A 55,338-nucleotide genomic window follows, 5' to 3' on the forward strand; every position below is an offset into this window, starting at 1 on the left:
ACGCTGGCAAGATTCGAGCAGCATCTTAAGCGGATACTTCTTGTTGATCGGCACCAATTGGTTACGCAATGCGTCATTCGGTGCGTGCAACGACAACGCGAGGGAGACGTCGATGTGCTTGGCCAGCTCATCGATCATCGGCACCACGCCGGAGGTCGACAGGGTCACACGGCGCTTGGAGATGCCGTAGCCCAGGTCGTCCATCATCAGGTGCATGGCCGCAATCACGTTGTCGAAGTTCAGCAGCGGCTCACCCATGCCCATCATCACCACGTTGGTGATGGCACGGTCGACGGTCGCCGGGACGCTGCCAAAGGATTTGTTGGCAATCCACACCTGGCCGATGACTTCGGCGGCGGTGAGGTTGCTATTGAAGCCTTGCTTGCCGGTGGAGCAGAAACTGCAATCCAGGGCACAGCCTGCCTGGGACGAAACGCACAAGGTGCCGCGTTTGCCCTGGGGAATGTACACGGTCTCGACGCAGCTGCCGGACGCCACACGCACCACCCATTTACGGGTGCCGTCGCTGGAGATGTCCTCGCTGACAACTTCGGGACCACGCACCTCGGCAATGGCCTTGAGCTTGTCGCGCAGGGCCTTGCTGACGTTCGTCATGGCGTCGAAATCGTCGACGCCAAAGTGGTGAATCCACTTCATTACCTGACCGGCACGGAAACGCTTCTCCCCGATTGAGTCGAAGAATTTCTCCATTTCCGGCTGAGTCAGACCCAGCAGGTTGGTTTTAACAGTCGATGTAGTCATGGATTCACCCTCACTCTTTAAGCCGATGCTTAGCGAGCGGTTACTTCAGTAGCAGCGAAAAAGTACGAGATTTCGCGAGCAGCAGCGGCTTCGGAGTCCGAACCGTGAACAGCGTTGGCGTCGATGGACTCAGCGAAGTCAGCACGAATGGTGCCGGCAGCCGCTTCTTTAGGGTTGGTAGCGCCCATCAGCTCACGGTTCAGAGCGATAGCGTTTTCGCCTTCCAGAACCTGAACAACAACAGGACCGGAGATCATGAAGGCAACCAGGTCGCCGAAGAAACCACGAGCGCTGTGCTCAGCGTAGAAGCCTTCAGCTTCAGCCTTGGACAGTTGCTTGAGTTTCGAAGCTACAACCTTCAGGCCGGCTTTTTCGAAACGAGTGGTGATCTCGCCGATGACGTTTTTTGCAACAGCGTCAGGCTTGATGATGGAGAAAGTACGTTGAACAGCCATGGTGTAACTCCAGAAACGGTAATTTACGAAAAATTAAACCCGCGAATTATACGCGGGTTATTGGGTATTGCCTAACTGCGTGAGGGAGGCGTCAGTCCTGTTCTTCTTTCCAGGCAGTCTGGATCGCTTCCAGGACCTTTTCACCACCACGATCACGCTCATCTTCGAACCCGGGCAATGCCATGACCATGTCACGCAAAGCTACAAAGTTCAGGGAGTAAGGATCCAGATCCGGGTTGCCATCGGCCAACAGGATAGCGATCTCTTGTACATCAACCCATTTAAGACTCATGACACTTCCTTGAATCAATGCGGCGCTTCGGCGGCATGGTTGAGCGAATATTTCGGGATTTCAACGGTGAGGTCTTCAGTCCCCACTTTCGCCTGGCAACTCAGACGCGACGTCGGCTCCAGCCCCCACGCCCTATCAAGATAGTCTTCTTCCAGGTCGTCAGCCTCATTGAGGCTGTCGAAACCTTTACGAATGATGCAGTGGCAAGTGGTGCAGGCATTGACGCCACCACAGGCACTTTCAATCTCGATATGGTTGTCGTGCGCGACGTCAAGCAGGGACTTGCCGGTCTCTGCCTCCACGACCATGCCATCCGGGCAGTGTTCGGCGTGCGGTAGAAAAGTGACCTGCGGCATCAGTTATTCCTCGATTTCATTCAGGTTGCGGCCCGCCAGTGCGGCTTTCACCGTCTGATCCATACGACGGGCAGCAAAGGCATCAGTCACTTGCGACAGGCGCTTGGTCTGTTGCTCGATGGCGTAACCATCGTTGCCTTTCATCAGTTCGGCCAATTCCTGCATCTGCAGGTCGATGACCATGCGCTCTTCGGCATCCAGCAGGCGCTCGCCGTCGGTTTCAAGGGCGCCCTGCACCGCTTCGAGCAGGCGCTGGGCATCCACTTGCTGCTCACGCAGTACGCGGGCAACCTTGTCGTCACCGGCATACTGGAACGAGTCCTTGAGCATCTTGGCGATTTCGCCGTCGGTCAGGCCGTAGGACGGTTTGACCTGGATGCTGGCCTCAACGCCCGAAGCCAACTCACGTGCAGCCACGCTGAGCAGGCCGTCAGCATCAACCTGGAAGGTCACGCGAATCTTCGCCGCCCCCGCCACCATGGCCGGGATGCCGCGCAATTCAAAACGCGCCAGGGAGCGGCAGTCGCTGATCAGCTCGCGCTCGCCTTGCAGCACATGAATCATCATGGCCGTCTGGCCGTCTTTGTAGGTGGTGAAATCCTGGGCGCGCGCGACGGGGATGGTGGTGTTGCGTGGAATCACCTTCTCCATCAGGCCACCCATGGTTTCCAGGCCCAGAGACAGCGGAATCACGTCGAGCAACAGCAGTTCGCCACCATCGCGCTTGTTACCAGCCAGGGTATCGGCCTGGATTGCGGCGCCAATGGCCACCACTTGATCCGGATCGATTTCAGTCAACGGCTGGCGACCAAAGGCTTCGGCAACCGCCTCACGCACACGGGGCACGCGAGTGGAGCCACCGACCATGACCACAGCGCCGACATCTTCCAGTTCAATACCGGAGTCACGCACAGCACGACGGCAAGCCTTGAGGCTGCGGGCGACCATCGGCTCGATCAGCGCGTCAAAGGCTTCGCGGGTCAGCTGTGCCGACCAATCACCATACTTGACTTCAACAGATGCAGCATCAGTCAGCGCTTCCTTGGCCGCACAGGCAGTTTGCAGCAAGTTACGCTGCGCGCCCGGGTCCAGGTCGGCAGACAAACCGGCGCTGGCGATGATCCAGCCGGCGATGGCGTGGTCGAAGTCATCGCCGCCCAGGGCGCTGTCGCCGCCGGTGGCCAGCACTTCGAAAACACCGCCGGTCAGGCGCAGGATCGAAATATCGAAGGTGCCGCCGCCCAGATCATAAATGGCGACCAGGCCTTCAGCGTGCTGATCGAGGCCGTAGGCCACAGCCGCAGCGGTCGGCTCGTTGAGCAGACGCAGTACATTCAGGCCGGCCAGTTTCGCCGCGTCCTTGGTGGCTTGACGCTGGGCGTCATCGAAATACGCCGGAACGGTGATCACCGCACCGACCAGCTCGCCGCCCAAGGTTTTTTCCGCACGCTGGCGCAGCACCTTGAGGATATCGGCCGACACTTCGACCGGGCTTTTCGGGCCCTGGACGGTGTCAATAAACGGCATATGGGATTCACCGCCGACAAAGCGGTACGGCAACTGGTCGCCCAACTGCTTGACGTCGGACAGCCCACGACCCATCAAGCGCTTGACCGACAGCACAGTGTTCAGGGGGTCCGAGGACGCGGCCAACTTGGCCGACTCCCCCACTTCGGTACGATCAGGGTGGTAACGCACGGCAGACGGCAGGATCACCTGCCCATCGGCATCGGGCAGCGGCTCGGACAGGCCGCTGCGCAAGGCAGCAACCAGGGAATTGGTGGTGCCCAGGTCAATCCCGACCGCCAGGCGACGCTGGTGCGGTTGAGGGCTTTGGCCGGGTTCGGCGATTTGCAGTAGGGCCATGGTAATCAGGTCTTATCTGTCTATCAGGCGTGCATCACGGGCAGCACTGGGTTAATCGTCGAGGCGCTCTTCTAGCTGGCGCACTTCGTAGGTGAGCTTGTCGAGGAACTGCATGCGCCGCATCAGGCGCTCGGCCTGTTCACGTTGCGCCGCATCATCCCAACAGGCCGCAAAGCTTTCGTTGAGCTCGTCCTGGGCGGTTTTCAGACGACGCTTGAAGACCGCGACACCCGCCACATCGGCTTCGTCCTGCAGATCTTCGAGCTCTTCACGCCATTGCATCTGCTGCATCAGGAAGTCCGGGTCATGCACAGTGACTTCCATCGGCAACTCACCGCCCTTCATCGCCAGCAAATAGCGCGCGCGTTTGGGAGGGCTTTTGAGCGTCTGATAGGCTTCGTTGAGGCTGGCCGATTGCTCCAGGGCCAGGCGTTGCTCACGCTCGGAAGCGTCGGCAAAGCGGTCCGGATGCACCCCACGCGCCAGTTCTCGATAGCGCGTGGCAAGCTGCTCAAGGTCCAGCCGAAAGCTCGGCTGCAGCTCGAATAAAGCGAAATGACAAGGAGTACCCACGAGTAGCCTCAGATGTTGAAGCTTTCGCCGCAGCCACATTCACCGCGCACGTTGGGGTTGTTGAACTTGAAGCCTTCGTTCAACCCTTCCTTGACGAAATCGAGTTCGGTGCCGTCCAGGTAGGTCAGGCTCTTGGGGTCGATGATCACTTTCTCGCCGTGACTTTCGAACACCTGATCCTCTTCAACCACCTCGTCGACAAACTCCAGCACGTAGGCAAGGCCGGAACAGCCCGTGGTGCGAACACCCAGACGAATCCCCTCACCTTTACCGCGCCCATTCAGGGAGCGGCGAATGTGCTGCGCTGCCGCTTCTGTCATGCTGATAGCCATCGTTGACTCCTTACTCGTCGCCAAATGCTTAGATCAAGCCTTTCTTCTGCTTGTAGTCGCGAACCGCCGCCTTGATGGCGTCTTCAGCGAGTACGGAGCAGTGGATTTTGACTGGCGGCAGTGCCAGTTCTTCGGCCAGCTGGGTGTTGCTGATGGTGACAGCCTCATCCAGAGTCTTGCCTTTCATCCATTCGGTCGCCAGGGAGCTGGAGGCGATGGCCGAACCGCAGCCATAAGTCTTGAATTTGGCGTCTTCGATAACGCCAGCATCGTTGACCTTGATCTGCAGGCGCATCACATCGCCGCACGCCGGAGCGCCGACCATGCCGGTGCCGACATCAGGATCTTCCGCGTTCATCTTGCCGACGTTGCGCGGGTTTTCGTAGTGGTCGATGACCTTTTCGCTGTAAGCCATGGTACTGAATCCTCACTCATCAGGGCCGCTCTGGAACCCTGTAGAAACGCCTGCGTTTACCGCCACGTTCCTACAGAGCTTGGGTGGCGGCTTCTATATTTAGTGTGCCGCCCACTCGATCTTGGAAATATCGACACCGTCTTTGTACATGTCCCACAGCGGCGACAGAACGCGCAGCTTGTTGACGGCTTCGCAGACCTTCTGCGCCGCGTAGTCGACTTGCTCTTCAGTGGTGAAGCGGCCGAACGTAAAGCGGATCGAGCTGTGTGCCAGTTCGTCGTTGCGGCCCAGGGCGCGCAATACATACGAAGGCTCAAGGGATGCCGAGGTACAGGCCGAACCGGACGAGACCGCCAGGTCCTTGAGCGCCATGATCAGCGACTCGCCTTCGACATAGTTGAAGCTCAAATTCAGGTTGTGCGGTACACGGGCAGTCATGCTGCCGTTGATGTACAGCTCTTCAAGGTTCTCGACCTGCTTGTAGAAGCGATCGCTCAGGGCCTTGATACGCACATTTTCGGCAGCCATGTCTTCCTTGGCCACGCGGAAGGCTTCGCCCATGCCGACGATCTGGTGGGTCGCCAGGGTGCCCGAACGCATGCCGCGCTCGTGGCCGCCACCGTGCATGGTCGCTTCGATGCGCACGCGCGGCTTGCGGCTGACGTAGAGAGCGCCGATGCCTTTAGGGCCGTAAGTCTTGTGAGCCGAGAACGACATCAGGTCGACTTTCAGCTTGGACAGGTCGATATCGACCTTGCCGGTGGACTGAGCGGCGTCGACGTGTAGCAACACACCCTTGGAGCGCGTCAGCTCGCCGATGGCGGCGATGTCGTTGATGGTGCCGATTTCGTTGTTCACGTGGATCACGGAAACCAGGATGGTGTCTTCACGCATCGCGGCTTCGATCATCGCAGGGGTGACGATACCGTCGGTGGTGGGCTCAAGGTAAGTCACCTCGAAACCTTCACGCTCCAGTTGGCGCATGGTGTCGAGGACAGCCTTGTGCTCAATCTTGGTGGTGATCAGGTGCTTGCCCTTGGTCGCGTAGAAATGCGCCGCACCCTTGATAGCCAGGTTGTCGGACTCGGTAGCACCGGACGTCCAGACGATTTCACGCGGGTCGGCGTTGACCAGATCAGCGACCTGGCGACGCGCGTTCTCAACCGCTTCCTCGGCCTTCCAGCCGAATACGTGGGAGCGGGAGGCCGGGTTGCCGAAGTTTCCGTCAACCAGCAGGCATTCGCTCATTTTTTGCGCAACACGCGGATCAACCGGGGTGGTCGCTGAGTAATCAAGGTAAATCGGCAATTTCATGGACTTTCTCCTAAATCAGGCTGGCTGGCACGCCGTTAGCTCTTCGGCTGTCACTCGACGGCGGACGCTTCGATCTTGTCCAGACGCGGCGCCTTGGTGTTGCAACGGCGCTGGTCCTGACGCTGGGCTACTTCTTGCACCTCACGGCGAGTCACAAGATCAGCCAAGCTGATACCACTCAAAAACTCATGGATCTGCAGGCTCAAGTCACACCACAAGTGGTGTGTCAGGCAGGTGTCGCCGGCGTGGCAATCACCCAAACCCTGGCATTTGGTGGCATCGACGGATTCGTTGACCGCGTCGATCACCTGGGCCACCTGGATGCCCTGCATGTCGCGGGACAATTGATAGCCACCACCTGGACCACGAACGCTGGAAACCAGATTGCTGCGGCGCAATTTGGCGAACAGCTGCTCAAGGTAGGACAGGGAAATGCCTTGGCGCTCGGAGATATCGGCCAGGGACACCGGCCCAGTTTGCGCGTGCAGGGCCAGGTCAAGCATGGCGGTCACCGCGTATCGGCCTTTTGTAGTCAGTCTCATGGACAAGTACCAAGGTGTTTCAGAATGGGAGCAAGTATGCGATTCCCGAGTATTTAAGTCAACTATAAGACCTAGTACTTTAGTCAGGAATACCCGTAAAAAGGGCGCGCGAATCATAGCAGGATGGGGTGGGATCGAACAGCAGGAACAGGGCCAGGCAGAGATCTCGAGACCAATGGAGATCAAAATGTGGGAGGGGGCTTGCTCCCGATGACTGAATGTCAGCCAATCAGGCATCAACTGACCTACCGCTATCGGGGGCAAGCCCCCTCCCACAGGAGACCTCAGCTTGCCTTGGTAGCGGCTTCATCCTTGATCTGGGCGAAGTCCTCTTCGCGCAACTCAGGCAGATCCTTCGCACAGTATGGGCTGCCCAGATCCTTCAGCGCACCACACATACCGTCCAGCTTGCCGTCCACTGCTTGCAGATGATCAAGCAGCTGGCCAATGGCGCGAGCCACCGGATCGGGCATGTCTTCGCTGACGCCGTAGGCGTCGAAACCGATCTTCTCGGCCATGGCCTTGCGCTTGGCCTCCTGCTCGTCGCCGACCTCCGGCTTGACGATGATGCGACCCGGAATACCCACCACGGTGGCGCCAGCAGGTACAGCCTTGGTCACCACGGCGTTGGAACCCACCTTGGCACCGGCGCCCACGGTAAAGGGCCCCAGCACCTTGGCGCCCGCCCCCACCACTACACCATTTTCCAGGGTCGGGTGACGCTTGCCTTTATTCCATGTAGTACCGCCCAGGGTCACACCCTGGTAAAGCGTCACGTCATCACCGATCTCGGCGGTCTCGCCTATGACAATACCCATGCCATGGTCGATAAAGAAGCGACGTCCCACCTTGGCGCCCGGATGAATCTCGATGCCGGTCAACCAGCGACCGAAGTTCGACACCAGCCGGGCCAGCCATTTCCAGCCCATGCCCCACAAGGCGCCGGACAAACGGTGAATCCAGATCGCGTGCAGGCCCGGATAGCAGGTCAGCACTTCAAAGGCGTTGCGCGCCGCCGGGTCACGATGGAAAACACTCTGGATATCTTCTCGCAAACGCTCGAACATTTTTAATCCTTCCGCTTAAGAAGCTCACCACGGGCCGCTTTCTGGGTTTCCGTGAGGATGCCACGCAATATATTCATCTCCGCCCGGCTCACCGAGCTGCGACCGTACAAACGACGCAGGCGCGCCATCAAGTGCCGTGGCTTTTCAGGATCGAGGAATTCGATGGCCACCAGGGTTTGCTCCAGGTGCTCATAGAAGCGTTCGAGCTCGTCCATGGTGGCCAACTCGCCACTTTTGGTCGACGCAACCTCGTCCTTCTCCATCTTGCTCGGCTGGCCTTGAGCTGCCAGCCAGGCCATGCGCACTTCGTATGTCAACACCTGCACCGCCGCCCCGAGGTTCAGCGAGCTGAACTCAGGGTCTGAGGGGATATGCACGTGATAATGACATCGCTGCAGCTCTTCATTGGTCAGGCCGGAGTCTTCACGGCCGAACACCAGGGCGATCTCAGCGCCACCGGCAGCCTCTTCTACCACTTTGGTGCCGCATTCTCGCGGATCCAGCAGCGGCCAGGGGATACGCCGGTCACGGGCGCTGGTACCAAGCACCAGATTGCAACCAACAAGGGCATCTTCCAGAGTGGCGACGACCTGGGCTTTTTCAAGAATGTCATTGGCGCCAGACGCACGGGCATCGGCCTCGTGGTGCGGGAACACCCGCGGTTCGACCAGCACCAGGCGCGTCAGCCCCATGTTTTTCATGGCTCGCGCCACCCCGCCGATATTGCCGGGATGACTGGTATTGACCAAGACGACACGAATGTTTTGCAGCAAGGGAGGCGCTCTCGGACACGGGAAAGGGGAGCAAATCTTACAGAACAGCCTAAGGTTATGCCATGAAAGCTAACGTCGTCCTTCACCTGAGGAAAGTTTCTGCTAGAATGCCCGGCTTTCTTTAACAACCTTAGGTGACACATCCATGCAGCCCATGCTGAATATCGCGCTGCGCGCCGCCCGCAGCGCCAGTGAATTGATCTTCCGCTCCATCGAGCGCCTGGATACCATCAAGGTCGACGAAAAAGACGCCAAGGATTATGTATCCGAAGTGGATCGCGCCGCCGAACAGAAGATCATCGACGCCCTGCGCAAGGCCTACCCTACCCACGGCATCCTCGGCGAAGAAACCGGCCTGCACAAAGGTAGCGGCGAAGGCGAAGACTACCTGTGGATCATCGACCCACTGGATGGCACCACCAACTTCCTGCGCGGCATCCCGCATTTTGCCGTGAGCATCGCCTGCAAATACCGTGGCCGCCTGGAACACGCTGTTGTGCTGGATCCGGTGCGCCAGGAAGAGTTCACCGCCAGCCGTGGCCGTGGCGCCCAGCTCAATGGTCGTCGCTTGCGCGTCAGCGGTCGCACGAGCCTGGAAGGCGCCCTGCTGGGCACCGGCTTCCCGTTCCGTGACGACCAGATGGACAACCTGGAAAACTACCTGGGCATGTTCCGCGCCCTGGTTGGCCAGACCGCCGGTATCCGCCGCGCCGGTGCAGCCAGCCTGGACCTGGCCTATGTCGCCGCCGGTCGTTTCGATGCATTCTGGGAATCAGGCCTGTCCGAGTGGGACATGGCAGCAGGCGCCCTGCTGATCCAGGAAGCAGGCGGCCTGGTGAGCGATTTCACCGGTGGTCACGACTTCCTGGAGAAAGGCCACGTGGTTGCCGGCAACACCAAATGCTTCAAGGCAGTACTGACGGCGATCCAGCCGCACCTGCCGGCTTCGCTGAAGCGTTAAGCGAGCGGGCACAAAAAAGCACCCCTAGGGGTGCTTTTTTTATGCATGGGATTTGTGCCAGCCCCGTGAAACAGCAGCAATACTTATCAAATGTGGGAGGGGGCTTGCCCCCGATGGCGGTGGGTCAGCCAGCTAATCAGGTGCTGACCCACTGCCATCGGGGGCAAGCCCCCTCCCACATTTTGAACTGCACCTGGCCTTTGAATCAGTGCCAGGCCCGAAATTACTGCTGGTTCTGACCCAGGATCAGACGACCTTCTTTGTCGACTGGAATCTGGCCGCCTGGATCACGCTCCATACGCACAGTCCCTTCCTTGCCATCCAGGTTGTAACGCACGTCATAACCGACAACCTTGTCGCTGATGTCGTTAACAGTGTTACAGCGGGTTTGCGTGGTGGTGTAGGTATCACGGTTCTGCATGCCTTCCTGAACCTTGTTACCGGCGTAACCGCCACCGACCGCACCGGCCACGGTGGCCAGCTTCTTACCATTACCGCCACCGATCTGGTTACCCAACAGGCCACCCGCAAGGGCGCCGACCACGGTACCGGCGATTTGATGTTGATCCTGCACCGGACGTTGCCGGGTCACAGTGACGTCCTTGCAGACCTCACGAGGGGTTTTGATCTGGGTTTTAACCGGCTGTACCGCCAGTACTTGCGCATACTCAGGGCCGCTTTTTACCAGGCTGTAGGTGGCAACAGCACCCCCGGCAGTCACACCGACAGCACCCAATACCGCACCAACCAGCAACGACTTGTTCACGTTGAACCTCCTGACCATCACAAACGGATCGAAAGATCCGCGCTATACCCAGCCTTGGAGCAAAAAAAAAGGCGCGAGTTCAATACTCGCGCCCTTCTTGTAACAGCCGATCAACTAACGCCCATCAAGGGCGGTCGTCGACCTCCTTGCCAGTAGCAGCAGGAGGGATCAAGTCTTCGCTGTTGAGGTTCAGCCAGATCAGCACCACGTTGGCAATGTAGATCGACGAGTAGGTACCCGCCAGAACACCGATGAACAGCGCCAGCGAGAAGCCCCACAGGTTGTCGCCCCCGAAGATCATCAACGCGGCGATCGCCAGCAAGGTGGAGATCGACGTCGCCATGGTCCGCAGCAGCGTCTGGGTGGTGGAGATGTTGATATTCTCGATCAACGTCGCCTTGCGCAGCACCCGGAAGTTCTCACGAACCCGGTCGAATACCACGATGGTGTCGTTGAGCGAGTAACCAATGATCGCCAGTACGGCCGCCAATACGGTCAGGTCGAAGGTGATCTGGAAGTAGGCCAGGATACCCACGGTCACGATCACGTCGTGGATCAGCGACACAATGGCGCCGACACCGAACTTCCACTGAAAGCGGAAGGCCAGGTAGATCATGATGCCTACCAGCGCCATCAGCATGCCGAGGCCGCCCTGGTCGCGCAGTTCTTCACCCACCTGCGGGCCGACGAACTCGACGCGCTTGACCGAAGCCGGGTTGTCGCCGCCGACCTTCTGCAAGGCCTCGGCTACCTGGTGACCCAGTTGCGGGTCTTCGCCAGGCATACGCACCAGCAGGTCGGTGGTGGCACCAAAGCTCTGCACGACGGCTTCGTGATAGCCGGCCTTGACCAGCTCGTCGCGCACCAGGGTGACATCGGCCGGCTTCTCGTAGGTCAGCTCGATGAGCGTACCACCGGTGAAGTCCAGACCGTAGTTCAGGCCCTTATGGAACCAGCTGAACAACGCCAGAACGGTAAGGAGCACGGTGACGCCGAACGCAACGTTGCGAACGCCCATGAAGTTGATTGTACGTAACATGGCAGCCCCTTAAATCCACAACTTCTTGAAGTCACGCCCGCCAAAGATCAGGTTGACCATTGCGCGGGTCACCATGATGGCCGTGAACATCGAGGTAAAGATACCCAGGGACATGGTCACCGCAAAACCTTTGACCGGGCCGGTGCCCATGGCAAAGAGAATCCCGCCGACCAGCAAAGTGGTCAAGTTGGAGTCGAGAATCGCGGTAAATGCCCGGCCGAAGCCTTCGTTGATAGCACGCTGTACGGTCATGCCGGCGGCGATCTCTTCACGGATACGCGAGAAGATCAGTACGTTGGCGTCGACCGCCATACCCATGGTCAGCACGATACCGGCGATACCCGGCAAGGTCAGCGTCGCGCCCAGCAGCGACATCAGCGCCAGCAGCATCACCATGTTGCCCGCCAGTGCGACGGTGGCGATAACGCCGAAGAAGCGATAGATGGCGATGATGAACAGGGACACGAACAACATGCCCCACAGCGCCGCATCCACACCCTTGGTGATGTTGTCGGCACCCAGGCTCGGGCCGATGGTACGTTCTTCAGCGAAGTACATCGGCGCCGCCAGGCCACCGGCACGCAGCAGCAGCGCCAGCTCGGAGGACTCACCCTGGCCGTTCAGGCCAGTGATGCGGAACTGCGCACCCAGCGGCGACTGGATGGTCGCCAGGCTGATGATCTTTTTCTCTTCCTTGAAGGTCTGCACCGGCACGTCTTTCTCGACGCCGTTGACCATCTGCTTGGTATAGGTGGTAACAGGGCGCTGCTCGATGAAGATCACCGCCATGCTGCGACCGACGTTGCTGCGCGTGGCGCGGCTCATCAGTTCGCCACCGTGACCATCCAGGCGGATGTTCACTTCAGGGGTGCCGTGCTCGCCGAAACCGGCCTTGGCATCGGTCACCTGGTCACCGGTGATGATCAAGCCACGCTCGATCAACGCAGGAGGACGATTGCCCTCGCGGAACTCGAACTCTTCGGAGGTCGCACGAGTGGCACCCGGCTCAGCTGCAAGGCGGAATTCCAGGTTGGCGGTCTTACCCAGGATACGCTTGGCTTCAGCGGTGTCCTGCACGCCCGGAAGCTCAACCACGATGCGGTTGGCGCCTTGACGCTGCACGATCGGCTCGGCCACACCCAGCTCGTTGACGCGGTTACGTACCGTGGTCAAGTTCTGCTTGATGGAGTACTCGCGGATCTCGGCGATCTTGGCCGGGCTCATCGCCAGGCGCAACACAGCCTGACCATTCAAGTCGGCCGGCACGATGTCGAAGTCATTGAAATTCTTGCGGATCAGCGCACGGGCCTGCTCGCGGGACGCTTCGTCAGCAAAACCCAGCTGGATGGCACCGTTGAGCTGCGGCAAGCTGCGATAACGCAGTTTCTCTTTGCGCAGCAGGCTCTTCACGTCGCCTTCGTAGACTTTCAGACGCGCGTCGAGAGCCTTGTCCATGTCGACTTCCAGCAGGAAGTGCACACCACCGGACAAGTCCAGACCCAGCTTCATCGGGTGCGCGCCAATGCTGCGCAGCCATTGTGGCGTGGTCTGTGCCAGGTTCAATGCAACGACGTAATCGTCACCCATGACCTTGCGTACAACGTCCTTGGCCGGCAATTGGTCTTCTTGCTTGGTCAGGCGCAACAAGCCGCCTTTGGAACCAGCTGCCAAGGTTGCCGCTTTAACCTGGATGCCCGCGTCAGTCAGCGCTTTGCTCGCGCGTTCCAGATCAGCCTGATTGACCTGCAGCGAAGTGCTGGCGCCAGAGATCTGGATCGCCGGGTCATCAGGATAGAGATTGGGAGCGGAATAAATAAAACCGATCGCCAGCACCGCCAGGATCAGTACGTATTTCCACAGAGGGTATTTGTTCAGCATCACGCCGCCCGCTTATAACGCGGGGCGCCTTGCGCGCCCCGTCGATTGGTAAAGGTTGTTACTTAGATCGCTTTGAGCGTGCCCTTAGGCAGCGTGGCGGCGATGGCGCCCTTCTGGAACTTCATTTCCACGGTGTCGGAGACTTCCAGTACCACGAAAGCATCGGAAACCTTGGTGATCTTGCCGGCGATGCCGCCAGTGGTCACGACTTCGTCGCCTTTTTGCAGGCTGCCCAGCAGGTTTTTCTGCTCTTTGGCGCGCTTGGCCTGTGGACGCCAGATCATCAGGTAGAAGATGACCAGGAAGCCGACCAGGAAAATCCACTCGAAACCACCGCCCATAGGGCCGGCAGCAGCAGGCGCAGCGGCGTCAGCCATGGCGTTAGAGATAAAAAAGCTCATTTAGCACTCCAGTTGCAAATAGTGAATCTTAGGGTCGGAAAACTCAGTCCAAGGGCGGCACAGGGAGCCCGCGCTTGGCATAGAAGGCATCGACGAAGGCGGCCAATGTACCCTGTTGAATAGCCTCGCGCAAACCAGCCATCAGGACTTGGTAGTGACGCAAATTGTGGATGGTATTCAACATGCTACCCAGCATTTCCCCGCACTTGTCCAGATGATGCAGATAGGCACGGGAGAAGTTCTGGCAGGTGTAGCAGTCACAGGTGGGATCCAGCGGCGAATCATCATGGCGATGGAACGCGTTACGGATCTTGAGCACGCCTGTATCGATGAACAGATGCCCATTGCGGGCATTACGGGTTGGCATCACGCAATCGAACATGTCCACACCGCGGCGCACACCCTCTACGAGATCTTCCGGTTTGCCAACGCCCATAAGGTAACGAGGTTTGTCAGCGGGCATCAGGCCCGGCAGGTAGTCGAGCACCTTGATCATTTCGTGCTTGGGCTCGCCCACCGACAAACCGCCGATGGCCAGGCCGTCGAAGCCGATCTTGTCGAGGCCTTCCAGCGAGCGTTTACGCAGGCTTTCGTGCATCCCGCCCTGGACAATCCCGAACAGCGCCGCGGTGTTGTCGCCATGGGCATTCTTCGAGCGCTGGGCCCAACGCAGGGACAGCTCCATGGAGATGCGCGCCACGTCTTCGTCAGCCGGGTAAGGCGTGCACTCGTCGAAAATCATCACGATGTCGGAACCCAGGTCGCGCTGGACCTGCATTGACTCTTCCGGCCCCATGAACACCTTGGCACCGTCCACCGGCGAGGCGAAGGTTACGCCCTCTTCCTTGATCTTGCGCATGGCGCCCAGGCTGAATACCTGGAAACCACCGGAGTCGGTGAGGATCGGGCCTTGCCATTTCATGAAGTCATGCAGATCGCCGTGCTTTTTGATCACTTCCGTGCCCGGGCGCAGCCACAGGTGGAAGGTGTTGCCGAGGATGATCTCGGCACCGGTAGCGACGATGTCGCGCGGCAACATGCCCTTGACGGTGCCGTAGGTGCCGACCGGCATGAACGCCGGGGTCTCCACGGTGCCGCGCGGGAAGGTCAGGCGACCGCGACGGGCCTTGCCGTCGGTGGCCAACAATTCAAACGACATACGACTCATAGTTGTTCCTCTGGGCCGCGTGGCGCCGGGTTACGGGTGATAAACATCGCATCACCGTAGCTGAAAAAACGGTACTCGTTGGCAATGGCGGCCTGGTAAGCAGCCATGGTTTGCGGGTAACCGGCAAATGCCGACACCAGCATCAACAGCGTGGATTCGGGCAAATGGAAATTGGTGACCAGGCAATCGACCACATGGAATGGCCGGCCCGGGAAAATAAAGATATCAGTGTCACCACTGAACGGCTTGAGCACGCCATCACGCGCCGCACTTTCAAGCGACCGTACGCTGGTGGTGCCCACGGCCACCACTCGCCCACCGCGTGCCTTGCACGCATTGACCGCGTCCACGACGTCCTGGCTGACCTCCAGCCATTCGCTGTGCATGTGGTGGTCTTCGATGTTCTCCACACGCACCGGCTGAAACGTACCGGCCCCCACGTGCAGCGTCACATAGGCCGTCTCGACGCCCTTGGCGGCAATCGCATCCAGCAGCGGCTGGTCGAAATGCAGCCCGGCAGTCGGCGCCGCTACAGCGCCGAGGCGCTGTGAGTACACCGTTTGATAGCGCTCGCGGTCCGCGTCTTCGTCGGGGCGGTCTATATAAGGAGGCAACGGCATATGGCCGACGCGATCCAGCAATGGCAGCACTTCTTCGGCAAACTTGAGCTCGAACAAGGCATCGTGGCGCGCCACCATCTCGGCTTCGCCACCGCCATCAATGAGGATCCTCGAACCCGGTTTGGGCGACTTGCTGGAGCGCACATGGGCCAGCACACGATGGCTGTCCAGCACCCGCTCCACCAGGATTTCCAGCTTGCCGCCGGAAGCTTTCTGGCCAAACAGCCGCGCCGGAATTACCCGGGTGTTGTTGAAAACCATCAAATCGCCCGGGCGCAAATGCTCAAGCAAATCAGTGAATTGACGGTGTGCGAGGGCACCGCTGACCCCGTCCAGGGTCAACAGTCGACTGGCGCGACGCTCGGCCAAAGGGTGGCGAGCGATCAGCGAATCAGGGAGCTCAAAAGTAAAGTCAGCAACGCGCATGATGGGGTTCGTCTAGCAGGGCCGGGAAGTCTAGCGGAAATAGTGAAAATAGACCATGAAACGTGATTGACCAACGGTAATCTCATCTCTATACTTCGCCGCCATTGAGCCCTGATGGCGGAATTGGTAGACGCGGCGGATTCAAAATCCGTTTTCGAAAGGAGTGGGAGTTCGAGTCTCCCTCGGGGCACCATCTTAAAGAAAGACCTTGAAATTCAAGGTCTTTTTTTTCGCCTGTGAAAAAGTGCCGGGCGTGGCAGTGGAGGTAGCGGGACCATGGAATTGATGCTTGAAGCGGTTGCGCTGTTCGCCCTGAAGCTGGCGCATGAAACCGAGGACGGCAGCCCGCTGCTGCGCGATGATCCTGCAATGGATGGCTATGAGCGTGAAGTGTTTGGGTTGTTGGTGCGCCAGGGAAACTTGGCTGAGATCCAGTTTAAGCTCGATGAGTGCATCACCCAGGCGTTGATTGCATTGGGTGGAGCGGACAGCGTGCTCGGGCGTGAATTGCTAAAGCTGTCCACCCCTGTGCAAAACATCTCTCGCCTTGATGAGTTGATCTGCCCGCTGACCGTTCTAAAGGGCTATCTGAAAGATGTGCAATGAATCGGTGATCAGCATAACGGCCAGGTACACCATCAATACCGCCACCCCTGCATCCAGCCAACGCCAGACCGCTGGCTTGCGAAACAATACTGTCAGCCGCTGACAGCACAGCGCCAACACCACAAACCACACGAGTGATGCCGTCATGGCGCCTGTCGCGAACAGTGCCTGTTGACCCGCAGGTTTCGTGGCACCGATAGAACCAATCAGCACCACGGTATCCAGCCATGCATAAGGGTTGGCAAAGCCGAGTATGACCGCCGAGCGCAACAGCCCTCTTTGCGAGTTGCCGCCTTGAGCATCCGGCATGGACTGATCCCGGATGCAAGCCAACAGACGCTGGCCACCAAACCACAGCAGATAGGCCGCGCCGGACAACAGCAATAGCGCCATCACCTCAGGCCGACTTCCCAGTAACGACCCTAAACCCGTGACCCCGAAAGCGATCAGGAAAATATCGGCCAATACGCAAATGGCGACAACGCCCCAGATCGGCCCGCGACCGACACCTTGGCGGATCACCAGGGTGTCTTTCGGGCCTGGGGCGGCGAACAGTCCGATACCCAAGAGCAAACCTTCGATGTAAAGGGCATTGAAGTGAGGAAACATGGACTGTTCGAGCCCTCCAGGACTATTTAGCGCAGTTGAATCGGCTGATTACCGAAACCGGTATGACGAGCATTCACCGTGCTGCCCAGGTCAAGGGGTTTCTGGCGGTAAAAGGTCGTCAGCAACTGATCCGGATTGGGGTTTGCAAAGTAAATCAATGAGCTTCTGGCGACCGGTTTGCTGGGTGCAAGTACAGCATGGTAGGCGGCAGGCACGGCATGATCGGAGAGCTCTGTCAGCAAGGAGCCCGCCAGCACCGCGACCTCGTTCTCCAGAAGGCGTACAGGTTCCAACGATCGTCCCTTCATCAAGACCAGCCCTTCGCGGGTAGGCTTGATAAACGAAAGCATATGCCCGTCTTCATGAGGATCTTGAGCAAATCTACGAGAATGGTCTTTGGCCTGTGGACCGTAGACACACAACTGGATATACGATGCCGCGCGAAAGGGGGCCAAGGGTGCCACGCCAAATTCCTCGCAAATGCCATCCATCACCCCCTGGGCCAACTCGCTCATCTGTCGTTCAAAACTGCCGACTGCGTCAACGAAAGTACTTCGGGTGAATTCGAAAGCGGTTCTTTTTGAAGCGTGCGCGGGCCAGTAACAAAACCGCTCGCACAGGTCAGGGTGATCCTCGGCAAGGGAGTACTCGGCGCCAAAAGGGAAAAACCCATCCGTGTCCTGGGCAAAGGAAAATTCATCCTTGATGGCCTGGGGAATGGCCGAATACCCATCGATGATCTTTTTGTAGTCCTGCAACATCGCATCAGGAATTTGCAGAATGCCAAAGCCTGATCGGGCTATGGATTCGCAGCATGCTTTTAATCGAGACATAGCTATACCCAAAGATAGTTGTAAAGGAATGCAACACACACTAGGTTCGCAAGCATGCGAGAAACCGCGACACTGGATATAGCCAAACAGAAAGGGACTGATCCATGTCCTTCACAACGGCGCTAGCAGGTTGCGAGTGTGCAGGGCTCACTACACGCAACGGCGAGCAAGTTGTCCTTTTTGGCGAACAAGATGATGATTTTTCAAGGACGGGGATCAACGTACGGATATGAGCATCAAAACCCGCGACACACTCCGAGCACTGGTCGTAAGACGCAGCCGGGAACTGGGCAAATCCATGACAACCCTGGCCAAGGAAGCCGGTATTTCGCGTACCTATCTTTACGGATTAGCGGGTGGCATTTCACAGGATCCCTCGGTACGCACCCTGATCAAACTGGCCAAGGCGCTGCAGGTGTCCCCGCTATTGCTGTTCCGCTACTTCGCCGATTTGGCAGGCGCACCGGTCGATACCCATTCAATGGCAACCACCAACCGAGCCATCGGCCTGCATGATCTTGGCGACATTGTGGTGTTTAACGCCGACGTCACCACGCCCGACCAAACCGTCGTGCTGCCTGGCGAAACGTTTCAGAAAACCTGGGAGATCCAGAACGTCGGTACCCGCCCCTGGCGCGGTCGACGATTGGTTCGAGTAGACGGTGAATACGTCATCGCCCGTCGCACGGCTACAGGCGAGCCCCTGGAAGTGGTGATGGACAGCCACCTGCGCAGCCTTAACAACGAGGTACCGATTGCCGAAACCCTGCCCGGCCAACCGGTGCATATCACCGTAGAGTTTGGAGCGCCGAAAGAGACCTGCACGGTCACTTCGATATGGCGTATCGAAGATGAACACGGGCGCCCCTGCTATGGACCTGCATTCATCCTGCATGTGATTGTCAACGTCATGGCACGCTGAAAGCAGCCTTATTTGCGCCCTTCCACCGCCATCCGTACTGCCAACCCCATCAACACTGACCCCATCACCCAGCGCTGCACCACCTGCCACCCCGGCCGAGTCACGAAGAACACCGCGATGGAGCCGGCCATACAAGCAATCACCGCATTGACGCTGACGCTGATGAAAATCTGCAGAGAGCCCAACACCAACGATTGCAACAGCACGCTGCCATGGCCGTTCGGTTCGATGAACTGGGGCAGCAGCGACAGATACATCACCGCCACCTTGGGATTGAGCAGGTTGGTCACCACGCCCATGGTGAACAACTTGCGCGGGCTGTCCTTGGGCAAGTCCCGCACCTGAAACGGTGAACGCCCGCCCGGCTTGACCGCCTGCCACGCCAGGTACACCAGATACAGCGCCCCGCCGAACCGCAGCACGTCGTAGGCAAGCGGCACCGCCATCACCAGCGCGGTGATACCCAGCGCCGCGCACACCATATAGATCAAAAAGCCCAGCGCCACCCCGCCAAGTGAGATCAGCCCTGCGGTGCGCCCCTGGCAGATCGAGCGGGAAATCAGGTAAATCATATTCGGCCCGGGCGTGAGCACCATGCCGAGTGAAATCAGGCCATAGGCAAGCAAGCTGGACATATCGGGCATTGTTTAACTCCTGGATTTTTATGCTGCCGGCGTAAAATCCTTCGCCAGCACTGTAGTGTTACGCGCCATGCTAGAGCCTTGCAGGCTCGGCCGTTAGATACAGATCCGCGAGCAAAACGCCATACACCAGCGGCACCCTTCAACCAGGACAAGCACATGATCGACTTCAACAACAAAGGCTTCTTCAAGCTCAAACAAAACAACGAATACGCCGAACGCGTATCGGCCCTGCTGCTGGACGGCGAAGAAGTGGTCGACGCGTACAAGGCCCTGCGCGACGGCGTGGTCTTCACCACCAAGCGCATCATCGCAGTGAACGTGCAGGGGATTACCGGCAGCAAGAAGGATTTCACTTCGCTGCCGTACAAAAACATCGTGGCGTATTCAGTGGAAACGTCAGGGACGTTTGATCTGGATTCGGAGCTGGAGATTTACTTTTCGTCGCTGGGGAAGGTGAAGTTCGAGTTCACTGGGAAAACCTCGATTGTGGAGATTTCGCGGCTGATATCAAAGCACCTGCTGGCCTGAGCCTTGGGCACGAGACGTTAAGCAGGTCAGCAGCTTCCTGAGAGGTCAATTCAGCATGAACCGGAACAACCTTGACGGCATTACCGAGGGTCAATTCTCACAAAATATCGACCAGCAGACGCAATGCAGACGTAGGGAGTACGAGGGTGGGAGGTTTGTCTTGTTTGTCGAAAATCAATCCACCTTTCCTACACAGGCTAGCGAATAAAGACGATAGCCGCTTCTGATACCTGCTCTTAGGCTCACACTTCGCACAGGGAAGTGAGCTATTCATGTCAGAACGCTTTTATCCACCGACCGAAGAAGAGTTAACCAAACGACGAATCCTGACTCCGCAGCCATCGCGTGTGCCGTATTCGCCGCCTATTGATTTTTCCGAGCCATCGCCTGCCCCGACACCCGCGCCAGCCAAACCTCCCGGCTGCGTCTTCATCAAGCCCTGCCAACTGCCTGACGGCTTCACCCATTACTTCAAACCCTCTGGGTACGTTCCGTTGGAGCTGATCAAGGAGTACGGTCATTTAAGCCTGTTGGGGGGACGCGAAGTGGACACCCGAGGCGCGGTTGCCTTGCGCAAGATCGGCGGCAGTGCACTGCCCGCTGGTTTGGGGCAGCTGTCATTGCGTTCGGCGCTTTTTGAGTCGACTGCCACAATCGCCGGGGGCGTCGCAGGTGGTCTGTTGACAGGGTTGGTAGCGCTGGCCTGGCCGTCGCAACTGGGTGATAGCGCACTCTACAGCGCGGAGCAACTGCGTTCGTTACAACGGGCGCGTTCGCAGATGCGGTTGCATATCGAGCAACGCGATGACGGCACGCTCGAAGGCTACGGCTTTTACACCGGCAACAATACTGATTGGCAGATGATTGATGTGGTGCAGTTTCAAAACCGAGGCGGTCAGTTTGTGGCGGTGTTGGACGAGGGGGCGGAGCTGATTTGGACGCCCGCCGTTGATCCGGGTGACACACTAGGTATTCCAGCACTGGAGGCTGCGCCGCAAGCGCCGGTGATTTGGATCTATCCGCCAACGGAGACAGCCGCGCAGATTCTGGTGAATCCGATTTACCCGCCGCAGTATCGGGATTTCATTCTGGTGTTCCCAGTGGAGTCCGGGGTTCGACCACTGTATGTGGTAGTAAGTGTCAAGGCTGGGGATCACAAGTACCACAAAGCGCCTAACACTGAACACATAACTGGCTTTGCAAACCTGATAAAAGCAAAGCCCATGACTCCCAGACAGGGAGGTGCCGGACTGAGAGAGCGCTGGATTGAGGAAAAAGGCCGGAAAGTCTATGAATGGGATTCCCAACATGGGGAGCTAGAAGTCTATCTAGCAAGTGATGGAAGCCACGTAGGTGCGTACAACCACATAACCGGCGCGCAGCTAAAAGGGCCAAACAAGAAACGAAACATCAAAAAATATCTGTGAGGGCAACATGGGACTAAAAGTAAGGTTGGAATGGTTTAACAGAGCCACAGAAAGGCTATGCGGAACAGTAAACTCGGCGGACTTGGGGGATGACTACACCGTGATATCCAGTCTTGGGCTATCGACTGCCCGAGACGTAAATAACGGCATGTTTGAACTGCGCACGGAGTGGTTATCCATGATACAGCCATACTTTTCTCATGAGATTTCTCTTTCAGAAAGTGATTACTTCATCGCATTTGATTACGAAGTTTCAAACGAATAACAAACATTCACAGAGTTCAGACTGAGTCGTAGCAGATGAAGCCATGTGTGACTGCTGCGCTCACACCTTTAACGGTATGGTTTTCGCAGCTCACACTAGTAATTAGGGTCTATTGATGCCTGCTTCTACGCAAGAAGCCCGGCTTAGCTGTAGTTCTCGGCAGACGTATGCCAGACATCGGTCCGTTACTCCCAACCCAGTTCAAAGTGGGAGGACGCTTGCTCCCGATAGCGGAGTGTCAGCCCCAACTTCATTGACTGACTCACCGCTATCGCGACATAGGTACCGACACAACTTAGTGGTAGCCGACCGTCACCACGATGCGACGCGAGCCGCTCTTGATCTTAGGCACACCCGTCCACCATGTGCCCGTTCCGTACACGCTTTTCAAAAATGAGGCCGCCATCGGGAGCAAGCCCCCTCCCACACTTTGATCGCGTTGGCTCACTTGGGCTGGAATGTATCTAAGTACGCCAGGATATTTTCGATCTTCTGCGAATCACTGATTCCCCAGAAAATCATCCGCGTCCCACTTACCACCGATTTCGGGTCTTCGATGTAGGCCGCCAGTTTGTCCCGCGTCCAGACCACTCCCGAATTCTTCATCGCATCCGAATACTGATAGTCCGGGGTCGTACCGGCAGGTCGGCCGAGAATGCCGTTCAGCTGCGGCCCAAAACCGCCGCGCGCACCTTCACCGATGCTGTGGCAGCCGCCGCAGGTCTTGGTGAAGAGTTTGCCGCCCGCTTCGGCGTCGCCAGCTGCAAACGCGGGTGCGGCGACAACGGTGAGGGCGAAGGTCAATAACACGTACTTCATCAGGGGCTCCCTAGGGGTTATTGCCGTCAATTATGCCTGCTTGAACGGCCGCTCCCCCAGCCGTTCCACCAGGCGCACCAGATAACCGTCCGGGTCTTGCACGATGAACTGGCGCTGCCCGGCCTCTACGTCGCCCGCGCGGTACCAGGCATCCTCGACGTTACGGAACAACGGGCGGCCGATCTCCGACAGGCGCCGCAAGATAGGCGCTACGGCAGGCACGTCGATTTGCAAGTTGATGCCACGCCCAAAAGGCTGCTGCAAGGGCGCGGTCAGCCACTGCCCGGCGTGCGGCGCGTATTGTTCCAGCATGATTTGCGCACCGTGCAGGTCGAGGTAGGCAAAGCCTTCTTCAGCGCGCTGATAGGCGATGCCGAAACCCAACTGGTCAACCCAGAATGCCAGGCTGGCACCAAGGTGGGTAACGATGAGTTCTGGCACGAGGGGATTACGCTTAAACATGGCATTCCTTGGACGTCGCAGTGGCGCTTACCTTAAAGGATTATCGTGCTGACGGCGTGGGCCAAGACCACATACTGGAACCAGCCGAATGACCACCCATCGTTTAAAAAACATCCAATCGAACCTATATACCCAACCCCCACTCCACCTTACTGAACCCCTGATGGTGGAGTAAGGATCATGGTTCAGCCATCGATTTTAGTATTGGAAGACGACGAGATCATTCGGGCGTTAATGGTGGATGTGCTGGAGGATTTCGGTGCGGTGGTGACTTCATTCCCTTCGGCGGATGAAGGGATGATTTATCTGGAGCGGGGCGACGACCCTGTGGACTTGATTGTCAGTGATATTCAAATGCCCGGCCTGCTCAATGGCTACGACTTGAGCCGCGTAGTGGCTCATCGCTGGCCTGAGGTGCAGGTGGTGCTGACTTCCGGCAATACGAAGATCGCCACTCAATTGGGCAGCTCGGTGCGGTTTCTGCCTAAACCATGGAGCACCGATCACTTGCTTGAGTGCGTGCAAACGGCATTGACCCAGCAGGGACCGCCCATGCATTGATAGCGTCGCGATATCATCCGGACCGAACTCGTGGCGTGCCGTGGGGTCATTTGGAATACAGGGAGCGACTTTTCTGATCTACTGGTCAGCCTTTTCGCTTCTTGCGCTCAGCTGACGACAACGAGTTGTGTAGAATTGTCGCCCATTTTCATGCGTCATTCCTGGCCGACAGGCCCACAGTTCGAGCTCATTGAATGCACTCACAGGCCCATGACGTTGGTGCGCCATCCTTGCTGGAATCGTTGCGCACGGGCACCGGCCTGTTGCATGTCGCGTTGGAAAAGCGTTTGCCGTTTTTTTCCGAACGCCTGGATGCCCAGTGGTATCGGCGGTTGCTGCAGGCGTACTACGGTTTTTATCAACCCATGGAGGCGGCGCTGTACAACGGCGGCCTGATTCCAGATGGAATTGACATTGCATCACGTGTGAAAACGCCGACGCTGGTCAACGATCTGCGCGCTCTGGGCCTGGATAGTCACACCCTCGATGCCCTTCCCCGCTGCACCCAACTCCCCGCGCTGGACACGCCTGCCGCTTGCCTCGGCGCCCTGTATGTACTGGAAGGCGCAACGCTCGGTGGCCAGGTATTACGCCGGGAAATGGCGTCACGCCTGGCGATCGAAGCCGACAACGGCGGTGCGTTTCTCGATGTCTACGGTGCCGAGACCGGCCGGCGCTGGAAAGACTTTCTCGACTACCTGGCTCATCTGCCACTGGATGCGAGCGCTCGAGCGCGCGCAGTGATGGCTGCCCGGTCCACTTTCAGCGGCTTTGAGCAATGGCTCGAACGCCAGGAGGTACTGCTATGAAACCCGAAGATTTTGAAGAGCTGCTTGCCAACTGTGCCGACGAGCCCATCCGCTTCCCCGGGGCAATCCAGCCTCATGGCGTGTTGCTGACGCTGTCGGAGCCTGAGCTGAACATCATCCAGGTCAGTGCCAACGTCGGCACCTTGTTCGGTTACGCGCCCGAGGCCCTGTTGAATCAACCGTTGCATACGTTGATCGGCAGTGAACACGCCCAAGTGGTGCAGTCGATGGCCGAGCACAATACCTTTATCGACGCCCCACCCCTGCATGTCACGCTCAACGGTGCTCAGTTCGAAGGTTTGTTGCATCGTCATCAGAACGTGCTGGTGTTGGAGTTCGAACCCCTGCTCACGGATTTCAAACCCCAGGTAAGCAATGGTCTCACCAGCAACCTGAGCAAAATGTTGCAACGCCTGCAATCAGCCAAGACTCTGCAAGCGCTGTACGCCATCAGCGTGGATGAAATCCAGGCCATGACCGGTTATGACCGAGTGCTGATCTATCGCTTCGAAGACGAAGGCCATGGCCAGGTAATCGCTGAAGCCTCGGCGCCGGCCATGGAGTTATTCAACGGCCTGTTCTTCCCCGCGTCCGACATCCCCGAACAAGCCCGTGAGCTGTATCGCACCAACTGGCTTCGGATCATCCCGAATGCGTCCTACGAACCCGTACCGCTATTGCCAAAATTGCGCCCGGACACCGGCCAACCGCTGGACCTGAGCTTCGCTACCCTGCGCAGCGTGTCGCCGATTCACTGCCAATACATGCAGAACATGGGCGTGTTGTCGTCCATGAGTATTTCGCTGATGAAGGGCGACAAACTCTGGGGCCTGATCAGCTGCGGCAACCGCGAGCCGCTGCTGGTGCCGAACGATCTGCGTATGACCTGCCAAACCATCGGTCAGGTGCTGTCGTTGCAGATCAGTGCCATGGAAGCCTTGGAGTTAAGCCGCCAGCGAGAGGAGAAAGTCGAAACCCTGGCGTTGCTTGATCGGGCGATGAAAGCCAGCGACGACAACGTGTTCGACAGCCTGGCCCACCACGGTAAAAAACTGATGGACCTGACCTTGTCGGGCGGTGTGGCGATCATCGAAGACAAGCAGTTGCACCGTTACGGCAACTGCCCGGAACCAGCGCAAATCCGGGCGCTGCACAAGTGGCTGCAAACGCTGGGCCAGCCGGTATTTTCCAACCACAACCTGGCTTCGGTGTACCCACCGGCCGCCGAGTATCAGGCGGTGGCCAGTGGTGTGCTCGCCATGAGCCTGCCCAAGCCTGTGGATAACGGTGTGTTGTGGTTTCGCCCGGAAGTCAAAGAGAACATCAATTGGAGCGGTGACCCGAGCAAGCCGTTAAATCTGGAAAGCTCTGACACTGGCCTACGCCTTCGCCCACGCACGTCGTTTGAAATCTGGAAAGTGGAAATGGCCGGCATTTCCACCAAGTGGAGCCACGGCGACCTGTTTGCCGCCAATGACCTGCGCCGCTCGGCCCTGGAAAATGACTTGGCCCGCCAGGTGCTGCGCGAACAACAAGCGGTGCGTGCCCGTGACGAGTTGGTCGCAGTGGTTTCCCACGACCTGCGCAACCCGATGACAGTCATTTCCATGCTCTGCGGCATGATGCAGAAAGCCTTCAGCTCCGACGGCCCACACACCTCACGGCGGATTTCCTCGGCCATCGACACCATGCAACAGGCCGCCGGGCGCATGAATGTGCTGCTGGAGGACTTGCTCGACACCTCGAAAATCGAAGCCGGACGCTATGTGGTCAAGCCGGTTGCGCTGGACGTCAGCCAGATATTTGAAGAGGCATACTCGCTGCTGTCGCCACTGGCCTCGGAAAAAGGTATCGACCTGTCGTTCAACGCCGAGCCTGGCCTGCAGATCAGCGCCGACCCGGAGCGCTTGTTCCAAGTGCTGTCGAACCTGATCGGCAACGCCATCAAATTCACCCCCCGCCAGGGCAACATCGGTATCAGCGCCATGAGCAACGGCGAAGAGATCGTGTTTTCGGTACGCGATTCCGGTGAAGGCATTGCGCCGGATCATTTGCCCCATGTGTTCGACCGCTATTGGACCCAGTCCGAGAACAATCCCACCGGCAGCGGGCTGGGGCTGTATATCACCCAGGGGATTGTCCAGGCCCATGGTGGTCGGATCGAAGCCGACAGTGAATTGGGGCGCGGCAGTGAATTCAGGTTTACGGTGCCTAAGCCTGCTTGAGACACACCAAATTCCTACTAGCCAAACATATGGTTACCTATGGCCGGGAACGAAAAACCCGGCCAACTCCACTCAATCAGTGCGCACTCAAAGGGAGTATTGATGCGACAACAGTCCTCCAATTGAGTAAGGGGTTTTACCATGTTCATCGGCAATTCGTTTCACAGCTTCAGCTATAACGTCCAGCAAGGCTTAAAAGATAACCAGCCTCCAGCCAATCCCGCGCCAACTTCTTCGCCGCTTGACGGCCCCCCACAGGGGCAGGACACGCAACCAAAACCCAAAGATTCGGGTATGACCTCTCTCGGAGGAGGCAAACTGCTTTAAACCGTTACGGGTCACCGGCAACAAGTGCAGCGCACCGCGCTGCACTTGCGTTAACAAAACACTCACATCCTCTGCGTTATCCTCTCCAGTCCCATTTGGTATGAGCTGCATTTTTCATGCATCAACCCGACATCCTGCCTGCTGTCATCGCAGGTCCCCTGCTAAGGCGCCTTGAACCGCAGCGCCTGGTTATCTGGTTGGTGGGCAGTCGTGCCCTGCCACTGTGCTTGAGGCTGCAATTACCCCAGGGCGAGGCGCTGAATATCCCGCTCGATGCAACGCACTGCCAAATCGTGCCCGTCGGGCGCCATGCCGTTATCCACTTGATCGACGTAGAGCTGAGCGACGCTCTGCCTCAGGACGAGGTCATCGGTTACGACCTGATCGTCGACGGAATTGGTATTGCACAATGGGCGCCGCACTTGCTGTATGCCGACGCCACAACGCCGAGCTTCGTGCTGCATAGCCGCATCAACCACTTGGTGCATGGCTCCTGCCGTAAACCCCATCACCGTGCTGACGAAGGCTTGTTATGTGTCGATCGCCTGTTGGCGGAGGCCCGCACCCCGCTCGAACGCCCCGCCTTGCTGATGATGAGCGGCGACCAGGTCTACGCCGACGATGTCGCCGGGCCCATGCTGCGGGCCATCCATGCGCTGATCGCGCGCCTGGGCCTGTTCGACGAGTTCCTGGAGGGCGCCGTGGTGGACGACAGCGTCAGCCTCTATGGGCATCGCGCCAGCTATTACCACCGAGCCGACCTGCTTCCGGCGCTGGACAGTAACGAGACCCTGCGCGAACGCTTTTTCGGCGGCGTGAAGAAGCCGATCTTCACCAGCAGCACCGCTGACAATCACCTGGTGACCTTCGCCGAAGTCATCGCGATGTACCTGCTGGTCTGGTCGCCCACCCCGTGGACGCTGATCACACCACAACCGCCGCAACTGAGCGCGCAAGAACAACTGCGTTATGCCCGCGAACAGGTCCAGATCGATCAATTCCGCACCGGCCTGCCGGGGGTAGCCCGAGTGTTCACCCACCTGTCGACGCTGATGATCTTCGATGATCATGACATCACTGACGATTGGAACCTCAGCGCTCAGTGGGAGCAAACCGCCTACGGCCATCCCTTCTCCAAACGCATCATCGGCAATGCCTTGCTGGCGTACCTGTTATGCCAGGGCTGGGGCAACCAGCCCCAAGTGTTCGACGAGCTGCTGAGCCAGACCCAGGCACTGACTGGCCAGGCGCAGGGCAATCATCTGGAGGCTGCCGCCCAGGATGATCTGCTGGAGGCGCTGCTGAAATTCCAGCAATGGCATTACGTTTTGCCCACCACCCCTGCCCTGGTGGTACTCGATACCCGTACTCGGCGCTGGCGCAGCGAATTTACCCTCAAGCAACCTTCCGGCCTGCTGGACTGGGAAGCCTTGAGCGAACTGCAACAGGAGCTGCTCGACCATCCGTCGGCCATTATCGTCTCGCCTGCGCCGATCTTTGGCGTCAAGCTGATCGAAACGGTGCAAAAGGTCTTCAGTTGGTGCGGCTTCCCACTGCTGGTGGACGCCGAAAACTGGATGGCTCATCGCGGCGCCGCCCAAGTGATCCTGAACATCTTCCGCCACTCGCGCACGCCCGGTAACTACGTGATCCTCTCCGGCGATGTGCATTACTCGTTCGTCTACCAGGTGCTGATCCGTCATCGCAACGGCGGCCCGAGGATCTGGCAAATCACCAGCAGCGGCATCAAGAATGAGTTCCCACCGCGCTTGCTGGAATGGTTCGACCGTCTCAACCGCTGGCTGTATTCCCCACGCTCGCCGCTCAACTGGTTTACCCGCCGCCGCACCATGCAGGTAGTCCCGTATATTCCGGAGCATGCCGAGGCGGGTGAGCGGCTGTGGAATAGCGCGGGAATTGGCCAGGTGTTTTTCAATGAACAGGGCCAGCCGGATGAGATTTACCAACACAACGCGGATGGAAAGCCTCGCACAAAGATGCTGGTGCCCGAATCATAGCCAAACGCCACTATCCGAAAGCAGCACATCCGCCCTATTCAAACCGTGCAAGCCGCGAGGTAGAGTAGCGCCAGCCACGGAGTATCGGCGTCAACAATAATAACTGGCCCTAGAAGCCAGCCCTTGCAGGGAGCGCGCTGATGGACGATACACCCGGCAACGAGCCACTACGCAATGACTTTTCCGAACTCCACGCCGACCTGCTGCACGCCATCATGGAACTGGTCAGTGACGGGATCTGGGACTGGAACGCCAAGACTGGCTACGTCTACCGCAACCCCGGCTGGTACGAAATGCTCGGTTATTCCCGAGACTCGCTGGAAAACAACGTGTTCACCTGGGAAAGCGTGATCCATAGCGAGGATTACCCGCGCGTGATGGCGTTGTTTGATGACTACATCAGTCAACGCTCGCCCCTTTACCGCGCCGAATACCGCTGCCGGAAAGAAGACGGCACTTACCTGTGGATCGAGGATCGTGGCTACATCATTGCACGCAACCCCGACGGCTCAGTGGCGCGCATGGTGGGCGCGCACCGCGACATTCATACGCGTAAATGCTCCATTGAACGCCTGCAAAAACGCAACCAATCCCTTGAAGCACTGGTGGCAGAACGTACCCTTGAGCTGTCGCGGGTCAATCAACAATTGCAGATACAGCTGGACGAAAATCGTTCCCTGGCCGAGCGCGACGCGCTGACGCGCATCGCCAACCGTTATCGCCTGGAAAAATGCCTGCTGGAAGAATGCGACCGCGCCGAACGCTTTCGTGTGCCCCTGGCGCTGGTGGCGATGGACATCGATGACTTCAAGCCGGTCAATGACCGATACGGTCACGGCGTCGGTGATCAGACGCTGATAGGGGTGGCGGAGCGTCTGGAAAGCTGCGTACGCACAACTGACCTGCTGGCTCGCTGGGGCGGCGATGAGTTCATGGTGGTGCTGCCTGCAAGCAACCTGGACACGGCGAAGGAATTGGCCGAAAGGATTCGCCGTGCAATCAAACAGTCACCTATCGTCAACGAGCTCAACGTCACCCTGAGCCTGGGGATTGTAGAGCGGCGCATGGGTGAGTCCCCTGCCGCGCTGGTGGCGAGGGCTGATCGAGCGCTATATCGGTCCAAGGCGGCGGGCAAAGATGGGGTGTCGGATTAATGCAGATAAGCGCTCCTTCCGATTTGGAATGACCCGGCGACTTTATTTCGTTTGCGACAAGGCCCGGTGCGCGGCTTAGATAAACCACGCCCAGCCTTGTCGAGTAAGCGATTCATGAGCCACGCCAGCATCAGCCAATCGATTTCCATCGTCCATCCCATCAGCCTCAGCCACGGTAAAAACGCTGAGGTGTGGGACACCGCGGGCAAACGCTACATCGATTTTGTCGGCGGTATCGGCGTACTTAACCTGGGCCATTGCCATCCGGGCGTAGTGGCGGCGATTCGCGAGCAAGCAACCAGGCTTACCCACTACGCATTCAACGCCGCACCGCATACGCCCTACATCGAGTTGATGCAACGCCTGACGGCGTTTATCCCGGTGCACTACCCGGTCAGCGGCATGCTCACCAACAGTGGCGCGGAAGCGGCGGAAAATGCGTTGAAGATCGTCCGCGGCGCCACCGGGCGAACGGCGGTGATCGCCTTTGATGGAGCCTTCCACGGCCGAACCCTGGCGACCCTCAACCTCAATGGCAAGGTGGCGCCCTACAAGCAGAAGGTCGGCGTACTGCCTGGCCCGGTGTATCACCTGCCGTACCCCAGTGCCGATAACGGCGTGACATGCGCCGAAGCGCTGAAGGCGATGGACCGTCTGTTCAGCGTGGAAATCGACGTAAACGATGTGGCCTGTTTCATCATCGAGCCGGTGCAGGGCGAAGCCGGTTTCCTCGCCCTTGATATCGAGTTCGCCCAAGCCCTGCGGCGCTTTTGCGACGAGCACAACATCCTGCTGATTGTCGATGAGGTCCAGTCCGGCTTTGGTCGCACGGGGCAGCGCTTTGCCTTTTCGCGCCTGGGCATCGAACCGGATCTGTTGCTGCTCGGCAAAAGCATCGCTGGCGGCGTGCCGTTGGGTGCTGTGGTGGGGCGCAAGGCGCTGATGGACAACCTGCCCAAGGGCGGCCTCGGCGGCACCTACTCCGGCAACCCCATCGCCTGCGCGGCGGCGCTGGCTACCCTTGAGGCGATGACCGATGAACACCTGCAAGCTTGGGGGGCACAGCAGGAGGCGGCCATTGTCAGACGCCATGAAAGCTGGCGCTCACAACAACTGTCGCCCTACCTGGGCCGCCTCACCGGCGTCGGCGCCATGCGTGGTATTGAACTGGTGAATGTCGATGGCACTCCGGCCTCCAGGCAACTCACTCAGTTGCTGGGCCTGGCGCGAGACGCCGGCTTGCTGCTGATGCCCAGCGGCAAGTCGCGGCACATTGTGCGCTTGCTGGCACCGTTGACCATCGAGCCTTGGGTGCTGGAGGAAGGCCTGGATATTCTCCAGGCGTGCTTCGCGCAACTGGATCAATAGCATCACCTGCCCGAACCTGTCTTGACCTGATCCCCCACCCCGCCGAAAATGCCCGACGTTTTTGTCTCCCCGTTTACTACGCAGTGAAATTTTAATGCCTGATTCCTACACCGCAGAATCCGCCGAAGAATCCGTAACCGCCTTGCATGCCAAAGCCGAATACGAAAACGCCATCAATCTTTCACAGCATGTGCCAGCGGCCAAGATCATCAGCGAGATGGTGCTGGACGCGTTTCATACCTCCAAGGAAAGCGACCAGATCCGCGAGTTGCGCATCGCCATCCGCCAGGCCCATGACGCCTTCGACGATGACAAAGCCTACGACCTGATGGGCCAGCTCAAACAATTGAAGGACGCCGAAGCCGCCGATAACGCCGCCCTCGAAGACCTGAGCAGCAAGTTCTCGATCAGCCGCATCCTGTCCAGCTTCAAGGACGATCCCCAGTTTCAGGAACTGGTCTATGGCCTGGCCCTCAAGGTGCTGAACCAGTCGCATCAGGCCATCAGCAACCCAAGTGCCGGCAAGGGCAAGACAGCACGTGCCAAGAAAGAAGCCGAGGTGTTTGTGATCAGCAAGGATGGCATCAGCGTCACCCTGCCGCTGCGCACACCGCGCTCCAGGCTCAGCGTGGACCGCGAAGCATTCGAGTTCCTGGGGTTCAACTTCGTCGGTGAAGGCGACGAGGCCGAACTGGAAGTGGAAAGCTTCGTGGATAACGCCGGTAATGAGCAGCCGTTGAGCCGCAAAAGTGTGATTACTGCGCTGCAGCAGCAGACAGCGTTTGCCGGCTACAGCATTGCCCAGCAGTAACGCGTTACAGGCAACACCGCTGGACTAAACAAGTGGAGGCGCTAGCCCCCACTTGTTTGTAGTGTTTCAGCCTACGTGCGCGATCTGCGCGGCAAACACCTCGCGAAAGCGTTCCATCTCCTGCTGGTTGCCCACTGTCACCCGCACCCATTGCGGCCAGTTCTGCCATACGCGCCCCACCAGCACATTCTGTGCGGCCAGCCGCTCAACCACCTGCTCAGCGGGTTGCTTTACATCGATCATGAAGCAATTGCTCTGGGAAGCCGTGCAGCTAAAGCCCCGGCCTTTGAGCCAGGCGACTGTCTCATCACGCAACCTGGCATTGAGCGCTTTGCGTTGGCCCACCAACGCGGCGTCCTCCAGGCTGGCACGTGCGCCCAATAGGCTGGCAGCGGCCGGGACGTTGTCACCGCCGAACACCGCCAGCCGCTCCAGCAGCGCCGGATGACCGATTGCCAGCCCCAGACGCGCTCCGGCCATGCCGTAGATTTTCGAGAACGTACGCAGCACCAACAGATCGTCGTGGTCGTTGACCCAACTCACACAGCTGGTTGCATCGCAGAAGTCGATATACGCCTCGTCCACCACTAGCACGCTGCCTTTGGGTTTGTTCGCCAGGGCTTGGCGGATGGCCTCGGTAGGGGTCAGGGTGCCGGTGGGGTTGTTGGGGTTGCACAGGTACAACATGCCGGCCTGTGGGTCTGCCGCGAGCATGGCCGGTACATCATGGGCATGACCGGCGTCGAGGTTCACTTCATGCACCGGCGCCTTGATCGACTCGGCCGCCTGACGCACAAGTTCATAGGACGGTGTCGCCATGACCAGGCCGCGGGTTTGGCTGGTAAACGCCAGCACCGCAAAACGCAGGGCCGCCATCGAGCCGGCAAACACCGCGACGTTTTCTTCGGCAACCCCCTGCTGGTGGGCAAACTGCGCGGCCAAGGCGTACATGTCCGGGTAGGGATAGCGCCCAGACGCTGCAATCGCTCGCTGCATCGCCTCACGGGCGGCGTCTGAAGGGCCGTAGGGGCTTTCGTTGTAGTTGAGCCGTACCTTGTCGGGTTGAGCCGGCACCGGGCTGGCAACCGCCCAATCCAGCTGGCCAAGTACAGGTAACGCCGCCCCAAGAGCGAGAAGGGACCTGCGGCTGAAGCTGACCATGGTGACTACTCCTTGTCGAAGTGCGAGGGATTCGCACAGGTCGGATATAACGGTATGACGAGAAAGCAGTTGCCTGATTTAGCGGCGGGACGTATCCCTGCACTCAGTACTTTATTGTCAACGCGAGCCCATGCAACACTTGCGCTGCCGCGGGCCTGGAACTAGACGTTCTGCCGGGTATGGACTGATGACTAAATGGAAGTGGTGAGCACTTGATACACAGACGAGAAAAAACCGAGCACTTGAAGAGCAATATCAAGTACTTGATCAAAAGTCGTGGCGAAACCCAGCTTTCGTTAAGCAATGCCGCCGGCGTGACCAGGACGACCATCTACAACATCCTGGAAGGCAAGGTCGTCAAAGTGCAACAGTCGACCATTCGCAAGATCTCTGATTTCTTCGGCGTTTCGTACGAAGAAATCGAGACCGTCAACTTTGAAGCCAAGGAAGTCATCGAAAGCAATGTTTCCCCCCTGGGCAACAAGAACCCGGCGGCAGTGCCTGTGCTCAAGGAAAGCCTGCTGATGCAGAACCTGGGCAAGCGCATCGGCGAGCTGGCCACGCTTTACCCACTGACTTACTACTTCGGCAACTCCTGCAACTTGATCGGCGTTCGCCTGGAGCATGCGATTCCCGGCATCAATGAGCCGGGGGACTTGCTGATCGTGCAGAAAGGCGCATCGAGCGACGATAAAGAAAAGCTGGTGTACGACCGCGCCACCAAGAAGCTGTTCATCACCCTTGAACCCTGCGGCAACTCAGACCGCTTGTGCGTCATCGGCGATATTCTCGAGGAGCGCTTCAATGACAACCTTTGAAGGCGCCGTGGAAAACAGCAAATACAAGTTGCTGGGCTTTGAAAATGACAAGCGCCTGGCGGTGATCATGGTGATCGCCACGGGCAAGGTCGTGAAAATCAAGCTCAGTGAGGTGCTCAACAGCGAAATGATGGACAACTTCAACAAGCTGGAAATCAAGAACCTCTACAAGAAGTTCTATTCACAAGCAGGAGCACTCACCGCCTACGACATTAACGACCGCAATGAAAACTCTTGGATGATCTACATCATCCTGAACCTGTTGCTGTTCACGTTTTACATCTTCACCAGCATCGCCGCGACCAAACCGATCTACCTGGAATCCATGGGCATCATTGTGACGCCGGGCACTTTTTTGTACCCGCTGACCTTCCTGATTGTGGATCTGCTGAACGAGAACTTCGGCCTGCGCCTGGCCCGGCGAGCCATTATGTTTGCGTTTGCCAGCAATGCGATGATCATCATCCTGTTGTATGGCTCAACGTTCCTGCCGGGGCTGCCGGGCTGGAAACTCGATGGGCCGTATAACGACGTGATCCTGCAGGTGTCGTCGGTGCTGGTTGCCTCTTCGGTGTCGTTCCTGGTCTCGGAGAATATAAATTCCTATCTGCTGTGCAAGATCAAAGAGCTGACCAACTCCAGGTACCTGTACCTGCGGATTTTCTTCAGCACCTTCTTTGCGGTGATCATCGACAGTTTTCTGTTCTGCTTTATTGCCTTCTACGGCGCCATGCAGACCAGCGATATCCTGAGCATGATCTATGTGCAGATCGCGATCAAAGTCGGTTTTGCGTTCTTCAATATTCTGCCTGCCTACGGGGCACGTTCGCTGTTCAAGCGCTATCAATAATCTCGTAGGAGCGAGCAAGCTCGCTCCTACGAGGGTTACTTCAGTTGCAACTTGTGCTTGAGGCTCTGCATGACATCCGCTTTGTTTTGCAGGTAGTCATTCAAGCCCCGGGCACGCAGGTTGCACGCATCGCAGTTGCCGCAGCCGGTGCCAATGACGCCGTTGTAGCAGGTCAGCGTCTGCTCGCGCACCAGTTCCAGTTGGTTGTGGTAATCGGCCAGGGCCCAGGTTTCGGCCTTGTTCAGCCACATCAACGGGGTGTCGAGGCGCACGTCGTATTCCATGCCCAGCTTGAGGGCCTGGTTCAATGCCTTGACGAACTCGTCACGGCAATCGGGGTAGCCCGAGAAGTCGGTTTCGCACACACCGGTAATCACGGCCTCGGCCTTGACCTGGTAGGCGTAGATCGCAGCCAGGGTCAAGAACAGAATATTGCGGCCCGGTACGAAAGTGCTCGGCAGGCTTTCGCCTGAGCTGTTAACGGTCGGTACCGGAATGTTGTCACGGGTGAGGCTGCTGATCGCCAGCTCATTGAGCAGCGACACATCCATCACTTTGTGCACGGTGGCGCCCAATTGCTTGGCCAACTTGCGGGCCACTTCGATTTCCGCCACATGGCGCTGACCATAATCGAAGGTGATGCAGTGCACTTCGTCATACTGCTTCAATGCCTGGATCAGGCAGGTGGTCGAGTCCTGCCCGCCACTGAAGACCATCACGGCTTTTTTACTCATTGCATTGCTTCCTGCATTTGTAGAATTGGGGTGTAGGAGCGAGCGCGCTCACGAAAAACGTCAACGATAACGCAGCGTATCCGGTTTAGCGCAGCGCTCAATAAAAAACCCCGCGCGTCTTTCGAAGGCGGGGCTTTCTTACTGCAAGACCACTCAGTGCGCGTAGGTCAGCAACAGCTCTTTGGGTACCTGGAAATCCAGGGACATCATCACGCTGAGCGCGGTGATGGTGAAGATCGAGAACACAAAGAGCTTGCGCGCCCAGACGGTGTCGTCCACCGCCTTGTAACCGGTCCAGGCCATGTACAACCAGTACATGCCCATGGCGGCGGCTACGGCGAGGTAGCTCATGCCGGCGTAGCCACTGAAGGTCAACATCAAGGTCGCCACGAGGAAGGCCAGGATGTAGAGCAGGATGTGTTTCTTGGCCACCTGGATACCGCGCTTGACCGGCAATACCGGAATCGACGCAGCCAGGTAGTCATTGAAGCGGAAAATCGCGATGGCGTAGGAATGCGGCATCTGCCACAGGCTGAACATCACCAGCAGCACCAGCGCGGCCATGTCGAAGCTATTGGTTACAGCCACATAACCAATCACCGGCGGCATCGCCCCCGACAGGCTGCCCACCAGCGTGCCGTGAACCGACTTGCGCTTGAGGTACAGGCTGTAGAGGCCGACATAGATGACAAAACCGATCACGGCAAACAGCGCCGCCAACGGGTTGGCCACCTTGTACAACAACACTACACCCGCAACACCCAGGATGGTCGCGAAGATCAGCGCCAGCTTCAGGGAAATAAGCCCCTGGACCAGCACTCGATTCTTGGTGCGCTCCATCTTGATGTCGATGTCACGGTCGATGCAGTTGTTGAACACGCATCCGGAAGCAACCACCAGGGACGTACCGATCATCGCCGCCAGGAAGATGGCCAGATCGACATGTCCCTTGGAGGCCAGGAAGAAACCGCCCGCCACAGAAAGCACGTTACCGAAAATGATCCCCGGTTTGGTGATTTGGATAAAGTGCTTAAGCGACATCGGGTCTTACCTCACTTCGCCATCATGTAGGTGTGGATGCTGAACATGATCCACAGCGACAGACCAACCAGCAGAACGATCACCAGGCCTGCGAACACAAACGCGATCACGTTCTCGCGCTGCTCTTTGGAGCGATCCAGGTGCAGGAAGTACACCAGATGCACCAGGACCTGAATCACCGCGAACGCCAGGACGATCATCAAGGTGATCGACTTCGGCAAGGTTGGGTACATCACCAGGCCGAACGGGATCAGGGTCAGGATGACCGACAGGATGAAGCCGATGGCGTAAGACTTTACGCTGCCGTGGCTCGAATCGTGGCTGTCATGGGAGTGTGCATTAGCCATTACAGAGTCCCCATCAAGTAAACGACGGTGAATACGCAGATCCAGACCACGTCCAGGAAGTGCCAGAACAGGCTCAGGCAGCTCAGGCGGGTCTTGTTGGTGTTGGTCAGGCCGTGTTTGTTGACCTGATAGATCATCACCGCCATCCACAGCAAACCTGCGGTTACGTGCAGACCGTGGGTGCCGACCAGCGTGAAGAACGCCGACAGGAAACCGGAACGGCTAGGACCGTAGCCTTCGGAGATCAGCAGGTGGAACTCGTTGATCTCCATGCCGATAAAGCCCAGGCCGAACAGGAAGGTCAGGCCCAGCCAGGTCAGCACGCCCTTCTTGTTGCCTTTGTAGAAGGCCAACATGGCGAAGCCGTAGGTGATCGAACTGAACAACAGCAAGGCGGTTTCGCCGAGCACGTAAGGCAGTTCGAAGATGTCGTGGCCCGATGGGCCACCCGCTACGTTGTTTACCAGTACCGCGTACACCGCGAAGATCGACGCAAACAAGATGCAGTCGGTCATCAGGTAGAGCCAGAAACCGTAGACGGTTATTGGCCCCGAGTCGTGGTGATGGTCATCGTGCCCATGGTCATCGACATGGGCGTGTCCAGCATTGGTCACTAAGTTCGACATGGTTTAAGCCTGTTCCAACGAGGTTTCTACACGGTTGGCCGGAATCTTCTTCTCGGCTACCAGGCGAGCGTGCTGCTCGGCTTCGATGCGTTCGATCGTTTCGACCGGCACCATGTAGCCTTGATCATCACGGGCAGCGTGAATGATGAAGTAACCGATAGTGCCCACCAGGCTCGCGATTGCCAGCCACCAGATGTGCCAGATCATCGCGAAACCGAACACGGTCAACAGCGCACCCATCACCACGCCAGTGGCGGTGTTGTTTGGCATGTGGATCGGCTCGTAGTGCTTGGGCTTCTGGTACGCAGTACCGTCTTCCTTGGCTTCGGTGAACGCATCAATGGTGTTCGCAGTCGGGATCACAGCGAAGTTGTAGAACGGTGGTGGCGACGAGGTCGACCATTCCAGGGTGTGGCCGTTCCATGGATCGCCGGACTCGCACATGTTCTTCTTGCGATCACGCACACTGACGTACAGCTGGATCAGCTGGCAGGCGATGCCCACAGCGATCATCACCGCACCGAACATGGCAACGTACAGGTACGGTACCCACTCAGGGTTGGTGGTGGCGTTCAGACGACGGGTCATGCCCATGAAACCCAGTGCATAGAGCGGCATGAACGCGACGAAGAAGCCCGAGATCCAGAACCAGAATGCAGCCTTGCCCCAGCCTTCGTGCAGCTTGAAGCCGAACGCTTTCGGGAAGTAGAAGCTGAAACCAGCGATGTAGCCGAATACCGCACCACCGATGATCACGTTGTGGAAGTGCGCGATCACGAACAGGCTGTTGTGCAGTACGAAGTCAGCACCCGGGATGGCCAGCAGTACGCCGGTCATGCCGCCAATGGCGAATGTCACCATGAAGCCCAGGGTCCACAGGACCTGGCTGGTCATGCGCAGACGCCCGTGGTAGATGGTGAACAGCCAGTTGAATAGCTTCACCCCCGTCGGGATGGAAATCAGCATCGTCGCCAGGCCGAAGAAGGCGTTGACGCTGGCCCCCGAGCCCATGGTGAAGAAGTGGTGCAGCCACACCATGAAGCCCAGTACGGAGATCGCGCCCGATGCGTAGACCATCGAGTGGTGACCGAACAGGCGCTTGCCGGTAAAGGTCGAGATCACTTCGGAGAAGATACCGAACGCTGGCAGGATCAGGATGTACACCTCAGGGTGACCCCATGCCCAGAACAGGTTCACGTACATCATTGGATTGCCACCAAGTTCATTGGTGAAAATGTGGAAATCCAGGTAACGGTCAAGCGACAGCAGCGCCATGGTAGCGGCCAGGATCGGGAACGAAGCCACGATCAGCACGTTTGCCCAGGTGCAGGTCCAGGTGAAGATCGGCATGTCCATCAGTTTCATGCCAGGGGCGCGCATTTTCAGGACGGTGGCCAGGAAGTTGACCCCCGTCAATGTCGTCCCGAGTCCTGATAACTGTAGGGCCCAGATGTAGTAGTCCACACCCACGCCCGGACTGTATTGCAAGCCCGACAATGGCGGATACGCAACCCAACCGGTCTTGGCGAATTCGCCGACGCCCAGGGAAACGTTGATCAGCACCACGCCGGAAACCAGCAGCCAGAAGCTCAGGGAGTTCAGGAACGGGTAGGCAACGTCACGCGCACCAATCTGCAGCGGCAAGGCAAGGTTCATCAAGCCGGTGAAGAATGGCATCGCCATGAAGATGATCATGATCACACCGTGGGCGGTGAAGATCTGGTCATAGTGTTCAGGTGGCAGGTAGCCAGGCGAACCCTCGGTGGCCATGGCCAACTGGGTACGCATCATGATGGCGTCGGCAAAACCACGCAGCAGCATGACCATGGCAACGATGACGTACATGACGCCGATTTTCTTGTGGTCGACCGAGGTCAGCCACTCGGTCCACAGGTAGGACCACTTCTTGAAGTACGTAATACCCGCAACCAGTGCCAGACCACCCAGCGCGATCATGGCGATGGTCACCATCACGATCGGCTCGTGGAATGGGACCGCGTCCCAACTTAATTTACCAAACATCGTTTACTCCTCTGCCCCAGCAGTTGAATGCGCGCCTGTATCAGAACCTTCAACCGCGGCCACTTCTTTCTTCTCGTGCTTGACCGGCTTGCCTGGCTTCATACCTTCGTACTTGTCGACGATTTTCTGAAACAGGTCCGGCTCATACGCGGAGTACAAGGCGACAGGGTTGTTCTGGCTTGGTTTGGTCAGGGCGTCGTATTCAGCTTGATCAAGCTGTTTAGGTGCGGCCTTGACTGCAGCTACCCAGGCGTCGAAATCTTCCTGGCTTGTCGAGATCGCTTTGAATTTCATGCCGGTGAAACCAGCGCCGCTGTAGTTGGCGGAGATGCCTTCCATTTCGGCTTTCTGGTTGGCGATCAGGTGCAGGCGGGTCTGCATGCCTGCCATCGCGTAGATCTGGCCACCCAGTGCAGGGATGAAGAACGAGTTCATCACGGCGTCGGAGGTGATCCGGAAGTTAAGCGGGGTGTGCTCCGGGAAGCGGATCTCGTTGACGGTGGCGATACCCAGGTCCGGGTAGATGAACAGCCACTTCCAATCCAGCGCGACCACTTGGATGTTCACAGGCTTCACGTCGGATTCCAGCGGACGGTACGGGTCCAGAGCGTGGGTCGACTTATAGGTGATGTAACCCAGGGCGATAATGATGAGGATCGGGACCAGCCACACCGCGATTTCGATCTTGGTGGAGTGCGACCACTTCGGCGCGTAGGTGGCGCTGGTGTTGGACGCGCGGTATTTCCAGGCGAAGGCGAAGGTCATCACGATCACAGGCACCACAACCAGCAGCATCAGCAGGGTAGCGGTGATGATCAGGTTTCGTTCATCCAGACCGACCTGTCCTTTTGGGTCGAGCAAGGTCCACTTGCAGCCTCCCAGCATTAAAAACATGCCAAGCAGCGGCAAAAAGCCTAGTAATCGGGGGTACCTGTTTTTACTCATCTCACGACCTCTAAAGCAGCTTGCGCAATGCAGTTGGGTTTTGATCGCCAACACTTCACCCTGCCAAGGGTTGGCATTTCTCTTCGATTGAATAAGAGCCTGCCCGACACGTCATAACTGTACGTTTCACGGACCTGCAGTGAGTTCTTATTCGATTTCGTGGCTAAAGGCCTTGTTACAGACCAATTCCATTTGGTGCGGATAGTTGAAAGGCTGCCGGAACCTGGGGTCGCACAGAGCCTTCCATCTGCTCCTCGACCGCTCCAATGCTCAAATATTGAACAGCACCGGACATTCAGTGCGGGCGATTGTAGTTAGCTAGCGATGTATAAACCATGTCTTATAAAGAAATAATTTTTATCGATTCCAGCAACAATCCTTCACCAAAGTTGCAAAGATTCGCGATCTTATCGCGTTCGATTCTCAACAAAAACCACAAAAATTGCCGTGTTATTGGGCAGACTGCCACTTCCCTTACAGGCTGTAAGGGCATGACCAATGGATGCAAGTGCCCATAAACCAAGGGATTCGCAGATCCATCAAGCCTTCCGGCCTCGCGCCCGTCACGGCACGGCCAGGCCCACGAACTGACAGCACAATTTGTGCGCAGGGTGCAAATTTAAGGGTCGATTCGGCGGGTCAGAAACGTCCTGCGACAGCGTCCGTGTGACAACATGTCGCACGTTGCGCGCACCTTAAGTTGCCCCTCGTCACAGCGCTTTCACAAATCCCTACAAACAAAAACGCTCCGGCCTTCACAGGAAGGGCGGAGCGTCTTGTTGGAGCAAGGGCTCAGGCTTTGGGATGACGGTTGCGGTAGATGCACAGTGGCACCAGGATCGCCGTCAGCACGAACGCCACCAGCGCCCATTGGGCCAGGGACAGGCCGAGGATCGGCGGGTAAGGGGTGCTGCAGAAACCATCGACCTGGAACCCCAGGGGAAACACTTTGGCCAGGGGCAGATCGTCGACGATCGGTTGCAACACATCGATGCCGCAGCTGACCTGTGGAAAGAACTGGGTGTACACATGGTGGCCGGCGGCGGCCACGCCACCCAAGGCGCTGAGCACCACCAACCCTTCGAAGAAGGTCACCGCGCCTTTGGTGCGCATGGCGGCACCGATAAACGCGAAGACCGCAATCAGCAGCAAGGCATAGCGTTGCAGGATACACAGCGGGCACGGCGCTTCGCCCAGCACCACTTGCATGTACAGCGCGCCGCCAATCAGCGCCAGGCAGATAATGCCCAGCAACACCAGAAAGCGCCGCTCCCTGCCCAAACGCATGTCGTCAATCATCCCCGTCTTTCCCTTTCTCTGATTATGGTTGTGCCTGATGGCAACAAGTTTACACACAGGCAGTGGTTAAAACAGAGAGGGGTTAACAGCGGATTAATCGTGGTAAACGTAGTGATTATGCGGACGCCACCGCGGGCAAGCCCGACTCCCACAGAGAACGCATTCCAATGTGGGAGCCGGGCTTGCCCGCGATGATGCCGATACGGTCAATGGGCTAAAATCTATTCAAGCGCCGCCGCCGGGCCGAAGAACTCATAGCGCGCCTGCTTATCCGGCACACCCAGGGCATTGAGATGACGCTTGATCGCCGCCATGAAGCCCTTGGGCCCCAGGAAGTACGCATCGATATCACGGTCCTCGGGCAACCAGGCCGCCAGTTGCTCCTGATTGAGCATCCCGACCTTGTCCGCCGCCGGGCTGATACCGTCATCCTCGGCGTAGCAGTAGAAGCGCTTGAGCTGCGGGTGCTTGGCCGCCAGGGTATCCACCCAGTCACGGAACGCATGCACCCCGCCATTACGCGCACAGTGAATAAAGTGCACCGGCCGTTCGCTCGCCAGGGCTGCTTCGAGCATCGGCAGGGTTGGCGTAATGCCCACCCCGCCGCTGATCAGCACCAGCGGCTTATCGCTGGCAGCCAGGGTGAACTCGCCCGACGGTGGAAACAGGTCAACCGTTGCGCCAACGTGCATCTGGTCATGCAGGTAGTTGGACACTCGCCCGCCGGCTTCGCGCTTGACGCTGATGCGGTACATGCCGGTATCGGTGAGAGCCGACAGGGAATAGTTGCGACGCACCTCTTCTCCATCGAGGACCAACTTCAGGCCGATGTACTGGCCGGGCGCGGCAGCCAGGATCGGGCCGTTATCCACCGGGGCGAAATAGAAGGAGATGATCTCGTCACTCTCCTCCACACGCTTGACCAACAGGAATGGCCGCGCCCCCCGCCAGCCGCCGGGCGCCTGGGCTTTTTCGTCGTAGATGGCCGCTTCGGCACCGATCAGAATGTCCGCCAACTGGCCGTAGGCCGCGTCCCAGGCACTCATCACCTCAGGGGTGGCAATCTCGCTGCCCAGCACTTCGGAAATAGCCCGCAGCAAGCAGGCACCCACAATCGGGTAATGCTCCGGCAGGATCTGCAAGGCCACGTGCTTGTTGATGATCTTGGCCACCAGGTCGCCCAGTTGGTCCAACTGGTCGATATGCCGCGCATACATCAGCACGCCATTGGCCAGGGCCCGGGGCTGGTCGCCGCTGGCCTGGTGGGCCTGGTTGAACAGCGGGCGGACTTCGGGATACTCGGAGAGCATCATGCGATAGAAATGGGTGATCAACGCTTCGCCGCCGCTTTCCAGCAGGGGCACAGTGGATTTGACGATGGCACGGTCTTGGGCACTCAGCATGGCAGACTCCTGGGTCTTTTTACTCATTACCTTCAGGTAGTCAGTATTCGTGCCAATTAATAAATCGTTATTTTTCAATGGTTTAAATATTTTGTAGTCAATATGACTTCTTACAATTTATAGTCATAACGACTACAAGGAGTCATTATGACTGCAAAATCGCTGCTCACCGCCCTGCTGCCGCTGGTCGCCGACCTGTCCCGCGAATTGCCCGAAGGCGAGCGCTACCGCCGCCTGCTGCAAGCCATGCGCGCCCTGCTGCCGTGTGATGCCGCCGCGCTGCTGCGCCTGGATGGCGAATGGCTGGTGCCGCTGGCGGTGGATGGTTTGAGCGCCGATACCCTGGGCCGCCGTTTCAAGATCAGCGAACACCCGCGCTTTGAAATATTGCTCAGCAGCCCCGGCCCTACCCGCTTCGACAGCGACAGCCAATTGCCCGACCCCTATGACGGCTTGGTCGCCGGTTTGCACGGCCACCTTGAAGTCCACGACTGCATGGGCTGCCCGCTGTTTATCGACGACCAGCCCTGGGGCCTGCTGACCCTTGACGCCCTCGACAACGAACGCTTTGAACGGGTCGAACTGGACGCGCTGCAAGCCTTCGCCAGCCTGGCCGCGGCCACGGTCAATGTGGCTGAACGCATTGAGCGCCTGGCGCTACGGGCCGAAGACGAGCACCAGCGCGCCGAAATCTATCGCCAGGCCAGCGGCCAGCAGCACAAGGAAATGATCGGCCAGAGCAAAGCGCACAAACGGCTGGTCGAGGAAATCAAGCTGGTGGGCGGCAGCGACCTGACCGTGCTGATCACCGGCGAAACCGGGGTCGGCAAGGAACTGGTGGCCCAGGCGATCCATGCCGCGTCATCGCGTGCCGACAAGCCGATGATCAGCCTCAATTGCGCCGCGCTACCGGAAACCCTGGTAGAGAGCGAGCTGTTCGGCCATGTGCGCGGTGCTTTCACCGGCGCGCTGAATGAGCGACGGGGCAAATTCGAACTGGCCAACGGCGGCACGTTGTTCCTGGACGAAGTGGGTGAACTGTCATTGAGCGTGCAGGCCAAGCTGCTGCGCGTACTGCAAAGCGGCCAGTTGCAGCGCCTGGGCTCGGACAAGGAACACCAGGTGGACGTGCGCCTGATTGCCGCCACCAACCGCGACCTTGCCGAAGAGGTGCGCAATGGCCGCTACCGTGCCGATTTCTACCATCGCCTGAGCGTGTACCCGCTGCAAGTGCCGGCGCTGCGTGAGCGCGGACGGGATGTGCTGCTATTGGCAGGCTTTTTCCTCGAACAGAACCGGTCGCGCATGGGCCTGGGCAGCTTGCGCTTGACCAGTGACGCCCAGGCGGCGCTGCTGGCCTACAACTGGCCGGGCAATGTGCGCGAACTGGAACACCTGATCGGACGTAGCGCGCTCAAAGCCTTGGGCAACTGTCGCGAACGTCCGAAGATTCTCAGCCTGAGCGCCCAGGACCTGGACTTGCCTGACATCAGTGCAGCGGTGATTGAAGTACCAGTGCAAGCCGCGCCCATCGCCACTGGCGACCTGCGCCAGGCCACCGAGCACTATCAGCGCCAGATCATCAGCGCCTGCCTGGAACGTCATCAGCACAACTGGGCCGGCGCCGCCCGCGAACTGGGCCTGGACCGCGCCAACCTTGGGCGCATGGCCAAGCGCCTGGGCCTGAAATAGACCAGGCAACTCGGTTAAATGTGTTTCGCTTGGAAAACCGGGGTTACCGGCTTGGGTTTACGAAACACCAATACATTCCCCAACATCACCAGCACCAGCCCCGCCAACGCCGGCGCCGTCCACTGGTAGCCCTCGGCGAATGCGGACACATTCAACGCCACCACCGGAAACAGCACGGTGCAATATGCCGCTTTTTCCGGCCCCATGCGGCCGACCAGGGTGAGGTAGGCGGTAAACCCAATCACCGAGCCCGGGATCACCAGGTACCACAGCGCACCGATATACCGCGCGCTCCAGTCCATCTCGAAGGGAATGCCACGCACTGCGCAATAGGTCGCCAACATGGCTGCCCCATAGGCCATGCCCCAGGCATTGGTGGTCAACGGCTTGAGCCCGGCCTTCTGTTGCAGGCTCGACAGCATATTGCCCGCCGAAAAACACAGCGTTCCCAGCAGCGCCAGGCCCAGCCCGAGCAAGGTCTGCGGGCTGGCGGTATGCCCGGCCAGTTCCGGCCAGAACAGAAAGCCCAGGCCCAGCAGCCCCAGCGCGCCGCCCGTCAATACGTTACGTGCAACCCGCTGGCCGAAAAACACCCGGGCATTCAGGGCATTCCACAAGGTCGCCGTGGAAAACACCACGGCGACCAGGCCACTGGGGATCCACTGGCTGGCGGTGAGAAAGCACATGAAGTTGACGCAGAACAGGCACAGCCCTTGGGCCAGGCAAATCAGGTGCCCGCGGCGGTTCATCACCTGCAATTTGCGGCTGAGCAGCAACAGCGCGAACAGCACCAGCGCCGCCAGGCCGAAGCGATAGACAATCGACACGGGAATCGCCACCACGCCCAGTTGCCATTTGAGCGCGATCCAGGTGGTACCCCAAATCAGCACCGTGAGTAAGTACAAGAAGAGGTTCATAGCAGGCTCCGACGATTGAGCCACAGTGTTGCGGTTAATCGCCCTGAGGTTCTTGCACATTCTTGCGCTTTTGTCGGGTGACGGGCTCACAGCGCTCGCCGCCGGGAGTAGGATGCAAGGCGTCGGAGAACACACCATGCCAGAGCTGGAATCGCTGCACGTCTTTCAATCCCTCAACCGCTCGCCCCACGCACGCCTGGAAGCCTGCGCCGAGCTCGGTGACGGTTTGTCTGCGGCCGTTTGGAGCAACCACCACGATGCCCAGGACTATCAGGCGCCCAGCCATCACACCTTGTCCTGCTATATCGGCGGCGGCACTGGCACCTTTCGTCGCGACCGACCGGGTACCAAGGGCGGCCCCGACAAATTGTGCATTCTGCCGGCCGAGCACCAGTCGGCGTGGGTGATCAACGGCGAGATTCGCCTGGCCCACGTGTATTTCAGCCCGGAGCAATTTGCCCTCGGCTGCGTCACCCTGCTGGACCGCGAGCCGCGGGAATTGCAGTTGCGTGAGACGACCTTCCTTGAAGACGCCCGCCAGGCCCGGCGCTTTCACCAGCTGATTAGCCTCAACTGGCTCGAACCCGCAGAGCGCTTGCTGACCAGCAGCCTGGCCCATGAGTTGCTCAGCCACACTTTGCTCAATCAGGTCGGCGTACGCGAGGGCCTGCGCCTCAAAGGCGGGCTGGCGGCGCACCAACGGCGGCGACTGGTGGAGTACATCGACCACCATGTCGAAGAGCCCATCAGCCTCGGCCAGTTGGCATCGATGTGCGCGCTGTCGGAATACCATTTCGCCCGGATGTTCCGTCAGAGTTTCGGCGTGCCGCCCCATCAATACCTGCTGGCACGCCGTCTGGCGCGGGCGCAGACCCTGCTGCGCAGCAGCACGCTGCCCCTGGGTGAGGTGGCCTTGAGGTGCGGTTTTTCCAGCGCCAGCCATTTCAACCAGCGCTTTCGCCAGGCCTTGGGGGCCACCCCGGGCGAATACCGCCAGGCATTGCGCGCCTAGGCCATCAGGCCCAGCGTCGTCGCCTTGGTCAGCGCCTGTGCCCTGAAGATGGCGCATGAACGGGGTGGGTAGGGGGTTATTGGAAGAGTCGATGAACGCCGCGCAACTGTTGCGTAATTGGTAACAGTCCTTGTCCTGAACTGCTATTACTCATTTTGTTACAAGCGACTATTCTTACCTCGCTTTCAGGGCAAATGGCCCGCTCCCTGCTGGGGGAGAACAGCAGATTTACAACGGATTGATCCCGTATTCAGTCTGTTACCGGTGTTCACTGACGTTGATTTGTCGCTCCTTGATCCAACGTCTTACTTCGGCCGCTGCTTATGCAGCGGCCTTTTTTATGCCTGAAATAAAACGGGGCGTCATCGACGCCCCGCGAGATTCAGTGATGTTCCGGCAATGATCAGAGGCTGAACTTCTGCAAGTTGGCCATCATCTCCTTCAATGCCTCAATGTTGTCCTTGGGATGTGCAGCCCCTTCGAAATCACAGATCTGCTGCCAGTGCGCCGCCACGTCGTCCGGCGAGAAGCCCGCTTCGGGATCAAACCCCACCCCCAGGCTGCGCTCCCAACGGGTCTTGCCGATCCAGCCGCCACCCACTTCGAACAACCCTGAAGTTTCCTGGCAGGCTTCACTGCCCAAATACACCACCAACGGGCTGACCAGTTCCGGCTTGAGCCGCTCGAATACCTGGGGCGGGATCAGCCCTTCGGTCATGCGCGTACCGCCGGTAGGGGCGATGGCGTTGACCAGGATATTGTTCTTGCGCCCTTCCAGCGCCAGGGTGCGGGTCAACCCATACAGGCCCAGCTTGGCCATGCCGTAGTTTGACTGGCCGAAGTTGCCGTAGATGCCTGACGTGGAGGCGGTGAAGATCACCCGACCATAACCTTGCTCGCGCAGATGGGGCCAGGCGGCACGCGTAACCTTGTAGGCGCCTTCGACGTGCACCCGGTAAACCAGGTCCCAGTCGCCGTCGTCCATCTTGTGGAAAGTCTTGTCGCGCAGGATCCCGGCATTGTTAACCACCACGTCGATCCGGCCGAAGACATCCAGAGCGTTCTGTACGATCTTGTCACCGTCGGTGACCGAGTCATGGTTGGCCTCGGCAATGCCGCCTGCCGCGCGAATCTCGGCAACCACCCGATCGGCCGCCGAGGCGTTGGCGCCCTCGCCCTGGGTGGAGCCACCCAAGTCATTGACCAGCACTTTGGCCCCGTGCCTGGCGAACAGCAGCGCATGGGCACGGCCCAGGCCACCGCCGGCACCGGTGACGATCACGACCTTATCCTGGAACTGCACTGATTCACTCATACCGAACTCCGCTGGCGACAATGGGAATAGGCAGAGTGTCACGCACAGGGCCTTTGGTCACAATAAAAACGACCGAGGCTGAATGGTGCTCAATAAGGCATCAGGATGATGCTCGTTATAGAAGCCAGGCTCAGGAATAGACCGCTTGCGGTGACGGCTGGCCGATGCGATCACGAAATGCCTGGTAATGCCTGAGCACCTGCACCGGTGCCTCGATCTGCGGGTAATGGCCGATATCGGCCAGCAACACCGTATCGGCGTGGGGCACCAGTTGCTCAAAGCGCTCGACCATATGGCCGCCGGAAATCGGGTCCACCTCGCCGTCGATCACCCGCATCGGCACGCTGCCGTGCTGCATGGCGGCCACCCAGCGATCACGCAGGCGTCGACGCTGGGGAATGTAGGCGATCAGTTTGTGCAGGATACGCGGCCCGTCATTGCAACTGATCAGACTCCAGAAATCATCCAGAGCGCTTTCACTGGGCCGTGTTCGCGGGCCGAATATCTGGCTGAAACTGCTGGCCAGGGCATTGCGCCCATAAGCCCGGCCGATCATCCAGCCCAATGGGCTGAGCAATAATTTTTGCACCAGGGTGGGACGGTGGGTTTCCGGGAACAGCCCGCCGTTGAGAAATACGCAACTGGCCATCTGGAAGCGGCCTTCGTAATGCCGGGCAAGTAACTCCTGGGCGACGCTGTCGCCGTAGTCATGGGCCAATACATGCACAGGCTGCTCCACTCCCAGGTGTTCAAGCAACGCCTGTTGCACGTCGGCTTGCTCCAACAGGCAATAGTCGTGGCTCAGGGGCTTGGCCGAGTCACCAAAACCGAGCATGTCGCAGGCAATCACCAGATTGCGCTGGGCCAGGGGCTGCCACAGGTAATGCCAATCCCAACTGGCGGTGGGAAAACCATGAAGCAGCAGCAGCGGTGTGCCCTGCCCGGCCACCCAATACCGCAGGGTATGACCACGAAAGACGAAGTCCTGGCCGCGTTTGCGCCAGGCTCTGAGCGGTATCTCGGCGAGTGGCATCAGCTTTTATACCCGGGGTTCTGGTGGTCCAATTTGCGCAGCAGCGCCGGCCAGGCCAGCGCACCTCCCATACCTTGGGCGCTTTTTGTGACAGCCGCCACCATCGCCTTGGCGCCAGCCAGGATTTGCGGCTCGATGGCAATCAACTGCGCTGCGCCGTTTTGCGCCAGCACCTGGATCTCGCAGGCGCGCTGGAAGGTGAACATCATCAGGAAGGTATCGGCAATGGTGCCAGCACAGGTCAGCAAGCCGTGGTTATGCAGCATGAGGAAATTGTTTTGCCCAAGGTCCGCCTGCAAACGGGCTTTTTCCTCGTGGTTCAGTGCTACGCCTTCGTAGGCGTGATAGCCGAGGCTGGACAACACAAACAGCGACTGCTGACTGATGGGCAATACGCCTTGCTTTTGTGCGCAAACCGCCACACCGGCAGCGGTGTGGGTATGCAACACGCAGGTCACGTCATGGCGCACTTCGTGGATGGCGCTGTGGATGGTATAGCCCGCGGGGTTGATCTCGTAGGGGCTGTCCATTTGCTTGTTGCCGGCCTGGTCAACCTTGACCAGGCTTGAGGCGGTGATTTCGTGGAACATCAGCCCATAAGGGTTGATCAGGAAATCTTCCGTGCCCGGCACCTTGGCCGAAATATGCGTGAAGATCAGGTCATCCCAACCATGCATCGCCACCAGGCGATAACAGGCCGCCAGGTCAACGCGGGTTTGCCATTCGGCAGCACTGACCTGGGCTTTGATGTTTTCTGGCGATGATGCAGGGGCTAGGCTCACGGCAACGTCCTCCTTGGCGCACTTGTTATTGTGTCTAAGTGAGAGCCAGTCTAGTCAGACGCCGTGGCACAAGGAGTTGCCTTCGCAGCCAGCTTGATGACTGAGCGAGTCAGCCAAGAGAATAGTACAACCGCGCCCCCTTCGCTCAACCGCGCAGCGCGACGACCAGTTCAGCCAGCCAAGGCTCGGCGTCGGTTTCCGGGGTCACGCTTTCGCTGGCGTCCAGGCGCAGCATCGGCAGCACTTCACGGACGCCCAGCTCGCCGAACAGTTCGCGCATTTGCTCGCCGCCACCGCAGAACGTATCGCCATAGCTGGCGTCCCCCAGGCCGATGACCGCACCCGGCAGCCCGCGCCAGGCAGCGGGGAGCTGGTCGCGAATGCTTGAGTACAGCGGTTGCAGATTGTCGGGCAACTCGCCCATGCCGGTGGTCGAGGTCACCGCGAGGAACGCATCGGGAGCAAACGCCTGCACCTCGCCCAGGCTGGCGCGAGGGTTGTGCCAGGCTTCAAAACCAGCGTCCTTGAGGATTGTTTCCGCGTGGCGAGCGACTTCTTCAGCCGTACCGTAGACCGAGCCGGAAAGGATGGCGACTTTCATCAATCTGATCCTGTAGTTGAGTCAAAGCCTGGGATATTAGCAGTCTGTGCCGATAATTCAGCGCGCAGCGTGCAAGAATCAAGACTTGCCATAAACTTGCACCGTCAAACACAAGCCATGGACCGCTCAATGATTAACGCCAAGCTGCTGCAAATGGTCGTCAATGCCTCCAACGACGGGATCGTCGTTGCCGAGCGTGAGGGCAAGGACAAACCGCTGATCTACGTCAACCCTGCGTTCGAACGCCTGACCGGCTACACCCTGGACGAGATCCTGTATCAGGACTGCCGCTTCCTCCAGTCCGGTGACCGTGACCAGCCGGCACTGATGGCCATTCGTGACGCCCTCGATAACGGCGGCGCATGTCGCGAGATCCTGCGTAACTACCGCAAGGACGGCACGCACTTCTGGAATGAGCTGTCACTTTCGACGGTGTACAACGAGGCGGACAGGCAAACGTATTTCGTCGGTGTGCAAAAAGACGTCACCACTCAAGTCAAGGCGCAGCAGCGCGTCGCCCAGTTGGAAGCGCAGTTGGCCGAGCTTAAAAACGAGCTCGCGGCGCTCAAGGCGACGAGTGGAATTAACAAACTGTAAAAAACGCAGTCTTTAGAGCGATAATGGCTTTTTAATGCCTCAGCCTTGAGCCAGATCAATGCACCGCGACACGCTTTTGACGCAGGACGAACTGGACTTTATCCAGGACATGCAGCACAACCCGCAGCTCAATCTGCGGGATGCGTGGTCGAGCCTGACGGTTAATGGTGGCGCGCAGATTCGTGATTTGCTCACGCGGCTGGCCGCTCACGACCAGGTCACCATCCAGGCGCAGTTCGACAACCAGCAACTTACCTTCCCCCTGCGCCTGGTGGAAGATGAGTTTCATGCGGTGCATCTGCGCCTGGGCGTGCCGAGCATTTTCGAAGACGGGCCGATGATCCGCCCGTGGCGCCTGGCCCTTGAAGCGCCCGTGACGCTGGAAAACGTCAAGGGCTCCCCCAGTGCATTGTGGGTGCACGAAGTATCATTCAAAGGTGTACTGGTAGAAGTGCGCGGCCGGGCCAAACCGCCCAAAACCTTTTCCCTGTGGTTCAGCCCTTCCGGCTACGAGCGTATCGCGCTTCGCGGCACACTGGAGCGGGAAACCGCCCGAGGCCTGTTCGCTTACCGCCTGAACCAGAGTGATGCAGATGAGATCGAGCGCCTGCGCCAGTTCATTCTGCACCAGCACCGCCTGGTTCATCCCCACGTGCACGCCTGAGTTCAGGTATCCAGGCGACCGCTGAGAAACTGCTGCAAGCGGCGCTGCATCAAACGTCCGTCATTGCCCAGGCAACCTATCGATGAACCTGCCAGGCTGTGCTCGGCGAGGTCCGAGGCATCGCCAGCCAACAGCAACGGGCAATTGAGCGTCAATGCCAGGCGACTGAGCCGCGAAGGCAGTTCTGCACCGGGAGAATGGTTGGAAAACAGCACCAGGGCTTGTGGCCGAGTTCTCTCGCAGACCAGCGTCAACTCATCGAGCGGTTGGCCAACACCCAGAACTTTTACCGCGAGCTTGTCGCTGGATATCAATAAACCCGCGACCAACAGTTCCAGCTCACGGCACTCCCCGGCAATGGCGGCCAGCAACACCCTCGGCGCCGGTGAAGCACAGGCCAATTGCAGCCGTTGGGCGGTGCGCGAACGCAGGAAGTTGTCGAAAAACAGCCATTCGCTGGCTTGGCCAAAACGCCCCTGGTGACGCAGCAATTGCTGCCAGAGGGGCATCAGGATGTCCTGAAATACCACGGTGGTTGAATAAGCGCTGAAGATCTGGCCGTACAACTGCCCCAGTTCACGATCGTCAAAAGCGCTGATGGCCACCCGCAGTTGCGCCTGCCACTGCTGCCATTCCAGTTCGGTATCGCTGCGCGACGCCGTGGCCAGCTCGCCGGGCCGTTGATCGCGCGCCAGGATCTTGCCCACTTTGCTCACCGCCACGCCGCGTTCGATCCAGTCAAGAATGCGATGAACCGTGTCGATATCGGTGCTTGAGTACAGCCGATGCCCACTTTCGGTGCGAACGGGCTGAATCAAGCCATAGCGACGCTCCCAGGCACGTAATGTCACCGGGTTAACACCTGTAAGTCTTGCCACTTCACGAATTGGAAACAGCACCTCGGCGTCAGCCTGACTATCGGGTGCTGCTTCAAGAGACGGAGCTATGATTTGGGACATCAGCTGTCAGCAATATCCATATGGATTTGGATCCTATTTAACGCCCATTGAAGCCCATGATTCAAGATCTACGGCGATCCATCCGAAGTTTCTGGCGTATTTCGGCAAAACAGGAATAATCCTTGCCTGTTTTTTACGTCGCTGCAGCACCCCGCAGCCTCGTTCGTGCGCCGCTTACCCGGCCCAGCGCACTCGATACCTGGAGATACATCATGTCTACCTCCCCCGTCACCTTGATGGTTGCGCGCCGCGTCGCCAAAGGTCGCTACGAAGAATTGATGGCTTGGCTGCGCGAAGGCGAGCAATTGGCCACTGACTTCCCGGGTTACCTGGGTTCCGGCGTACTCGCCCCGCCACCCCATGATGATGAGTTCCAGATCATCTTCCGCTTCGCCGATGAGAAAACCCTGCACGCCTGGGAATTTTCCGCCTCGCGAAACGCCTGGCTAAGTCGCGGCAGCGAGCTGTTTGCCAACCCTTGCGAGCATCGTGTCAGCGGTATCGATGGCTGGTTTGGTGCCGTAGGGGCACGCCCGCCGCGCTGGAAACAGGCGGTCGCGATTTGGCTGGCGTTCTTCCCGGTGTCATTGTTGTTCAACTTCGGTCTCGGCCCGCTGCTTGGCGAGTTGGACCTGTTCAGCCGTGTACTGGTCAGCACCGCCGCCCTGACACCGCTGATGGTTTACCTCTTTATTCCGCTCTCGACGCATCTGTTGGCGAACTGGCTGCACCCCTCGCCACCGCGCAAAGTCACCGAAGCCGCCGTATGAGCACAGGGGCCGGGTCGCTGGTATAGTTTGCGTCTGCCAGCGACTTGAGCCTCCCATGATTGCAACCCACGCACCGATCCTGATCACCGGTGCCGGCCAGCGGGTCGGCCTGCATTGTGCTGAGCGCCTGTTGGATGATGGCTACTCGGTGATTTTCAGTTACCGCAGCGAACGCCCAGGTGTGCAGGCGCTACGTGAACGAGGGGCCGTCGGCGTATTTGCCGACTTTTCCGGCGAAGCCGGGATTCTTGCCTTCATCGCGCAGTTGCAAACCCATACCCAAAGCCTGCGTGCGATCATCCACAATGCTTCGGCCTGGGTCGCGGAAACACCGGGCGACGCAAGCCACGCGTTTATCGACATGTTCAGCGTACACATGCTTGCGCCGTACCTGATCAACCTGCATTGTTCACCCTTGCTGCAACGCTCTACACCTGCCGATATCGTGCATATCAGCGATGACGTGGTGCGCAAGGGCAGCCGTCAGCACATCGCCTATTGCGCCACCAAGGCCGGCCTCGACAGCCTCACGCTATCGTTTGCCGCGCAGTTCGCGCCGCTGATCAAGGTCAACGGTATCGCGCCGGCCATGGTGATGTTCAACGAAGGCGACGACGCGGCCTATCGCGCCAAGGTCCTGGCCAAGTCGGCCCTGGGCATCGAGCCCGGGCCTGAGGTGATCTACCAGAGCGTGCGTTACCTGCTGGACAACCCCTATGTCACCGGTACCACCCTGACCGTCAACGGCGGGCGGCATATCAAGTAAGCCGTTTGCGAGGATGTTGTATGACCCTTTCCCTGCCCCACCACTACCGCGAAATCCTCAAGGGCCTGGGCGAAGACCCAGAGCGCGAGGGTCTGCTCGACACGCCCAAGCGCGCCGCCAAGGCCATGCAGTACCTGTGTCATGGCTACGCGCAGAACCTGGAAGAAATCGTCAACGGCGCGCTGTTCGCCTCCGACAATGACGAGATGGTGATCCTCAAGGACATCGAGTTGTACTCGTTGTGCGAGCATCACCTGCTGCCCTTTATCGGCAAGGCGCATGTGGCCTATATTCCGACCGGCAAAGTGCTGGGCCTGTCTAAACTGGCGCGCATCGTCGACATGTTTGCCCGGCGCCTGCAGATCCAGGAAAACCTTACGCGACAAATCGCCGACGCCATCCAGGACGTGACCCAGGCCGCCGGCGTGGCGGTGGTGATCGAAGCCAAGCACATGTGCATGATGATGCGCGGCGTGGAGAAACAGAATTCAACCATGAACACCTCAGTGATGCTCGGCGCCTTCCGCGAATCGAACACCACGCGCATGGAGTTCCTGCAATTGATTGGACGGAGCAAGTAGCAATGCCAC

Annotated in this window: 62 protein-coding genes, 1 tRNA gene and 1 pseudogene (2 of these 64 only partly in view); 25 read left to right on the plus strand and 39 right to left on the minus strand. The window is 58.6% G+C overall.

Annotated elements, in window-relative coordinates; genetic code table 11:
• The 12 genes from rlmN to trmJ all read right to left on the minus strand — a co-directional run.
• Positions 1–762, minus strand: partial view of a 23S rRNA (adenine(2503)-C(2))-methyltransferase RlmN gene (gene rlmN, locus IH404_RS23245; RefSeq protein ID WP_005791178.1) — the 5' portion only. Its footprint begins 387 nt before the window's first position; the window shows 762 of its 1,149 coding nt (coding positions 1–762); the start codon lies at positions 760–762; the stop codon falls past the left edge of the window.
• A 29-nt stretch (positions 763–791) separates the two neighbouring features.
• A complete protein-coding gene (gene ndk, locus IH404_RS23250) occupies positions 792–1,217 on the minus strand; it encodes a nucleoside-diphosphate kinase (protein WP_003175956.1) in 426 nt (141 codons plus the stop codon).
• Positions 1,218–1,308: 91 nt separating this feature from the next.
• Complete coding sequence (gene iscX / locus IH404_RS23255) at positions 1,309–1,509, minus strand: Fe-S cluster assembly protein IscX (protein WP_003194015.1); 201 nt, start codon at positions 1,507–1,509, stop codon at positions 1,309–1,311.
• A gap of 14 nt (positions 1,510–1,523) precedes the next feature.
• A complete protein-coding gene (gene fdx, locus IH404_RS23260) occupies positions 1,524–1,865 on the minus strand; it encodes an ISC system 2Fe-2S type ferredoxin (RefSeq protein ID WP_005791182.1) in 342 nt (113 codons plus the stop codon).
• Positions 1,866–1,868: 3 nt separating this feature from the next.
• On the minus strand, positions 1,869–3,731 hold the full coding sequence (hscA, locus tag IH404_RS23265) for a Fe-S protein assembly chaperone HscA (protein ID WP_005791184.1): 1,863 nt from the start codon (positions 3,729–3,731) through the stop codon (positions 1,869–1,871).
• A 51-nt stretch (positions 3,732–3,782) separates the two neighbouring features.
• Complete coding sequence (gene hscB, locus IH404_RS23270) at positions 3,783–4,304, minus strand: co-chaperone HscB (protein WP_005791186.1); 522 nt, start codon at positions 4,302–4,304, stop codon at positions 3,783–3,785.
• An 8-nt stretch (positions 4,305–4,312) separates the two neighbouring features.
• Positions 4,313–4,636: an iron-sulfur cluster assembly protein IscA gene (gene iscA / locus IH404_RS23275; RefSeq protein WP_003209680.1), complete on the minus strand. Its 324-nt coding sequence runs from the start codon at positions 4,634–4,636 to the stop codon at positions 4,313–4,315.
• A gap of 28 nt (positions 4,637–4,664) precedes the next feature.
• On the minus strand, positions 4,665–5,051 hold the full coding sequence (gene iscU / locus IH404_RS23280) for a Fe-S cluster assembly scaffold IscU (RefSeq protein WP_003175965.1): 387 nt from the start codon (positions 5,049–5,051) through the stop codon (positions 4,665–4,667).
• A gap of 99 nt (positions 5,052–5,150) precedes the next feature.
• Positions 5,151–6,365 (minus strand): IscS subfamily cysteine desulfurase, encoded by a 1,215-nt coding sequence (locus tag IH404_RS23285; protein ID WP_003194019.1) that lies wholly within the window; start codon positions 6,363–6,365, stop codon positions 5,151–5,153.
• Between the two features lie 50 nt (positions 6,366–6,415).
• Complete coding sequence (gene iscR / locus IH404_RS23290; RefSeq protein WP_003194020.1) at positions 6,416–6,907, minus strand: Fe-S cluster assembly transcriptional regulator IscR; 492 nt, start codon at positions 6,905–6,907, stop codon at positions 6,416–6,418.
• Between the two features lie 284 nt (positions 6,908–7,191).
• A complete protein-coding gene (gene cysE / locus IH404_RS23295) occupies positions 7,192–7,974 on the minus strand; it encodes a serine O-acetyltransferase (protein ID WP_005791191.1) in 783 nt (260 codons plus the stop codon).
• A 2-nt stretch (positions 7,975–7,976) separates the two neighbouring features.
• Entirely contained in the window at positions 7,977–8,747 is a 771-nt protein-coding gene (gene trmJ / locus IH404_RS23300; protein WP_005791193.1) for a tRNA (cytosine(32)/uridine(32)-2'-O)-methyltransferase TrmJ, read from the minus strand.
• 145 nt (positions 8,748–8,892) lie between these two features.
• On the opposite strand from trmJ, the gene suhB reads away from it, so the two are divergent.
• Positions 8,893–9,708: an inositol-phosphate phosphatase gene (suhB, locus tag IH404_RS23305; RefSeq protein ID WP_005791195.1), complete on the plus strand. Its 816-nt coding sequence runs from the start codon at positions 8,893–8,895 to the stop codon at positions 9,706–9,708.
• A 223-nt stretch (positions 9,709–9,931) separates the two neighbouring features.
• Here suhB and IH404_RS23310 read toward each other — a convergent pair whose 3' ends face one another.
• From IH404_RS23310 to queA, 6 genes are all read right to left on the minus strand, one after another.
• Positions 9,932–10,474 carry a glycine zipper 2TM domain-containing protein gene (locus IH404_RS23310; protein ID WP_005791197.1) on the minus strand — a complete coding sequence of 181 codons (543 nt, stop codon included), beginning with the start codon at positions 10,472–10,474 and terminating at the stop codon, positions 9,932–9,934.
• A 124-nt stretch (positions 10,475–10,598) separates the two neighbouring features.
• Positions 10,599–11,513: a protein translocase subunit SecF gene (secF, locus tag IH404_RS23315; protein WP_005791199.1), complete on the minus strand. Its 915-nt coding sequence runs from the start codon at positions 11,511–11,513 to the stop codon at positions 10,599–10,601.
• 9 nt (positions 11,514–11,522) lie between these two features.
• Positions 11,523–13,391, minus strand: coding sequence for a protein translocase subunit SecD (secD, locus tag IH404_RS23320; protein WP_103734905.1), 1,869 nt, complete (start codon positions 13,389–13,391; stop codon positions 11,523–11,525).
• Between the two features lie 62 nt (positions 13,392–13,453).
• Positions 13,454–13,792: a preprotein translocase subunit YajC gene (gene yajC, locus IH404_RS23325; RefSeq protein ID WP_003175975.1), complete on the minus strand. Its 339-nt coding sequence runs from the start codon at positions 13,790–13,792 to the stop codon at positions 13,454–13,456.
• 43 nt (positions 13,793–13,835) lie between these two features.
• Positions 13,836–14,951 carry a tRNA guanosine(34) transglycosylase Tgt gene (tgt, locus tag IH404_RS23330; RefSeq protein WP_032803964.1) on the minus strand — a complete coding sequence of 372 codons (1,116 nt, stop codon included), beginning with the start codon at positions 14,949–14,951 and terminating at the stop codon, positions 13,836–13,838.
• A gap of 5 nt (positions 14,952–14,956) precedes the next feature.
• The gene (queA, locus tag IH404_RS23335) at positions 14,957–16,006 is read right to left on the minus strand and encodes a tRNA preQ1(34) S-adenosylmethionine ribosyltransferase-isomerase QueA (protein WP_005791205.1); all 1,050 of its coding nucleotides are present in this window, start codon (positions 16,004–16,006) and stop codon (positions 14,957–14,959) included.
• A gap of 108 nt (positions 16,007–16,114) precedes the next feature.
• Here queA and IH404_RS23340 point away from each other — a divergent pair.
• Together IH404_RS23340 and IH404_RS23345 are read left to right on the plus strand one after the other, a co-directional pair.
• A tRNA-Leu gene (locus IH404_RS23340) sits at positions 16,115–16,199 on the plus strand.
• An 83-nt stretch (positions 16,200–16,282) separates the two neighbouring features.
• Positions 16,283–16,612: a hypothetical protein gene (locus tag IH404_RS23345; protein WP_005791206.1), complete on the plus strand. Its 330-nt coding sequence runs from the start codon at positions 16,283–16,285 to the stop codon at positions 16,610–16,612.
• On the opposite strand, the gene IH404_RS23350 is transcribed toward IH404_RS23345, so the two are convergent.
• Both IH404_RS23350 and IH404_RS23355 read right to left on the minus strand, forming a co-directional pair.
• Positions 16,583–17,221 (minus strand): LysE family transporter, encoded by a 639-nt coding sequence (locus IH404_RS23350; RefSeq protein WP_005791208.1) that lies wholly within the window; start codon positions 17,219–17,221, stop codon positions 16,583–16,585. The genes IH404_RS23345 and IH404_RS23350 overlap by 30 nt on opposite strands.
• Positions 17,222–17,247: 26 nt before the next feature.
• Positions 17,248–18,054 carry a 2OG-Fe(II) oxygenase family protein gene (locus IH404_RS23355; RefSeq protein ID WP_194439152.1) on the minus strand — a complete coding sequence of 269 codons (807 nt, stop codon included), beginning with the start codon at positions 18,052–18,054 and terminating at the stop codon, positions 17,248–17,250.
• 229 nt (positions 18,055–18,283) lie between these two features.
• Here IH404_RS23355 and IH404_RS23360 point away from each other — a divergent pair, with 229 nt between their 5' ends.
• Complete coding sequence (locus IH404_RS23360) at positions 18,284–18,976, plus strand: NBR1-Ig-like domain-containing protein (protein ID WP_005791214.1); 693 nt, start codon at positions 18,284–18,286, stop codon at positions 18,974–18,976.
• A gap of 8 nt (positions 18,977–18,984) precedes the next feature.
• On the opposite strand, the gene IH404_RS23365 is transcribed toward IH404_RS23360, so the two are convergent.
• Positions 18,985–19,620, minus strand: a complete 636-nt coding sequence (locus tag IH404_RS23365) for a LysE family translocator (RefSeq protein WP_005791216.1) — start codon at positions 19,618–19,620, stop codon at positions 18,985–18,987.
• A 156-nt stretch (positions 19,621–19,776) separates the two neighbouring features.
• Here IH404_RS23365 and IH404_RS23370 point away from each other — a divergent pair, with 156 nt between their 5' ends.
• A complete protein-coding gene (locus IH404_RS23370; protein ID WP_194439154.1) occupies positions 19,777–20,148 on the plus strand; it encodes a PH domain-containing protein in 372 nt (123 codons plus the stop codon).
• Positions 20,149–20,152: 4 nt separating this feature from the next.
• On the opposite strand, the pseudogene IH404_RS27915 reads toward IH404_RS23370, so the two are convergent.
• A pseudogene (locus IH404_RS27915) lies at positions 20,153–20,422 on the minus strand (hypothetical protein); the annotation flags it as partial.
• Here IH404_RS27915 and IH404_RS23375 point away from each other — a divergent pair.
• Entirely contained in the window at positions 20,421–21,575 is a 1,155-nt protein-coding gene (locus IH404_RS23375; protein WP_005791220.1) for an S-type pyocin domain-containing protein, read from the plus strand. The pseudogene IH404_RS27915 and the gene IH404_RS23375 sit on opposite strands and share 2 nt — an antisense overlap.
• A 7-nt stretch (positions 21,576–21,582) precedes the next feature.
• Positions 21,583–21,840, plus strand: coding sequence for a colicin E3-like toxin immunity protein (locus IH404_RS23380; protein ID WP_005791222.1), 258 nt, complete (start codon positions 21,583–21,585; stop codon positions 21,838–21,840).
• A 444-nt stretch (positions 21,841–22,284) separates the two neighbouring features.
• Here IH404_RS23380 and IH404_RS23385 read toward each other — a convergent pair whose 3' ends face one another.
• Positions 22,285–22,659, minus strand: coding sequence for a cytochrome c family protein (locus IH404_RS23385; protein ID WP_005791225.1), 375 nt, complete (start codon positions 22,657–22,659; stop codon positions 22,285–22,287).
• A gap of 30 nt (positions 22,660–22,689) precedes the next feature.
• Entirely contained in the window at positions 22,690–23,121 is a 432-nt protein-coding gene (locus tag IH404_RS23390; protein WP_194439156.1) for a VOC family protein, read from the minus strand.
• A 180-nt stretch (positions 23,122–23,301) separates the two neighbouring features.
• On the opposite strand from IH404_RS23390, the gene IH404_RS23395 reads away from it, so the two are divergent.
• The 8 genes from IH404_RS23395 (at position 23,302) to IH404_RS23430 (ending at position 32,394) form a co-directional block, all read left to right on the plus strand.
• Positions 23,302–23,682, plus strand: coding sequence for a response regulator (locus IH404_RS23395; protein WP_005791228.1), 381 nt, complete (start codon positions 23,302–23,304; stop codon positions 23,680–23,682).
• Positions 23,683–23,876: 194 nt separating this feature from the next.
• Positions 23,877–24,491: a biliverdin-producing heme oxygenase gene (locus IH404_RS23400; RefSeq protein ID WP_194439158.1), complete on the plus strand. Its 615-nt coding sequence runs from the start codon at positions 23,877–23,879 to the stop codon at positions 24,489–24,491.
• Entirely contained in the window at positions 24,488–26,716 is a 2,229-nt protein-coding gene (locus IH404_RS23405; RefSeq protein ID WP_194439160.1) for an ATP-binding protein, read from the plus strand. The genes IH404_RS23400 and IH404_RS23405 overlap by 4 nt, the downstream gene beginning before the upstream one ends.
• 141 nt (positions 26,717–26,857) lie before the next feature.
• Positions 26,858–27,043 (plus strand): hypothetical protein, encoded by a 186-nt coding sequence (locus IH404_RS23410; protein WP_157264179.1) that lies wholly within the window; start codon positions 26,858–26,860, stop codon positions 27,041–27,043.
• Between the two features lie 116 nt (positions 27,044–27,159).
• Positions 27,160–29,061, plus strand: coding sequence for an alkaline phosphatase family protein (locus tag IH404_RS23415; RefSeq protein WP_194439162.1), 1,902 nt, complete (start codon positions 27,160–27,162; stop codon positions 29,059–29,061).
• Positions 29,062–29,201: 140 nt separating this feature from the next.
• Positions 29,202–30,215, plus strand: a complete 1,014-nt coding sequence (locus IH404_RS23420) for a diguanylate cyclase (protein WP_005791236.1) — start codon at positions 29,202–29,204, stop codon at positions 30,213–30,215.
• Positions 30,216–30,329: 114 nt separating this feature from the next.
• Positions 30,330–31,583 carry an aspartate aminotransferase family protein gene (locus IH404_RS23425; protein WP_005791238.1) on the plus strand — a complete coding sequence of 418 codons (1,254 nt, stop codon included), beginning with the start codon at positions 30,330–30,332 and terminating at the stop codon, positions 31,581–31,583.
• 94 nt (positions 31,584–31,677) lie between these two features.
• Positions 31,678–32,394 (plus strand): hypothetical protein, encoded by a 717-nt coding sequence (locus tag IH404_RS23430; RefSeq protein ID WP_005791240.1) that lies wholly within the window; start codon positions 31,678–31,680, stop codon positions 32,392–32,394.
• Between the two features lie 66 nt (positions 32,395–32,460).
• Here IH404_RS23430 and IH404_RS23435 read toward each other — a convergent pair whose 3' ends face one another.
• Positions 32,461–33,555, minus strand: a complete 1,095-nt coding sequence (locus IH404_RS23435) for a pyridoxal phosphate-dependent aminotransferase (RefSeq protein WP_005791242.1) — start codon at positions 33,553–33,555, stop codon at positions 32,461–32,463.
• Positions 33,556–33,767: 212 nt separating this feature from the next.
• Between IH404_RS23435 and IH404_RS23440 the strand changes: the two genes are divergently transcribed.
• Both IH404_RS23440 and IH404_RS23445 read left to right on the plus strand, forming a co-directional pair.
• Positions 33,768–34,373, plus strand: a complete 606-nt coding sequence (locus tag IH404_RS23440) for a helix-turn-helix transcriptional regulator (RefSeq protein WP_005791243.1) — start codon at positions 33,768–33,770, stop codon at positions 34,371–34,373.
• Positions 34,360–35,223: a queuosine precursor transporter gene (locus tag IH404_RS23445; RefSeq protein WP_005791245.1), complete on the plus strand. Its 864-nt coding sequence runs from the start codon at positions 34,360–34,362 to the stop codon at positions 35,221–35,223. The genes IH404_RS23440 and IH404_RS23445 overlap by 14 nt, the downstream gene beginning before the upstream one ends.
• A 35-nt stretch (positions 35,224–35,258) precedes the next feature.
• Here IH404_RS23445 and queC read toward each other — a convergent pair whose 3' ends face one another.
• From queC to hmpA, 8 genes are all read right to left on the minus strand, one after another.
• Positions 35,259–35,957: a 7-cyano-7-deazaguanine synthase QueC gene (gene queC, locus IH404_RS23450; protein WP_005791247.1), complete on the minus strand. Its 699-nt coding sequence runs from the start codon at positions 35,955–35,957 to the stop codon at positions 35,259–35,261.
• Between the two features lie 153 nt (positions 35,958–36,110).
• Positions 36,111–36,998: a heme o synthase gene (gene cyoE, locus IH404_RS23455; RefSeq protein WP_005791249.1), complete on the minus strand. Its 888-nt coding sequence runs from the start codon at positions 36,996–36,998 to the stop codon at positions 36,111–36,113.
• A gap of 11 nt (positions 36,999–37,009) precedes the next feature.
• Positions 37,010–37,345: a cytochrome o ubiquinol oxidase subunit IV gene (gene cyoD / locus IH404_RS23460; RefSeq protein ID WP_003194051.1), complete on the minus strand. Its 336-nt coding sequence runs from the start codon at positions 37,343–37,345 to the stop codon at positions 37,010–37,012.
• Positions 37,345–37,971, minus strand: coding sequence for a cytochrome o ubiquinol oxidase subunit III (locus IH404_RS23465; RefSeq protein ID WP_005791252.1), 627 nt, complete (start codon positions 37,969–37,971; stop codon positions 37,345–37,347). The genes cyoD and IH404_RS23465 overlap by 1 nt, the downstream gene beginning before the upstream one ends.
• Positions 37,972–37,974: 3 nt before the next feature.
• Complete coding sequence (gene cyoB, locus IH404_RS23470) at positions 37,975–39,993, minus strand: cytochrome o ubiquinol oxidase subunit I (RefSeq protein WP_005791254.1); 2,019 nt, start codon at positions 39,991–39,993, stop codon at positions 37,975–37,977.
• A gap of 3 nt (positions 39,994–39,996) precedes the next feature.
• On the minus strand, positions 39,997–40,938 hold the full coding sequence (gene cyoA / locus IH404_RS23475; protein ID WP_005791256.1) for a ubiquinol oxidase subunit II: 942 nt from the start codon (positions 40,936–40,938) through the stop codon (positions 39,997–39,999).
• Between the two features lie 792 nt (positions 40,939–41,730).
• Positions 41,731–42,237 carry a disulfide bond formation protein B gene (locus IH404_RS23480; RefSeq protein ID WP_005791258.1) on the minus strand — a complete coding sequence of 169 codons (507 nt, stop codon included), beginning with the start codon at positions 42,235–42,237 and terminating at the stop codon, positions 41,731–41,733.
• A 221-nt stretch (positions 42,238–42,458) separates the two neighbouring features.
• Positions 42,459–43,640 (minus strand): NO-inducible flavohemoprotein, encoded by a 1,182-nt coding sequence (gene hmpA, locus IH404_RS23485; RefSeq protein WP_194439164.1) that lies wholly within the window; start codon positions 43,638–43,640, stop codon positions 42,459–42,461.
• Between the two features lie 147 nt (positions 43,641–43,787).
• On the opposite strand from hmpA, the gene norR reads away from it, so the two are divergent.
• A complete protein-coding gene (norR, locus tag IH404_RS23490; RefSeq protein ID WP_005791262.1) occupies positions 43,788–45,332 on the plus strand; it encodes a nitric oxide reductase transcriptional regulator NorR in 1,545 nt (514 codons plus the stop codon).
• A 14-nt stretch (positions 45,333–45,346) separates the two neighbouring features.
• Here the strand turns inward: norR and IH404_RS23495 are convergent, their stop codons facing one another.
• Positions 45,347–46,249: a DMT family transporter gene (locus IH404_RS23495; protein WP_005791264.1), complete on the minus strand. Its 903-nt coding sequence runs from the start codon at positions 46,247–46,249 to the stop codon at positions 45,347–45,349.
• A 136-nt stretch (positions 46,250–46,385) separates the two neighbouring features.
• On the opposite strand from IH404_RS23495, the gene IH404_RS23500 reads away from it, so the two are divergent.
• Complete coding sequence (locus tag IH404_RS23500) at positions 46,386–47,261, plus strand: AraC family transcriptional regulator (RefSeq protein WP_005791265.1); 876 nt, start codon at positions 46,386–46,388, stop codon at positions 47,259–47,261.
• Positions 47,262–47,664: 403 nt separating this feature from the next.
• Here the strand turns inward: IH404_RS23500 and IH404_RS23505 are convergent, their stop codons facing one another.
• The 4 genes from IH404_RS23505 to IH404_RS23520 all read right to left on the minus strand — a co-directional run bounded on the left by IH404_RS23505 (position 47,665) and on the right by IH404_RS23520 (position 50,992).
• Positions 47,665–48,576, minus strand: a complete 912-nt coding sequence (locus IH404_RS23505) for an SDR family oxidoreductase (RefSeq protein ID WP_005791267.1) — start codon at positions 48,574–48,576, stop codon at positions 47,665–47,667.
• A 130-nt stretch (positions 48,577–48,706) separates the two neighbouring features.
• A complete protein-coding gene (locus tag IH404_RS23510; RefSeq protein ID WP_005791269.1) occupies positions 48,707–49,609 on the minus strand; it encodes an alpha/beta hydrolase in 903 nt (300 codons plus the stop codon).
• Entirely contained in the window at positions 49,609–50,391 is a 783-nt protein-coding gene (locus tag IH404_RS23515; protein WP_005791271.1) for a class II aldolase/adducin family protein, read from the minus strand. The genes IH404_RS23510 and IH404_RS23515 overlap by 1 nt, the downstream gene beginning before the upstream one ends.
• Positions 50,392–50,536: 145 nt before the next feature.
• Positions 50,537–50,992, minus strand: a complete 456-nt coding sequence (locus IH404_RS23520; protein WP_005791273.1) for a flavodoxin — start codon at positions 50,990–50,992, stop codon at positions 50,537–50,539.
• A 129-nt stretch (positions 50,993–51,121) separates the two neighbouring features.
• Here IH404_RS23520 and IH404_RS23525 point away from each other — a divergent pair, with 129 nt between their 5' ends.
• Together IH404_RS23525 and IH404_RS23530 are read left to right on the plus strand one after the other, a co-directional pair.
• Positions 51,122–51,589, plus strand: coding sequence for a PAS domain-containing protein (locus tag IH404_RS23525; protein ID WP_005791275.1), 468 nt, complete (start codon positions 51,122–51,124; stop codon positions 51,587–51,589).
• A gap of 58 nt (positions 51,590–51,647) precedes the next feature.
• Positions 51,648–52,253, plus strand: coding sequence for a hypothetical protein (locus IH404_RS23530; RefSeq protein WP_194439166.1), 606 nt, complete (start codon positions 51,648–51,650; stop codon positions 52,251–52,253).
• Between the two features lie 2 nt (positions 52,254–52,255).
• Here the strand turns inward: IH404_RS23530 and IH404_RS23535 are convergent, their stop codons facing one another.
• Positions 52,256–53,212 (minus strand): MerR family transcriptional regulator, encoded by a 957-nt coding sequence (locus tag IH404_RS23535; RefSeq protein WP_078822275.1) that lies wholly within the window; start codon positions 53,210–53,212, stop codon positions 52,256–52,258.
• 212 nt (positions 53,213–53,424) lie between these two features.
• Between IH404_RS23535 and IH404_RS23540 the strand changes: the two genes are divergently transcribed.
• The 4 genes in view from IH404_RS23540 to folX are tightly spaced (at most 58 nt apart) and all read left to right on the plus strand, a layout consistent with a single transcriptional unit that may run on beyond the window.
• Entirely contained in the window at positions 53,425–53,982 is a 558-nt protein-coding gene (locus IH404_RS23540; RefSeq protein WP_194439168.1) for an antibiotic biosynthesis monooxygenase, read from the plus strand.
• Positions 53,983–54,040: 58 nt separating this feature from the next.
• Positions 54,041–54,748 carry a dihydromonapterin reductase gene (gene folM, locus IH404_RS23545; RefSeq protein ID WP_164365829.1) on the plus strand — a complete coding sequence of 236 codons (708 nt, stop codon included), beginning with the start codon at positions 54,041–54,043 and terminating at the stop codon, positions 54,746–54,748.
• A 20-nt stretch (positions 54,749–54,768) separates the two neighbouring features.
• Positions 54,769–55,329 (plus strand): GTP cyclohydrolase I FolE, encoded by a 561-nt coding sequence (gene folE / locus IH404_RS23550; protein WP_005791285.1) that lies wholly within the window; start codon positions 54,769–54,771, stop codon positions 55,327–55,329.
• Positions 55,330–55,331: 2 nt separating this feature from the next.
• Positions 55,332–55,338, plus strand: the start of a protein-coding gene (gene folX / locus IH404_RS23555) for a dihydroneopterin triphosphate 2'-epimerase (RefSeq protein WP_032857710.1). Its footprint extends 365 nt past the window's final position; the window shows 7 of its 372 coding nt (coding positions 1–7); its start codon is at positions 55,332–55,334; the stop codon falls past the right edge of the window.

Source organism: Pseudomonas sp. OST1909 (assembly GCF_015277575.1).
In the GTDB taxonomy this organism is placed as follows: domain Bacteria; phylum Pseudomonadota; class Gammaproteobacteria; order Pseudomonadales; family Pseudomonadaceae; genus Aquipseudomonas; species Aquipseudomonas synxantha_A.

Coding starts and splice junctions, on each gene's coding strand:
- ndk (WP_003175956.1), bottom strand. CDS start 1,217: ATGGCTGTTCAACGTACTTTCTCCATCATCAAGCCTGACGCTGTTGCA.
- iscX (WP_003194015.1), bottom strand. CDS start 1,509: ATGAGTCTTAAATGGGTTGATGTACAAGAGATCGCTATCCTGTTGGCC.
- fdx (WP_005791182.1), bottom strand. CDS start 1,865: ATGCCGCAGGTCACTTTTCTACCGCACGCCGAACACTGCCCGGATGGC.
- hscA (WP_005791184.1), bottom strand. CDS start 3,731: ATGGCCCTACTGCAAATCGCCGAACCCGGCCAAAGCCCTCAACCGCAC.
- iscA (WP_003209680.1), bottom strand. CDS start 4,636: ATGGCTATCAGCATGACAGAAGCGGCAGCGCAGCACATTCGCCGCTCC.
- iscU (WP_003175965.1), bottom strand. CDS start 5,051: ATGGCTTACAGCGAAAAGGTCATCGACCACTACGAAAACCCGCGCAAC.
- IH404_RS23285 (WP_003194019.1), bottom strand. CDS start 6,365: ATGAAATTGCCGATTTACCTTGATTACTCAGCGACCACCCCGGTTGAT.
- iscR (WP_003194020.1), bottom strand. CDS start 6,907: ATGAGACTGACTACAAAAGGCCGATACGCGGTGACCGCCATGCTTGAC.
- cysE (WP_005791191.1), bottom strand. CDS start 7,974: ATGTTCGAGCGTTTGCGAGAAGATATCCAGAGTGTTTTCCATCGTGAC.
- suhB (WP_005791195.1), top strand. CDS start 8,893: ATGCAGCCCATGCTGAATATCGCGCTGCGCGCCGCCCGCAGCGCCAGT.
- secF (WP_005791199.1), bottom strand. CDS start 11,513: ATGTTACGTACAATCAACTTCATGGGCGTTCGCAACGTTGCGTTCGGC.
- secD (WP_103734905.1), bottom strand. CDS start 13,391: ATGCTGAACAAATACCCTCTGTGGAAATACGTACTGATCCTGGCGGTG.
- yajC (WP_003175975.1), bottom strand. CDS start 13,792: ATGAGCTTTTTTATCTCTAACGCCATGGCTGACGCCGCTGCGCCTGCT.
- tgt (WP_032803964.1), bottom strand. CDS start 14,951: ATGTCGTTTGAATTGTTGGCCACCGACGGCAAGGCCCGTCGCGGTCGC.
- queA (WP_005791205.1), bottom strand. CDS start 16,006: ATGCGCGTTGCTGACTTTACTTTTGAGCTCCCTGATTCGCTGATCGCT.
- IH404_RS23345 (WP_005791206.1), top strand. CDS start 16,283: ATGGAATTGATGCTTGAAGCGGTTGCGCTGTTCGCCCTGAAGCTGGCG.
- IH404_RS23350 (WP_005791208.1), bottom strand. CDS start 17,221: ATGTTTCCTCACTTCAATGCCCTTTACATCGAAGGTTTGCTCTTGGGT.
- IH404_RS23355 (WP_194439152.1), bottom strand. CDS start 18,054: ATGTCTCGATTAAAAGCATGCTGCGAATCCATAGCCCGATCAGGCTTT.
- IH404_RS23360 (WP_005791214.1), top strand. CDS start 18,284: ATGAGCATCAAAACCCGCGACACACTCCGAGCACTGGTCGTAAGACGC.
- IH404_RS23365 (WP_005791216.1), bottom strand. CDS start 19,620: ATGCCCGATATGTCCAGCTTGCTTGCCTATGGCCTGATTTCACTCGGC.
- IH404_RS23370 (WP_194439154.1), top strand. CDS start 19,777: ATGATCGACTTCAACAACAAAGGCTTCTTCAAGCTCAAACAAAACAAC.
- IH404_RS23375 (WP_005791220.1), top strand. CDS start 20,421: ATGTCAGAACGCTTTTATCCACCGACCGAAGAAGAGTTAACCAAACGA.
- IH404_RS23380 (WP_005791222.1), top strand. CDS start 21,583: ATGGGACTAAAAGTAAGGTTGGAATGGTTTAACAGAGCCACAGAAAGG.
- IH404_RS23385 (WP_005791225.1), bottom strand. CDS start 22,659: ATGAAGTACGTGTTATTGACCTTCGCCCTCACCGTTGTCGCCGCACCC.
- IH404_RS23390 (WP_194439156.1), bottom strand. CDS start 23,121: ATGTTTAAGCGTAATCCCCTCGTGCCAGAACTCATCGTTACCCACCTT.
- IH404_RS23395 (WP_005791228.1), top strand. CDS start 23,302: ATGGTTCAGCCATCGATTTTAGTATTGGAAGACGACGAGATCATTCGG.
- IH404_RS23400 (WP_194439158.1), top strand. CDS start 23,877: ATGCACTCACAGGCCCATGACGTTGGTGCGCCATCCTTGCTGGAATCG.
- IH404_RS23405 (WP_194439160.1), top strand. CDS start 24,488: ATGAAACCCGAAGATTTTGAAGAGCTGCTTGCCAACTGTGCCGACGAG.
- IH404_RS23410 (WP_157264179.1), top strand. CDS start 26,858: ATGTTCATCGGCAATTCGTTTCACAGCTTCAGCTATAACGTCCAGCAA.
- IH404_RS23415 (WP_194439162.1), top strand. CDS start 27,160: ATGCATCAACCCGACATCCTGCCTGCTGTCATCGCAGGTCCCCTGCTA.
- IH404_RS23420 (WP_005791236.1), top strand. CDS start 29,202: ATGGACGATACACCCGGCAACGAGCCACTACGCAATGACTTTTCCGAA.
- IH404_RS23425 (WP_005791238.1), top strand. CDS start 30,330: ATGAGCCACGCCAGCATCAGCCAATCGATTTCCATCGTCCATCCCATC.
- IH404_RS23430 (WP_005791240.1), top strand. CDS start 31,678: ATGCCTGATTCCTACACCGCAGAATCCGCCGAAGAATCCGTAACCGCC.
- IH404_RS23435 (WP_005791242.1), bottom strand. CDS start 33,555: ATGGTCAGCTTCAGCCGCAGGTCCCTTCTCGCTCTTGGGGCGGCGTTA.
- IH404_RS23445 (WP_005791245.1), top strand. CDS start 34,360: ATGACAACCTTTGAAGGCGCCGTGGAAAACAGCAAATACAAGTTGCTG.
- queC (WP_005791247.1), bottom strand. CDS start 35,957: ATGAGTAAAAAAGCCGTGATGGTCTTCAGTGGCGGGCAGGACTCGACC.
- cyoE (WP_005791249.1), bottom strand. CDS start 36,998: ATGTCGCTTAAGCACTTTATCCAAATCACCAAACCGGGGATCATTTTC.
- cyoD (WP_003194051.1), bottom strand. CDS start 37,345: ATGGCTAATGCACACTCCCATGACAGCCACGATTCGAGCCACGGCAGC.
- IH404_RS23465 (WP_005791252.1), bottom strand. CDS start 37,971: ATGTCGAACTTAGTGACCAATGCTGGACACGCCCATGTCGATGACCAT.
- cyoB (WP_005791254.1), bottom strand. CDS start 39,993: ATGTTTGGTAAATTAAGTTGGGACGCGGTCCCATTCCACGAGCCGATC.
- cyoA (WP_005791256.1), bottom strand. CDS start 40,938: ATGAGTAAAAACAGGTACCCCCGATTACTAGGCTTTTTGCCGCTGCTT.
- IH404_RS23480 (WP_005791258.1), bottom strand. CDS start 42,237: ATGATTGACGACATGCGTTTGGGCAGGGAGCGGCGCTTTCTGGTGTTG.
- hmpA (WP_194439164.1), bottom strand. CDS start 43,640: ATGCTGAGTGCCCAAGACCGTGCCATCGTCAAATCCACTGTGCCCCTG.
- norR (WP_005791262.1), top strand. CDS start 43,788: ATGACTGCAAAATCGCTGCTCACCGCCCTGCTGCCGCTGGTCGCCGAC.
- IH404_RS23495 (WP_005791264.1), bottom strand. CDS start 46,249: ATGAACCTCTTCTTGTACTTACTCACGGTGCTGATTTGGGGTACCACC.
- IH404_RS23500 (WP_005791265.1), top strand. CDS start 46,386: ATGCCAGAGCTGGAATCGCTGCACGTCTTTCAATCCCTCAACCGCTCG.
- IH404_RS23505 (WP_005791267.1), bottom strand. CDS start 48,576: ATGAGTGAATCAGTGCAGTTCCAGGATAAGGTCGTGATCGTCACCGGT.
- IH404_RS23510 (WP_005791269.1), bottom strand. CDS start 49,609: ATGCCACTCGCCGAGATACCGCTCAGAGCCTGGCGCAAACGCGGCCAG.
- IH404_RS23520 (WP_005791273.1), bottom strand. CDS start 50,992: ATGAAAGTCGCCATCCTTTCCGGCTCGGTCTACGGTACGGCTGAAGAA.
- IH404_RS23525 (WP_005791275.1), top strand. CDS start 51,122: ATGATTAACGCCAAGCTGCTGCAAATGGTCGTCAATGCCTCCAACGAC.
- IH404_RS23530 (WP_194439166.1), top strand. CDS start 51,648: ATGCACCGCGACACGCTTTTGACGCAGGACGAACTGGACTTTATCCAG.
- IH404_RS23535 (WP_078822275.1), bottom strand. CDS start 53,212: ATGTCCCAAATCATAGCTCCGTCTCTTGAAGCAGCACCCGATAGTCAG.
- IH404_RS23540 (WP_194439168.1), top strand. CDS start 53,425: ATGTCTACCTCCCCCGTCACCTTGATGGTTGCGCGCCGCGTCGCCAAA.
- folE (WP_005791285.1), top strand. CDS start 54,769: ATGACCCTTTCCCTGCCCCACCACTACCGCGAAATCCTCAAGGGCCTG.